This is a genomic window from Bacillus sp. V33-4, from assembly GCF_002860225.1.
Classification (GTDB): Bacteria; Bacillota; Bacilli; order Bacillales; family Cytobacillaceae; genus Bacillus_BJ; species Bacillus_BJ canaveralius.
Genome location: NZ_PGVC01000012.1, coordinates 56,916 through 106,201 on the forward strand (window position 1 = coordinate 56,916; position 49,286 = coordinate 106,201).

A 49,286-nucleotide genomic window follows, 5' to 3' on the forward strand; every position below is an offset into this window, starting at 1 on the left:
TTATGTATTTGAGGAAAGTACAGCACCAGATGTTAAGTTGATTTTAATTTGAAAATACCGTTACTTGGTCAGTTTTGACAGAAAATTAATTATTGGTCAGTTTTGACAGGAAATTATTTATTCTATAAGTCTCGTTCTTTCCATCTGAGCAAAAATATGTATGCACTTCGCCACATCTTGTGCATAATATACATATTACATTCCTTTCAGGATGAGCCTGCTTGCATCCTGGGGGGAAATTGTTTACAATATCTCTATAGTCTGATATGAGAAATGACAATGAGAAGGAATAGTAATGATGCAGGAGCCCGTTTTAGAGAGTTGACGGATGGTGCAAGTCAACCGGGCACATCATGAACTCGCCTTTCGAGTCGCAAGCATGAAATCGCAGTAATGCTTGCCGTTTACCGCGTTAAGGATGAATGAAGCGAGTGACATGTTCACTAATGTGGGTGGTACCGCGGGAGATTATACATAATCCTCTCGTCCCTTTTGGGATGAGGGGTTTTTTATTTTAAAAAGCTCAATTAGACCAATTAATATATATGAAAATCAGGAGGAAAACACGATGAGCTTTAATCACCGGGAAATCGAAAAGAAATGGCAACGAGTTTGGGAGGAAAATAAGACCTTTAAAACACGTGAAGCTGTCGGTAAGCGGAACTTTTACGCGCTTGATATGTTCCCGTATCCATCCGGCTCCGGACTCCACGTTGGCCATCCGGAAGGCTATACAGCAACAGATATTTTATCCCGCCTAAAGCGGATGCAGGGATACAATGTATTGCATCCGATGGGCTGGGATGCTTTCGGGCTTCCGGCGGAGCAGTACGCTCTTGATACCGGGAATGACCCGGCTGAATTTACGAAAAAGAATATTGATAATTTCCGCCGCCAAATTAAGGCACTGGGATTCTCTTATGACTGGGACCGGGAAATTAATACGACAGACCCGGAATATTACAAATGGACACAGTGGATTTTCATCAAGCTTTTTGAGCACGGGCTCGCTTATATTGACGAAGTAGCTGTTAACTGGTGTCCGGCCCTTGGTACGGTTTTAGCGAATGAAGAAGTCATCGACGGAAAAAGTGAACGCGGCGGCCATCCGGTCGAACGCCGCCCAATGAAACAGTGGATGTTGAGAATTACCGCCTATGCGGATCGCCTACTTGAGGACCTTGAGGAAGTAGACTGGCCTGAAAGTATCAAAGACATGCAGCGCAACTGGATCGGCCGTTCAGAAGGTGCGGAGGTTACCTTCCAGATCGATGGACATGATGAAGCCTTTACAGTATTTACAACAAGGCCTGATACATTATTCGGGGCCACATATGCGGTATTGGCGCCGGAGCATGCATTGGTCAGTAAAATAACAACCGCCGCGCAACGTGACGCAGTTGAGCAATATATAGACCAAATTAAAAGCAAGAGTGACTTGGAACGAACAGACCTTGCCAAAGAAAAAACCGGCGTTTTCACAGGAGCATACGCCATCAATCCGGTAAACGATGAAAAAATGCCAATCTGGATTGCCGACTATGTGCTCGCGAGCTACGGAACCGGCGCCATTATGGCCGTACCGGGCCATGATGAACGCGACTACGAATTTGCGAAAAAGTTCGAGCTTCCAATTGTAGAGGTTGTCGCCGGCGGCGATATCACGAAAGAAGCTTATACAGGTGATGGAGAGCATGTTAATTCCGGGTTCGTAAATGGATTGAACAAAGAAGATGCGATCCGAAAAATGATTGCCTGGCTGGAGGACAAAGGAATTGGAACGAAGAAAGTAACTTACCGACTGCGCGACTGGCTGTTCAGCCGCCAGCGTTATTGGGGCGAGCCGATTCCGGTCATTCACTGGGAAGACGGTACGATGTCAACGGTTCCTGAAGACCAGCTCCCATTGATGCTTCCGAAGACAACAGAAATCAAGCCTTCCGGCACGGGCGAATCACCGCTTGCCAATATTCATGACTGGGTGCACGTCGTGGATCCGAACACAGGCAAAAAGGGTCGGCGGGAAACGAATACGATGCCGCAATGGGCGGGCAGCTGTTGGTATTATCTTCGCTACACTGATCCAAACAACAGCGAAGCGCTGGCAGATCCAGACAAGCTAAAGGAATGGATTCCGGTTGATATTTATATCGGCGGTGCCGAACATGCCGTACTTCACTTGCTTTATGCCCGTTTCTGGCATAAGTTCCTTTATGACATCGGTGTCGTCCATACGAAAGAGCCTTTCCAAAAGCTTTTTAACCAGGGGATGATTCTTGGTGAAAATAATGAAAAAATGAGCAAATCAAAAGGCAATGTCGTCAATCCTGATGAGATTATCCACAGTCATGGTGCCGATACACTTCGCCTTTACGAAATGTTCATGGGCCCGCTTGACGCATCCATTGCCTGGTCAACACAAGGACTTGATGGCGCCCGCCGCTTCCTTGACCGCATCTGGCGTTTGTTCATTGAAGAGGATGGCACGTTAAGCGCAAAAGTGCAGGATGTTGAAGGTGCACAAAGCTTGGAAAAGGTATACCACCAAACAGTGAAAAAAGTCACTGAGGACTATGAGGGCTTACGTTTTAACACGGCGATTTCCCAGCTTATGGTGTTCATCAATGAGGCCTACAAAGCTGAGGTTCTTCCAAACGCGTATATCGAAGGCTTTGTGAAGCTGCTTGGACCGATCGCTCCGCACCTTGCCGAGGAGCTTTGGCATAAGCTTGGCCACGATGAAACGATTGCTTACGAATCATGGCCTGCCTACGACGAAGCAAAGCTCGTCGATGACGAAGTGGAAATCGTTATTCAAGTAAATGGAAAAGTGAAGGCAAAATTAATGGTTCCGTCAGGAGCTAATAAACAGGCTCTTGAACAAATTGCAATGGGCGACGACAAGGTAAAAGAGCAAATTGGCGGCAAAACTGTCCGCAAAGTGATTGCCGTTCCAGGAAAGCTTGTAAACATAGTGGCAAACTAACCAATAAAATCCTCCGGGTCTTCCCGGGGGATTTTTTTTGTATAAACATTTTCTAATCAGTGTTTCGCATTTCTTCATCAAGCAATTTAGTGGATTAGATGAAAAAACTAGGATTTAATAAAGTTAGTCCAAAAGAATCACCATCGTTGATCTATCACTATGTTAGAAGGAAAGGTTACAGTAAAAAATGTCTATTTCAACAATCCTCATGATTATAACTACTATTTTAGCATACAGCCTGATTTGTTTTTACGTCGGGTATAATGGCTGGGTTTGGCTCAGGGCAACATTTTCTTTTCCATATAAAAAGGCATATATTGCTGTGATTGTCTTATTTTCTGCTTCAATTTTTCTTGGGCAATTTTCTTCTATGCTGCCTTTAATATTGATGGGCCACACTTGGCTCGTTGTTATCGGATACAGTGTGATCCTGCTGCCGCTCGCGAATCTATTGGTCTATATATTGAAGAAGAGGGGGATTTTTTGGATAGGAATCGGGGTCATTTCCATCTTCATGTTCATTTTTGTCTATGGCTCATTCAACGCGTGGAACCCCGTTGTTCGCAGCTATCATCTTGAGATCGATAAACAGTCGGGCGAGCAAAACGTGAAGATACTTATGGTGTCTGACCTTCATTTAGGTTCAATTGTCGGGGAGAGGCATTTACAACGTTTAGTAGATGTAGTGGATGAAGAAAAGCCGGATATTATTTTAATCCCCGGAGACATCATCGATGACCACATCGATCCATTTCTCGAAAAAAATATGAGTGAGACGATGAAAAAAATCAGCGCACCTCTAGGCGTATATGCCGTGCTGGGCAACCATGATTATTACGGTGATGATACGGCATTGATTTTAGACGAAATGGAGAAGCTCGGAATCCGGGTGTTAATGGACGAGTCTGTAAGTATTGATGAACAGTTTTACCTGATTGGCAGAAAAGACCTTACCGACGAAAATAGAAATGAAGCAAGCGCGCTTTTAAGAAATTTGGATAAAACAAAACCGCTTATTATGATGGACCATCAGCCGGTTGAGCTTAATGAAGCAAAGGAAAACGGAATTGATGTTCTGTTGTCAGGCCATACGCACAGGGGCCAACTAGCCCCGGCCAATTTAATCACTAGCAAAATGTATGAAAATGATTGGGGCTATCTGCAAAAAGAAAATCTCCACTCCTTCGTTTCATCCGGATTTGGAATATGGGGGCCTCCGCTCAGAATCGGAAGCCGATCAGAAGTCATGGTCATCGATGTTAAGTTTGCTTCTAACTAAGCGCAGGTATTAACGCTGGAGTTTATAATGGGGAATTTTATCATAAGTGAAAAAGAGAATGTTCAGTTAAACAACATTCTCTTTTTTGGAACTACTTTCTCCTCCGCGCGTTAACGGAAAAGTAATCGTAAATGTTGTACCCACTCCCAGCGAACTGTGGACTAAAATGGTTCCATTATGTTTTTGGACAATTTTATAGCTCACCATCAGTCCTAACCCATTCCCTTTTTCTTTAGTTGTGTAGAATGGTTCGCCGATTTTTTTCAGTTCTTCTGGTGTCATGCCGACTCCGTTGTCTTGAACTGAAATGGATAATTCCTGGCTGTTTATTTCGGTGGTAATAAAAATTTGCCCACCGTTAGGCAAAGCCTCCACCGCATTCTTAATAATATTTAGAAATACTTGTTTCAGTTGATTTTTTTCTCCGAAAATATGAACTTCGTACTGCGGCAGTGTGTAATTAATTGCAACATTTTTCAAAAGTGCTTCCGGTTGCAAAAAATTAATAACGCTCCGGAGAATTTCGATTACATTGCATTCGCTAAGATAATAAGTATGAGGCTTTGAAAAAACCATAAATTCACTTACGATGAAGTTAATTCGATCGATCTCCTCTAAAATAATATCAGTGAACACTTTTCCTTTTTCGGTTTCATTCATTAACTGGACAAACCCTTTTATAGACGTTAATGGATTGCGTATTTCATGGGCAATCCCGGCTGCCAAGTCACCCACCATTGATAACTGTTCAGCTTTTCGAAGAGTTTCTTCCGTTTTCTTTTTTTCTGTGATGTCGTACTGAATATAAAAGAATTGATAAATTTCCCCGTTTTTATTAACAAAAGGCACAATCGTCGTATCCACCCAAAATTTAGTCCCGTCTTTCGCCTGGTTGAGGATTTCTCCTTTCCAAGTATCCCCTTTTTCGATCGTTCCGCAGAGATTATTAAAGAAGTTTTCAGTATGAAACTGGGAATTTAAAATGTGATGATTATGCCCCATCAGTTCTGCTTTTGTGTATTTAGAAATCTCACAAAACTGGTCATTCACATATGTAATGTAGTTATCTTTATCCGTAATCGAGAAAATCGTTGCTTCAATGAGAGCTTTTTTAAAATCGGATAGTTCCTTTAAAGCGGCATTTACATCATTGTTAGATTCTTGAAGTGGACAAGGTGATAAAGATAGATTGTCATCATCTTGATTTGTGATTGTATTCAAAAAAAGCTGATAGAAATGGTCGAGTAGTTTAGTAACTTGCATGAGAATATCAGCAGCGAGCTGGCATTTGTCCACTTCTGCTTCTAAAAACTCTAAAATTCTCGCACGGGAAATGGTCATAAACTTTATACACTGATCGAGTAACGCCGCTCTGTTATCGGGGTTTTGTTCAAATGAATTTACTAACGGAATGATTTTAGTCCTTATGGATTCATTTTTGTGGCATAAAAAATCGCCAAGAAGATTAAATACATATTCATGAAGATATTGCTGCGCAGGTATTTCTGAAGTTTTCATCGCTAACTCGTAACTTAACGCCTGAGTTTTTCTGCCTAATAACTCCAATTGATTTTCCATAAGGATCCCTCACTGAATGTATAAATCTCCATAATAAAATTTGACATAAATGCCGGAAACCCTTCTTTTATATTCTGAAGACTATTTTAAGTGAGAAATATAACAGCATTAAAGAAAAAGGAATTCCCCTATTATAGAAGAATTTCAAAATTCTACGGCAAAATTTAAATAGTTTACAAATTTTTCAACCTTTTGTATACCGGCATACTCTGTCTTTAATTTATAATCATCCATGTTAAATAGGCGGGGAGAAAAAAACAAATGGAAAACTTTACAATGATAAAATAATCAGTTATACTGATTATCATAACAAGTGATTATTTGAGGGGGTGTAAAAAATAAGTATCATCCTGGAGTCGTATGGATTTTTAGCGGGAAAAGTAGTTCAACTATTAGAATTAGACTTTATTGACAAGCTGAAGACTTACGAAATTAATGCAAGGCAATATGGAGTACTGATCAAAGTAAACGAAATGCCTAACTCTTCTCAGAAAGAAATTGCCGAAGAACTAAAAATAGACCGAACCACTATGGTAGACCATGTTGACCATCTAGAATCGCTAAAATATATAGCTAGAGTGAAAAATCCAGAAGATAGGAGGTCCTACTGCCTGAGTATTACTGAAAAAGGGAAACAGACTTTGGACAAATGTTGGGAAATTTTGCAGCAATCAGAACAGAATGTTTTAGCAGCACTCGATAATGAAGAAAAAGCTCTATTTAAACGGTACTTAAAAAAGATTCTAAAAGGGGTAGTGTAAAAAATGAATCAAATAGATTATTTCAAAAGCCGTGTACAATCTACGTTTAGCCCAATGGATTATATGATGTCAATTCAAGCAAATCCTGACGCATATTTACTTATTGATGTGAGAAACGGAGATCCATCTTTAAAACGAGAAAAGATTCAGGGTGCGCTGGAAATTCCGCTCTCACAAATGGAAAGCCGTATAGAGGAAATCCCAAAAGATAAAGAACTTATTTTGTATTGCTGGGATGTATGGTGTAACACTGCAGCAAAAGCATCTTTGCTGCTTTTAGAAAAAGGCTACAAAGTAAAAGAACTTAATGGTGGCATAGCAGCATGGAAGACGATGAATTTTCCGTTGACCGCTTTAGTACAAGATGAACAATCTGAATGTGGATGTTAAATATCTTAGGCTAATCCTTGAGTAGGATAGAGCTTTTTAAAAGTAGGTCAGTATTTAATAAAGATTTTGAGCTGTCGCTGGGGCAGCTCTATTTTTATTGATCTTAATCGAAGAAGGAATTTTACGACCTTTAGAGAATTAACCGTATGATGAGCATTTTCCGGCATGTTAATGGTCATTATCGCTATTATCTTTATTGCAAAGGATACCTCAAATCAGGAATTGGAATCAGAATCGGCGATATCTCAATAGAGGCCAGTAATTTTTTTTCTTAGAGGATGGTGTGGATAAATATGAAAATCGCTTTTGTTCTTTTCGATCAGTTAACTTCCTTGGATTTCATTGGATTTTTTGATGGAATTACGCGGTTAAAGACAATGGGCTATAGAGACGATTTGAGTTGGGATTTGTGTGCGATGAGCGAGGAAATAAGTGATGACCGTGGAATTACCTTTAAGGTTAATAGAATTCGTCCCGATTTATCGGAATACGATTTAATCTTTGTGCCGGGCGGAATGGGGACAAGATTTTTAAGAAATGATCTGAAATTTATCGCCTGGCTGAAAACAGCCGAACCAGTAACATATAAAATCTCAGTTTGTACTGGTTCACTTCTCCTCGGGGCAGCCGGTTTCTTAAAAGATAAAAGGGCAACCACGCATTCCAACGCTATTGACCTGCTGAAATTATACACAAACAAAGTCAGCAATGAGCGGATTGTCAAAGATGGTAATATTATTACTGGCGGAGGCGTCGCTACGTCTGTTGATCTTGGTCTGTACATCTGTGAACTTCTTTCCGGAACAGAAGTTGTTTCGGAAATTCAAAAACAAATGGATTATCCATACTACAAAGCTGGAAGTATCAGCTGAATGGACATTAAAGAAAAGGCGCTATTTCTAGCGCCTTAATAGGAAACTGCTATGGTTGAATGTATTCAATAAAGCCATAAAACCATTAAAAAATTATTTTTATCTCATAATTTAGCCTTGTTATGCATGCGATTTTTTACCAAAAGGAGTGGCGAGATTTTGGAAAAACAAGATACAAAGAAAGAAATAATATCCTGGATAAAGTCGCTGTTGTTTGCGTTCTTAATTGCCTTCATTTGCAGACATTTTTTATTCTCACCTGTAACGGTTTTTGGGGAGTCTATGCGGCCTACTTTTGAGGACCGGAACAAGGTGATCGTCAGCAAAATCAGTCACATTGACCACTTTGATAATATAGTTTTCAATGCACCAGATGCAAATGAAAAATATATTAAGAGGGTGATCGGGCTTCCTGGGGACACGATCGAAGTAAAAGACGATGTTTTATATATTAACGAAACAGCTGTTTCGGAACCGTACCTCGAAAAAGCCAAACAAACTATGTTGCCTAATCAAAAGCTGACAGAAGATTTTACATTACAAGAATATACTGGAAAAACAAAGGTGCCAAAAGGCTATCTGTTTGTCATGGGAGACAATCGCTCAGTTAGCAAGGATAGTCGGAGATTCGGATTCATTTCATATGAATCTGTCATCGGGGAAGTTAAGTTTCGGTATTTTCCTCTAAAATAACGATACTACCGAAGCATAGCATGAAAATCAATGTTCGGGCTGCCAATTTGGCAGTTTTTTTGTTTCTGAAAGATTGAAACCAAACGGGGTTCAGTTGACCACGTTCTGAAAAAACTAAATATTCCTTCTATCACAATATATGTTTCATTTTTCACTAAAGTAGGGAAAAGCAATGAAACAGAGAGAAAGGGGTATTTAAGAATGTCTGGAATATTGCTTGCATTAATTGCGGCTGTTAGTTGGGGAAGCATTGTATTGGTTAGCAACAAATTAGGCGGCGATGAAAATAGCCAAACAATTGGTACAACATTGGGGGCTTTGCTCTTTTCTATTTTCATATTTATTTTTGTACAACCGGATCTATCACTCCTTGTTTGTAGTGTCGGATTCATTTCAGGATTATTCTGGTCCATCTACTATTGTTTTGTATATAGGATGAAAAAAAGTGCATCTTTTATAGAAGATGTACTTTTTGTAAGTCCAGTTTAAAACGACTAGCATTTCCTTTTATATGATATTTGTCATGCTTTGTACATGACAGTTATGACTGCAAAGAACAGTTTAATACCTTTATAATGTGATTATCTATTGTGGAAGGGAAATAACGAAAATGACAAAACAAAAACAACTCACTTTAAGAAAACAAGTTGCCCCATATGAGAAATCTAATTTGAGAGACAGTATATGGCAGCTTATCAATACGTTTGCGCCTTTTTTTCTGCTATGGTTCCTTGCATATCAGAGCCTGTCCATTTCTTATTTCCTATCTCTAGGATTGTCAGTAATTGCCGCCGGATTTTTAGTGCGGATGTTTATTATATTTCATGATTGTTGTCATCACTCTTTCTTTAAAAATCGGCGCGCTAACAAGATTCTTGGCACAATCACAGGAATTTTGACATTATTTCCATACAGTCAATGGCAGCACGACCATTCCGTCCATCACGCAACAAGCAGCAACCTCGATAAACGCGGTACCGGGGATATATGGGTGCTCACGGTCGATGAATACTTGCAAGCTCCTTTTTGGAGCCGTATAGCTTACCGGTTATATAGGAATCCATTTGTCATGTTCGGCTTAGGACCCATCTATGCCTTCCTCATAAAGAACAGGTTCAACAGAAAAGGTGCAAGGTTGAAAGAACGCTTGAACACTTATATTACAAATCTTTCCGTACTTGCTTTGGCCGGCCTGCTTTGCTGGACACTCGGCTGGGAGTCTTTCCTGCTCATACAGGGTCCAATTTTCTTTATTTCAGGATCTCTCGGAATTTGGCTGTTTTACGTGCAACATACATTTGAAGATTCTTATTTCGAGGAAGACAAAGACTGGGAATATGTGAAAGCAGCCGTTGAAGGGAGTTCTTTTTATAGGCTGCCGAAGCTTCTGCAATGGCTGACAGGTAACATCGGATATCATCATGTTCACCATTTAAGCCCGAGGGTACCGAACTATAAACTTAAAGCGGTGCACGAAAACACTGCCCCGTTGCAGAACGTGCCGACGATCACTTTGGCTACGAGTCTGAGTTCATTGAAATTCCGCTTATGGGACGAACAAAACAAACAATTTGTAGGGTTTAAGCACATCAAATCGCTATCTAAATTCAATGGTGCTGAATCCAATTAAGACTTGGCTGTACAAATGGTGCACTAAACATATATCATAATAGAAAGGGCTTAAAACTTTTCATTTGGATAAGTTAACAAGCCCTTTTTTAGTATCAAAATGTCGGAAAAGTAGGTTCAGTCATGAAAAATAAGTATAAGATCTTCCAAAAAACCAATGGCATTTCCCCTTATTTTTGGGCCGTTCTTAGCATATTGCCGTTTTATTTTATTTTCCAATCATCGTCGACGACCGAAATTATTGTTGGGATTTTGTTGACGATTTTATTCTTTATCACCTTTCGCATTGCTTTTATTTCGAAGGGATGGTCCGTTTATTTATGGTCATGTATCTTGATCGGTATTTCCGTTTCATCAACATACCTTTTTAATTATGTCTATTTTTCTTTTTACATTGCGTATTTTATAGGCAATATAAAAACGCGTGGGGCTTTTATCGCGATCTACATTATCCATTTAGTCAGCTATACCGTTGCGATAAACTCTAAATTTGTCCTGCAGGAGCAGTTGTTTGTACAGCAATTGCCATTTGTGATTATCATTTGGATTAGTGTGATCCTTCTCCCATTCAGTCTTTATAATCGAAAAGAGCGGGGACAGCTTGAAGAAAAACTTGAAGATGCCAATAAACGGATTGCCGAATTAGGAAAAATTGAAGAGCGGCAGCGAATTGCCCGTGACCTTCATGATACGCTGGGACAAAGGCTCTCACTGATTGGCCTTAAGAGCGATTTGGCGCGCAAGCTAATTCATAAAGACCCTGAACAAGCCCGGAATGAATTAAAGGACATTCAACAAACCGCCAGAACGGCGTTGAATGAAGTAAGGAAGATGGTCTCGGAAATGCGCGGTATAAGATTGAATGAGGAAATAACCCGCGTCAAACAAATACTAAAAGCAGCGCAAATTAATATTGTATGCGAAGAAGATTTCGCGCTTACGAATGTTTCGCTGCTGACTGAGAATATGTTAAGCATGTGTTTGAAAGAAGCAATCAACAATGTTGTTAAACATAGCGGCGCTTCAAATTGTTATATTTCGATTGAACAATCATTAAATGAGATCGTTATGAAAGTGCGGGATGATGGCATTGGCGATATGAGCGAAGCGGCCTTTTCAAAAGGGTATGGGCTGATTGGCATGAGAGAAAGATTGGAATTTGTAAATGGAAGCCTTGAAATTTTCACACAGGACGGAACAACTCTAATCATAAAGGTACCAAATGTTGTTAAGCAGGTAGAAAAGGAGGAGCTTGGATGATTCAAATTGTCATTGCCGAAGATCAGCGCATGGTATTGGGCGCTTTAGGATCGTTACTTAATTTGGAAGATGATATGGAAGTGGTCGGCAAGGCCGGTAATGGAAAAGAAGCCCTGACTCTTGTGCAGCAATACGAACCGGATGTCTGCATTATGGATATTGAAATGCCAGAAATGAGCGGGCTTGAGGCAGCTGAACAGCTAAAAGGAACAGGCGTCAAAGTGATCATTCTTACAACATTTGCCCGCACTGGCTATTTCCAACGGGCGTTGAAAGCGGGGGTTAGCGCCTATTTATTAAAAGACAGCCCGAGCGAGGAATTGGCGAGCTCAATCCGCAGTGTGATGGCTGGAAGGCGCGTTTATGCCCCGGAGCTGATGGATGATGTATATAGTGAGGAAAACCCTCTTACCGAGCGGGAGAAGGAAGTTCTCGAACTCGTCGCAGATGGGAAAAATACGAAAGAAATCGCTGATCAGCTCAGCATTAAAGCAGGAACCGTCCGAAACTATATTTCAACGATTTTAGAAAAACTGGAAGTAACGAATCGAATCGAAGCCATTTCGCAGTCAAAAGAAAAGGGCTGGTTTAAATAAATTTGCGATGGCTGATCCGCATGTGCTTTCCTGTTTCGCGGATATATTAATTTTTTCGCGGATAAAATGCTCACTTTCGCGGATATATAGATTTTTTCGCGGATAAACGGTCCAAAACCGCGGATAAAAAGTATAAAACCGCGGATAAAATAATTTGCGAAACAGGGAGACCCCCGTGGAAGGACAATCAAACGTTCATTGTCCACCATGAAAAAACATCTTCACTGAATGCGGACATACGAAACATTATTTGTTGAAAAACTGCGGAATAAAATAGGAAATTATTGCGTTTAAATCATTAAAGCGCACAAAGCTCATCACCTAAAATGGCAATGAGCTTCTTTTAGATTCATCTTTGCTTCGAAGTAAATGATTTTGAGAAAAAAAGCTAAATTCCTAAATTACGCTCCTCAAAAATTTGTTTTGCGACAAAGATTGCATTGAGCACTCGTGGAAATCCAGTATAAGGAGCACAGTGCATAATCGCTTCTACTATCGCATCAGGCGAAAGGCCAACATTGAGTGCAGCATTGATATGGACATTAAGTTGTGGTTCGCAGCCGCCCTGGGTAGTGAGTGATGCGATTGTAACCAGTTGACGTTGTTGCACATCCAGTCCTTCCCGTGAATAAATATCGCCAAAGGCAAATTCAACAACATATTGACCAAGATCAGGAGCAATATCTTTTAGTGAATCTATTACACGTTTTCCCCCTTCCCCGTCTATTTCCATAAGCTTCTGCCAACCACGCTCATAACGTTCATTAATCATTTCTTTTTCCTCCTCGCAGTAAAAATCCTGGGTATAACGGCGCCCCTCTATTTGTCCAGCACCAATTCATGATTAATGCTACACTTTAGAGTGCACTCTAAAGCAATACTTTTGTTATAATGATAGACATGGAAAAATCATTTACGATTCAGCAAGTTTCAATGATCACCGGGCTAAGTGGACATACGTTACGGTATTATGAAAAAATTGGGCTGCTTAAGGGAGTAGATCGAAATGAACATGGATATCGCCAGTATTCGGAAACTGATATATCGTGGATTCATTTTTTAATCCGTTTGCGAATCACAGGGATGACAGTTAACGACATGAAAAGTTTTTCCGACCTGCGAAGTCAGGGAGAATCTACAATAACGGCAAGACGAGAATTGTTGGAGCTCCATCAAAGAAAAGTTTTGGATGAAATGAAAGCACTGGCGGAAAACCTTGAGAAGATAGAAGAAAAGATCGGGCATTACAAGAAACTGGAGGGACAAAATTAAAGCTGAGGAAAACTATGAAATGTTAAAAAGGAGTCAATCACGTAATTCATTCGGGATTGAAGCCTTTTTTCTTTTTTTACTTATGAATGGGTATTATGGACTGTTTTTGTAATACTGAAAATATTTACATGAAATTCATTGCAGATTAAAAAATAGTTGCTAGTTTAATAGAGAAAGATGATCTCATTATACTAGGAGGAGTACTGTGTCTAAACTGCGATTTTTATTCATTTTGGGTCTTGTTATCTCATTAATGGCGGGTACTGTATCACCGACTCTGGCGAATTCAGCTAAAAATGCTGAATGGTCCCCTGTTCTTGACAAGCGCCCTGCGCAATCTTCAAAACGAGATGAACCGCAAACAGTTATTGAAAACCCGGACAGTACAACGCTTGTAACAAATAAGCATACAGAACGTATCGGAACGGGTGTTGAAATAACAACCTTTGAACGGTTTGATGCTCGCGGTTGGATCAATGGAGAAATGTTGAAAGTAGATCTGGGGAACAAAGCTGTAACCGCAGATCTTCTTCAACCGGGTGTAGTATCAAAAGCTGAGCGTTTATCGGAAACAGCCAGGCGCAATGGTGCAATAGCCGGCGTTAATGGTGACTTTTTTGATATTAACGGTACGAAAGCCCCGCTTGGTGCAGAAATTCAGAGTGGAAATCTCGTAAAAGGACCGGAACCAGGATGGCAGCAGGCAGCTGGAATCAATGCTGACGGAATTGGGCAGCTTGCACAAATTTTCCTCGAAGGTGTCATCACTTTTCATGGGAACGAGCATCCCCTCGCGTCATTAAACCAAAGCAGCATCCCGGCAAATGGTATTGGCCTGTATTCTTCGCTTTGGGGAGAAGCTTCCAGAAGCGGAGCAGTAAGCAATAGCGGGTCAGTACATGAAGTAATTGTTGAAAACGGTAAAGTGATTGACAGCCATGATCATATTGGGAGCGGCAAAATCACTGAAAACTCTTTTGTATTGGTAGGCCGTGAATCAGGCGCATCCATCTTAAAGCAGCTTAAATCAGGGGACGAGATATCGGTTCAATATTCTCCAAAGGTTCCAAATGGGAAACCATTCGAATTTGCGATTGGCGGAAATCCGATTCTTGTTAAAGAGGGACAAGTTCAATCCCTGGATGATAAAGTAACAGCTCCTCGTACGGCAGTAGGATACTCTGCTGACGGAAAACAGATGTATTTAGTAACAGTTGATGGCCGTCAAGCAAGCAGCCGTGGTATGACTCTGCGCGAAATGGGCGCACTTATGAAGGAGTTCGGAGCACATCATGCCCTTAATTTAGATGGTGGCGGCTCCACAACCATGGTGGCGCGGACTCCCGGCAAAGACGATGCGGAAGTGGTCAATAGTCCTTCTGACGGAACGGAACGGGCAGTACCTAATGGAATTGGTATCTTTACAGCGAAGGGCAATGGCATCTTGACAGGCTTTAAAGTGTTTACGCAATCAAACTAGGAAAATTCCAATCGTGTATTTCCCGGATTGACGCGGAATTTTTCTGCTGCTGGTTTCGATAATGCTTACGATCCTGTTGAAACTGGACAAATAAAGTGGGATACCAAACCCGGTTCCGTTGGAAAGTTTGAAAAAGACGGGATTTTCCGTGCCAAAAAGCCAGGTAAAGCGGATGTAGAAGCTCAAGCCACAGGCATAAAAGGAACAAGTCCAGTTTATGTGCTAAGTGAACTGGAACGAATAGAAGCAAATATTCCAAGACTTGGACTTGCAAAAGGGGCGACTGGCCAATTTTCGATCATTGGATATGACAAAAATGGCTACTCAGCACCTATTGAACCTCAAGATGTTAGCCTGGATTACGACCAATCAATCATTGATATTCAAATGACGGCGGAAGGCACGTTTTCCGTCAGTACAAAGGTTAATGAAGGATCGACTCTAGTGACACTTACAGTAAATGAAAAAAAGGCATATCTTCCTGTCACAGTCGGATTAAAAACAGAGTACGTCTCGAAAATGGAAGATTTGTCAGAATGGCGCTTTTCCTCCGCCCGCGGAACGGGAACGATTGAAAAAGGGGAGGGCTTAAGCGGGAGCGGAATCAAAGTTAATTTTGACTTTGCGAAATCAACGGGAACGCGGACGGCTAATATTCATCCGGTTAAACCGATTATCCTTCCGGGTGAGCCGCAATCGATCAGTATGTGGGTCAAAGGTGACGGAAAAGGGGAATGGATGTCATTTACGACGCGCGGCGCTGATGGAAGCAATCATTACCTTTACGGCCCGTATGTCACATGGACAGGTTGGAAACAAATTGAAATTCCAGTGCCTGCAGGTGTTTCTTATCCGCTTGAGTTAAGAACGATTGGCGCCATTGAAACAAACAAGGCGAAACAATACACCGGTCAGCTCGTCTATGATGATTTGGCAGTCAAAGTGAGTCCGACTGTTGAGGTGCCAGTAGTGTCGAAAAAAGCGGATCCTCTTGTGCTGCAAAACGCAAATCTTGCGGAGGATCGCTGGAAGTTTGCTGTGATGGCTGACAGCCAATTTGTCGGGAAGTCACCCGACAGTCAGCAAGTACGGCTCGCCAAGGAAAGTTTACAGGAAATAATTAAGGAAAAACCTGAATTTTTAATCATTGGCGGTGACCTCGTTGATACTGCCTACCCTGAGGACTTTGCGCTTGCTAAGAGGATATTGGAAGAAGAAGTCGGCGATCAGCTGCCAATTTATTATGTTCCCGGAAATCATGAAATAATGGGTACTGGCAATTTGGACAACTTTTTGCAAACTTTTAAAGAAAATAGGTTCACTTTTGAACATAAGGGTACGCAATTTGTTCTCCTGGATTCAGCAACCGGAAGCTTCCGTACCTCCGATTTCAACCAATTAATAGAATTAAAAAGAACATTGGAGACTGCAGCGAGTGATCCAAATATTAAGAATCTCGTCGTTTTCGGGCATCATCCAACCCGGGATCCACTATCGACGAAAAACAGTCAATTAACAGACCGAAAAGAAGCAGAACTAATTGAAACATGGTTGACGAAATTTAGAGAAGATTCGAATGGAAAAGGGGCTCTTTATATATCCGGACACGCCCATAATGTAAATGTCGAACGAGTGGACGGAGTTCCTTACATGGTTGTTGGCCCTGCTGGAAAAGCACCATACGGTTCGGCTGATGACGGTGGTTTTTATGCATGGACAATGTTTGGCATCGACCCGACACCTGTTCCTTCAAAAGCAAGAGGACCGGAAAAATCGAGTGAACAGAGTCCGATTCATGACACAGAATGGGTACGCGCCAAGGTAAATCCACTGCTTGAAGGTGTAACAATGGAGGCGCCAGAATCGGTTACGACCGGTGAGACAGTCGAAGTAAAGGCTACCGGACATCAAGCAGGAAGCTTGAATTTTCCGCTCCGATACCCGGCAAGTGTCAATTGGACCGGAAGCGAAAATGTCTTTATTGGTACAGGTGAAGCCCTGATTAAGGCCAAAGAATCAAAGAAATACATTGCTGTTTTTGACACTGCAACCGGACAACTGACTGGATTGGGAAAAGGCCAGATTATATTAAAGGTAGAAGCAAATGGCGTAATAGCCGAAAAATCGATTACTATTTCCTAATTAAAGGGGGGCAGGCTCATGAAAAACTGAGTTGCCCCCTTTTAAAGTGTATTCCCGTGTTCATAAATTAATTGGCATCAAAAAGATTGTATGAACCAACTCTCCAGATATATCATCAAGTTCGACTGTTTTATCATCAACTTTGCAGATATATCATCAAGTTCGACCGTTTTATCGTCAACTTTCAGATATATCATCAAGTTCGACCGTTTTATCGTCAACTTTGCAGATATATCGTCAAGTTCGGCCAATTTATCATCAACTTTTCAGACATATCGTCAACTTCGCCATTTTTGGGCCTTATCTCTGCCATTTTATTATGCTAACTTATAAAGAGAGAGTAATACATAGTTATATGATCTAAGTCGTTATGCTTATGAATATATGACACAAGGAGAAAAGAAAGTGGACAAAAAAGGGCAATTAAAAGTTTTGAATCTATTGGATTTGGTCAAAGACCAACGTGATTATGCGAATTTCATTGTCAGTGAAATAAATGATCACGCTCTGAGAATTGCAGTAATTGACGGAGAATATCACTGGCATAAACATGAAGACTGCGATGAATTATTCTATGTTTTAGAAGGTGAACTTTTTATAGATCTAGAAGGCGGTGAGACAGTTTCATTGAAGCCCGGCGAAATGTTCACTGTTCCAGCCAATAAAATGCATCGTACCCGATCCAATGAACGCACAGTTAACTTGTGCTTTGAGAAAACAAGCAATAACATCACCGGAAGCAGCAAATAGTACTGTTTTTCGAAAAAATTACAGCTATTTAAAGGAGTTATAACAGATGATTCTTGTCAGTTCTTGTCTTGCAGGTTTGAAATGCCGTTACAATGGGACCGACAGTCTTGAAAAGAAGATTCAGGAATTGGTCGACCAGGATAAAGCAGTGATGGTTTGCCCTGAACTTTTAGGAGGCTTTTCAACTCCGAGGGAGCCGGCAGAGATTATTGGTGGAACGGGAAAAGAAGTGTTAGCTGGTACAGCAAGGGTTGTTGAGAGATCGGGCGAAGATGTGACAGATCTTTATATTAAAGGGGCCTATCAAACTTTAGAATTAGCAAAAAAGTTAAATGCGACTTACATCGTTTTAAAAGAATTCAGCCCTTCCTGCGGATCGCAAATAATCTATGATGGCAGCTTCCGGAACAAGAAAACTTCCGGTAAAGGTGTTACCACAGCATTGCTTAAACAGGAAGGATTTAAAGTGATTTCAGAACGTGAACTTTTAGATGTATGTTAAATGAATGCATGCGAAATTGGGGTTTTGATATGAACGGAGGAATTTGCCATGGAACGAATTGATGAAATTCACCCGGGAATTGCTGTTATTATTTTGGATGAAGAGAATCGGGTTTTGTTGCAAAAACGTGCTGATGTAGGGCTTTGGGGGATTCCGTCCGGACATGTGGAGCCAGGTGAAACAGTAACTGAAGCTGCTGTGCGGGAAGTCCAGGAAGAAACCAACTTACAAATCAGCATCAAAAAATTAATTGGCGTTTATTCTGACCCTGCTTCTCAAGTATTTCAATATACAGATGGAAAAAACGTCCATTTTGTGACCACCTGTTTTCTCGCTGAGATTGTCGGTGGTAAACTGCAGTGTAATTCTCCAGAATCTTTGGCTGTGCAGTTTTTTCATAAAGATGCTTTGCCAGCCGATTTAATAAAAATGCATCCTCGTTGGCTCGATGACGCACTTGCTAATGTAGAATCTTCATTCATTCGTTAAGTCTTTCACAAGTCGATTTTCCCATTGTTAATTCCCGGAGCATATTTAAGACATAAAAAAGGCCGATCACCGTGCAATGACGGGGATCGGCTTTTCTTTTATTAAATTAGTCAGTATCGGTTTGATTAGAAGCAGTGTTCGCTAGCTTAAGGAATACATCATTAATATTTTTCATGCGGTCTTCGACTTTTTTGGCTGCCGCATCAAGAGTGTATCCTTCTTCAATTAATTCCTGGATTAAGAGGATTTTTTTTATGTTTAAGTAATTATATCTCCGGGTTGTTCCTTCGCCTTCATTTTCAGACTCAATAAGTCCTTTTTTCCCCAGTAGCGGATTTTTCGCGATACAAGGGTTAGTCGCAGCAACGTTTGCTCCAGCTGCGTTAGTATACGTAGTGGAAATGTTCCCGGTTGAAAGGAGAGTAACGGTACCAACATTGATCACGCTTGTTGGCCAATTGGGTGGGCAGGCACGCGGAATTGCTGTCACACTTTACACGTTTATTTTATTTATCGGTGCAACTCTGGGGCCGATCATTGCCGTTTCCTTATTAAAAACAGGCAGCTATCTTTTAACATTTGAATCACTGGCATTACTCCTTGGTATCGGGCTCCTTGTATCACTTGCGATTAGACCTGAAAAGGTTTGAGAGGAAAGTATTTGATAAAAAAATCAGTAATGATGTTATAAGCATGAGTAATACAGTAACTAATATCAAAGCCGGGAGGAGCAGCCTCATCCCGGCTTTGATAAGACAGCATAAAGATTCATTTCACCATTGTTAATGATAATATTTATGTAGCGTAAACTATTTCTTAATCTATTATTATTTGTGTGTGAGTGAATTTTTCGTAAAGGGGAGCCTAACCATGATGTTAGAACAAATTAAGAGGGTACCTAATTTAAAACCTGAGTTGAAAAATAGTTTAATACCAGTATTATTTGTTCTATTATGGAGCAGCGGAGCAATATTCGTTGAACTTGGTTTGCATGATTCAACCCCTTTCGCTTTTGTATCACTTCGTTTTGTTTTATCGATGCTGATCATGTGGCTAATCTGTTTATTGATAAAATCTCCCATCCCAAAAAGTTTTGCGGAATGGCGAAATATATTGATTACGGGCTTGTTTTTACAAGCGGGATACCAGGTCTTTTTCTTTCTGGCGCTAGCGTACGAAGTTTCCCCGGGAATCTTATCTATCATACTTGGGGCACAGCCAATTTTAACTACTATTGCAACCAGGCAAAAAACAAGTTTCGGCAAATGGGCAGGGTTAATATTGGGGATAGCTGGCTTGGTTTTAGTTGTCGGTGATAGTATTTTCGCCGGAACTCTTTCAGTTTTAGGAATAAGCAGTACGCTTCTATCGCTTGCTTTTATTACTGCCGGGACCATTTTGCAGAAGCGCGTCACAGTAAGCATGCCAACTAATTTGGCGATTCAATATACAGGAGGATCCGTCGTATTACTCCTGTTAACGCCGATTTTCGAGTCGTCGTCCGTCAACTGGACAATAACGTTCTGGATTGCCCTTGCATGGATGGTGTTGGTTATCTCAATCGGTGCTTCGATGCTCCTGTTCTATTTGATTCGGATCGGCAATCTTACAAATGTAACAAGTTTACTGTATTGTGTACCGCCAGTAACTGCTTTGCTGGATTACTTCATCTTTGGACATACGCTGAGCATCATCGCTATTTTAGGTATGCTGCTGATTATCGCGGGGCTAATTTTGATAAATAGAAAAGGGCTAACCTAGATGTTAATTTGAAATGCGCGTTCTTATATTTTTAATAGAGCGAGAATAGAAGATTTTTTATCATATTTTGGCGAAATTTCGGTATTGAATTAAAATCTACACAAAATAAATATCGCTGCTCTGCCACCAGCAACAGTTTTGTAAACAAGGGTTTTATGTCGGTTTCTGAATTTTTTTGCGAAAAATGTTATAATACAAATAACAATTTATGACTGACATTCCATTGAAAGAACTAAATAATAGTTGGGAACGTTGAATTTTATGCCTGCAAATGGATTTGAGTTAAAAACTCCTGTTGCGAATGTTAAAGTGCGAAAGACAAAAGGGTTATTAAACAAAAGGAACAAAAGAGTTAGTCAGACATTCACCAGAAACAAGGTAATGTTAAATGAGATCAAGACTATTAACAGGAATTCTCAGAACGGACAAATAAATAAGAAGGGGGGCAATGATCCGTTGTCAAATAGACCTGTTTTTGATATAGAATACGGGATGAGACAGGTAAAAGGTACATTATCAATTGAAGGATTTAATTTAGAACAGAGAGAAGAAGAATTAATAAAGGCGAAAGTTTTAGGGATCCTCTCAGAAGAAGAATTTCTAAGAAAGGTTCTAGAACTTGCAAATGAGTGATCCATATCTATATCCTGGAACAGCAATTCTAAAAAATAAGTTGAATATTAGAGAACTAGATAAACTCAATAACGTAGAACGTATCCTTACTGGACGCAGACTCTTAGAACTTATGGAAAAACCTATTACAGGCAATTTCGATTTAGGTCATTTACAAGCCATTCACAAGCATATATTTCAAGATCTTTTCGATTGGGATGGTCAAATTAGAACTGTTGATATATCCAAAGGTAATTTTTTTGCACGGCATAGTGTAATAAGTACGTATTTTAAAGAGAGCGTGACGGCTCCCTTAAGGGCAGAAGGTTATTTGAAAAACGAAAAGAATAAAGAACAATTGTCAGTTAGATTAGCATACTATTTCGATCATGTAAATGCAGCTCATCCATTTAGGGAAGGAAACGGACGAACGCAACGAGAGTTTTTCAGAACTCTGGCTCTGATGAATGGATTCAAATTGGAATGGACAGTAGTGAGTGAAGAAGAGATGATACAAGGCTCCATTAAATCGCTAGTTCATTGTGATTTAATCGAAATTGAAAAATTAATGCTAAAAGCAATTCAAAATGATACTCCTGATATGCATTTAATTCATTATTATAAGTCATTAAAGTCGAGAAACTGAAAAGCTGGTTCAATTTTCTGGGAAATACTAATTGAATCAGCTTTTGTTATTTGATGGAGTAAAGTCTTAGCGTTAAGTTGTGAACCTTGATTGCGAAATTAAATTGGCTTGGAAGGACTTCTGTTCCACTAATTCGGAGCGTGAAGCTCATTTTGTCCCTACCGTAATTTCCGGATCGTAAAATTGTCTTCAAGAAGCAGCCAATTTTGCGGGAACGGATAGCCAAGTACCCAGTAGCTGATTCCGGGCAAGCGATAGTCTTTGACTGTATCAAATTTTGCCTGGGCGCTGCGGGCATCCTCGAACCAGACTTCGTGGCCGCGGCCCTGGGCGTCGGTGTAGCGGAAAAATGGTGACTGAGCGACAGGATCGTATTGAATGGTGGCTCCGTATTGAATCGCTCGACGGACGGCTTCCTGCGGGCTGAAGGTTTCTGCTTCTTGTCCCTGGACATGAGGAAGAACCCAGTCGCGCGCGTAAATTTGAAAGCCAAAGAAAATCTTGTTTCTTGGAATGACGGACACAGCATAATCGAGAACCCGCTTTATTTGGTTGAGCGGCGAAATCGCCTGTGGCGGCCCCAACCTGTAGCCCCATTCATAAGTCATCAATATCACAAAATCAACGATTCGGCCATGTGCAGGATAATCATGTGCTTCATACAACAAGCCTTGTTGTTCACCGCTCGTTTTTGGAGCAACCGCTGTTGAAACAAGGTATCCTTCAGGATGCAGGCGGTCAACCGTACGCTGTAAAAATTGATTGTATAACTCACGGTCAGCCGGATAAACGTTTTCAAAATCAACGTTTAGTGCCCGGTATCCTTTTTCTCTCATTATGTTTAAAATATTGGTTAATAAACGGTCCTGGATTTCGGTGTTTGATAGGATGGTGTGCGCGAGCCGGGATCCCGGATCTGTCGCCGTGAAGTTGGTGATGCAGAGCATCGGAACAACCCGTTCAGCCACAGCAGCCTGAATAATCGGCACATCATTAATGGCATCCAATCCGCCGTCTTCCCGCATTCTATAAGCAAAAGGCGTCCAATAAGTTAAATATCGGCCTACCTCGCGAACTTCCCTGGCTCCTGTTTCTCCTGTATTGATCGTATAAGCGTTGACGTCAATGACAGGCTTTCTAAAAGGGATCGTTAAAACAGTTCCAGGGAATATCGCATTCGGATCTTGAATTTGATTTGCCCTGATGATCTCTTGAACCGTCGTCCCATATCGCTGTGCAATTTGCCATAAGGTTTCTCCGCGTTGGACAGTATGTGTTCTTGCCGGTATGACTAACACCATTCCCGGGCTGATTCGTGAGGGATCACTAATCCGGTTTGCCTGGACAATCGCCTGAACCGTCGTTCCGTATCTTTGCGCGATCATCCACAATGTCTCACCGGACCGGACCACATGCGACCGGTAAGCAACAGGAATGACAAGCGCGAGCCCGACCACCAATCTGTCCGGATTTTCCAACTGATTTGCTGATACAATTTGACTAATCGCGACACCATACCGCCGGGAAATCGCCCACAATGTTTCCCCCCGTTGTACCACATGAATAACCATTAGCTTTCCCCCCTTAAAATAGATCTCTCTCCCCCACTATATTCCTGGAGATAGGATAATATAATATATAGCGGTCGCTGATGGCGAAAACTTTCGATAAAAAAGAGTAAAGCCGGTAGGCAGAAACCGCTGATAAAATTAGAGTTAATCTTCCAATCGTTTTCGAAATATATGTCATTAAGACTTAATGCATTATTAACATAAATTTACGTTATCTTAAATAATGATTAACACAATGGCAGTATAGTTATAACTGTTGGTTTTATTAATTTAATTAGGGGGGTTTTATAATTGTTTAAAGGCAAATTCACAAAAAAGATTCTCCCGATTGCTGTTCTTTCTACAGTGGCAATTGGAAGCTTAATCGGAACAGTTTCTCATACAGATGTACAAGCTGATGGAAATTATAACAGGGCAAAAGCCAAAAACGTTATTTTCCTGATCGGGGACGGGATGGGAGTATCTTATACTTCTGCTCACCGCTATTTAAAAGATGATCCAAATACACCTGTTGCCGAAAAAACAGAATTTGATAAATACCTTGTAGGGCAGCAAATGACTTATCCTGAAGACCACGCTCAAAACGTAACTGATTCCGCTTCGGCAGCGACTGCGATGTCAGCCGGTGTCAAAACTTACAATGCAGCGATCGCGGTTGATAACGACAAATCTGAAGTGAAAACAGTGTTGGAAGCAGCAAAAGAAACAGGTAAGGCAACAGGTCTTGTTGCTACGTCCGAAATTACCCATGCAACACCTGCATCATTCGGTGCTCACGATGAAAATCGTAAAAATATGAATGCTATTGCCGACGACTATTATAATGAATTAGTTAATGGGAAACATAAAATAGATGTTCTCCTTGGCGGCGGCACTTCAAACTTTGTACGTCCTGACCGTAATCTGACTGAAGAATTCAAAAAAGACGGCTTCAGCTATGTTACCAACAAAGAGCAGCTTTTAGCAGATAAAAACGCACAAATTCTCGGATTATTTGCTCCTGGCGGCCTTCCAAAAATGATTGACCGTACAGAAGAAATACCATCACTTGAAGATATGACGAAATCAGCAATTGATCGCTTAAGCAAAGATAAAGACGGTTTCTTCTTAATGATCGAAGGAAGCCAGATTGACTGGGCAGGGCATGACAATGATATCGTTAGTGCCATGAGTGAAATGGAGGACTTTGAAAAAGCTTATAAAGCAGCAATTGAGTTTGCGAAAAAGGACAAGAACACTTTAGTTGTGGCAACTGCTGACCATTCAACTGGCGGTTATTCCATTGGTGCAGATGGAATTTATAACTGGTTCGGCGAACCGATAAGAGCTGCGAAAAAAACACCTGATTTTATGGCGACCGAAATTGCTAATGGTGCCGATGTAGAGCAAACACTGAAAACTCATATCGACCAAAATCTAGTAGCATTAACACCAGAAGAAATTCAATCTGTAAAAGATGCTGCAGCGACTAAGAAAGTTATTCCTATTGACGATGCCATCGAAAAAATCTTTAACAAACGTTCTCATACAGGCTGGACAACTGGCGGGCATACTGGTGAAGACGTTCCGGTTTATGCATTTGGTCCATACAAAGAGCGTTTTGCAGGGCAAGTCGATAACACAGACCATGCGAAAATTATCTTTGACATCTTAGGAAATAAAAATAAACATCACGATGATTAAGCCGAATACGATAAAAAAGTCCCGTTGCTTTAAATAGCAGCGGGTGCTTTTCTTAATAGTGAAATATTAGGGGGATTCCATTGAAAAAACTGTTTTTCGTCCTTATTTTATTATTCTCTCTTACTGGTTGTGCTCCAGAAGACAATACAGAGAATCAAGCTGCTGAAAACAAAACAGATAAAAGTGAACAAACAGAAAAAACCGCCCCAAAAACAAATGAGGATATCTACGTTCCCAATCCGCAAGTAACGGATGATATTAATCTTGTAACAGTGGGGGAAACAATTACAGACGCAAAAGGCGAACTTACTTTAAAAGCTTATGATCAAGTTAATGAGACTGTTAAAATTGGCCCTGTTGAAATGGTCATTAAAGATATAAAAGTGTTGCACTTCGTTCCCGATTACAGCATGATCGATTTTTTCCATGCTTATACCCATGAAGAAGAGTTTGATTTTGTAAAGGTCGCCGTTGAAGTGAAAAATACATCGAATCATGCGGTGAAATTTAATCCGATTGCCGCTCTTGAGATGAACAGCGGCGAACACAAAACTTATGAAGATGATATTTACCTCGAAGAATTAACCGGTGAGATTGAAAGTAACGGCGTCAAGAAAGGAAATATGGGTTTCATTCTTCAAGAAACTGATGATATTCAATCGGTTGAACTGTTAACAAGCGATGCCGTGGATAAATCCGACAAGATTATCGAAAAAGGGAAAAATATTAAATTGGATTTATGATCTGCAAAAAAAGCTGTCTGAAACAGGCAGCTTTTTTTGCGCATCTAGGGAGAATAATCGTTTCGCTTAATTAAATCGCATTTTCGCTTAATTCTCGATTTTTTCGCTTAATTCCTGGGGAGTTTCGCTTAATTCCCTCCATTTTCCGCTTAAATAATTTTATAAGATATCTCAGCTAGTGATTTTTGGAAATAAATAGATTTAATTGTAATTATTTAGGATATTAAAATCGCTTAACCGACTGATTTGATCATATTTCTTCTCGAGAGAGCGATTTTTTTAATGAGAAGAAAACTTTTATGTTGGTTTCTCATTTATCCTTCAGTGATTCATTCCAATATTGGTATTTTAAGATTCTCTTTGTAATTCTTCATCTCCACTATTATCCGTATCACTAAACTTATCCAGCATGGTTATAGCATCCACTAAATGATTGTTAAAAATTTGCCGTGCAACAGAAAGAAGCTCAACAATCATTGGGTCACGGAGTGAATAGATTACACGGTTGCCATCCTTAGTACCCACTACAATATTTTTCCCGCGCAAAATGGTTAGTTGTTGTGAAACGGCAGAGCCTTCACTTCCAACAAGGCTTTGAATTTCATTAACGCTTCTGTCTCCTTCTGACAACAACTCAAGAATTCTTATCCTCAGGGGATGGGCAAGTGCTTTAAAAAATTCCGCTTTAAATCGTTGCATTTCTAGATTCAATTTTTTATTCCCCTCTTCAATAAATTAAGTGGTAAATACTTCCTTTCTTTCCTTGACTTGTTGTTTAGCGCCTGATAAGGAAGCACATTCCCTAAAAGCGAAATGTCTGCAACCCAGGCATTTATTTTGATTTAATTGTTTAATAGCATAATTGATTGCTTCACCTGTGTGCTCAAAAAAATGTTCTTCTCCAATTGAATCGTATAAGCCAGTTTTGATTAGCAAATTTTTAGGCTGTGGTCTTATTCCGGATATTAAAACGATGCCGTGCTTTGAAACATTCTTAACGATGCTTGAGAAGTAAGATTCGCCAGTGGTATCCATAAATGGAACTTTTCCCATTCTTAAAAGTAAGACCGTTGGCTTCATATTTATTGAACTCATAATGGTCTGTTCAAATGTTTGGGCTGCACCGAAAAATAGCGGACCTTCTACATTATAAATGCTAAATTGTGGACAATCGTGTGTATTCGTAACAACTTGGCTTTCTACTTTTTCGTGTTTATGGCTGGGATTGGGCAATGCCTTTGCAGTTACCATTATATCACTCATTCGTTTCGCAAACATAATGACTGCTAAAACAAGCCCTACTTCTACTGCAACTGTTAAATTAAGAAAAACGGTTAATAAGAATGTTACAACTAAGATAAGTGAATCTGTTGTTTTAGTTTTCAATACATTATAAAAAACGTGTCTCTCACTCATATTCCAAGCAACTATCATTAAGATTGGCGCCATACTTGCCAATGGAATTTTTGAGGCGTAAGGTGCAAAAAGCAATAACACCAAGAGTACAACTATACCGTGTATTACTCCAGATAATGGAGATGCAGCTCCATTTTTTATATTTGTAGCAGTTCGTGCTATAGCACCTGTTGCTGGAATACCACTGAACAACGGGGTTATCATGTTCGCTATACCTTGACCTATTAGTTCCTTATTACTGTTATGCTTGCTATCTGTCATGCCATCTGCCACTACTGCCGACAACAGGGATTCTATTGCACCCAGTATTGCTATAACAAAAGCTGGTTGAATCAATTGCTGAATACGTTCAAACGTTATTTCTGGTACATGAAATTGTGGCAGATTGTTTGGAATCTCGCCAAATGCTGAACCGATAGTTGCTATGTGATCAGGGTAAAGAAAAGTTGCAACCAATGTTGAAAAAATAATGCCGATAAGAGGTCCAGGTATGTTCGGAAATATTTTAGGCGTTAATAAAACAGATATTAAACAAATGACAGCTGTTATCACACTGTAGACGCTGATGCTCTGAATATGTATGATGATCTCGTTCAAATTACTAAGAAACGATTCGTGTTTCTCTACGCCAATAAGTCCAAGGAAATTTGGAATTTGACCAACAAATATGATGATGGCAATACCCGAAGTAAAGCCGACCGTTACGGGTTTTGGAATGAATTTAATTAATGATCCTAGCCTTAAAATTCCCATTAAGATAAGAATAACTCCTGCCAAGAACCCAGCAAGCAATAAATTTTCAAACCCATATGTTGTAACAACTCCGAATAAGATCGGAATAAATGCCCCTGTTGGTCCTCCTATCTGATATCTTGATCCTCCAAATAAGGATATTAATATACCTGCAACAATAGTGGTGTATATACCGAATTCAGGTTTAACCCCCGACGCAATAGCAAACGCCATCCCCAGCGGTATAGCGATAACACCAACTACAAGCCCGGATACAAGATCCTTCTGAAAAGAGTGAACAGAGTATTCCATATATCTTCCGCTTAAAAGCCACTTCTGCAGCACAAAAACACTTCCCTGTTACCATATTTGTATATCTGATTATTTGAATATAAGATAACTTGAATTTATACCCCATCAATATTTATGTCAACTGTTAATAAGTTAGAATGTGCAAAAATGGGAAAGTAACAAAAGTCTTAATCTTACGTTTAGAATTAGCGAAATATGGAACTCTAAGGGTAAAACTACTTAAGGAGGAACTGTTGATGGATGATAAAAAAAATAAAATAAAATATGATGATCAGGGAAATGTGATTGCGAATAGACCAAATGCCAAGGAGGCAGAGCTAGACACAAAACAGGGGATCATGGAAGAAAAGAACCCTGATGACTTTGACATTTATGAATAGAGGTTCGCTGGTGAAAAAAGGGGACGATAGCACAGGCTGCTAACGTTCCCTTTTTATGTTCTCATGATTGTTTCGTAATTTTAGAAGGATTATTAATTTTATAACGTATATCTTTGTTCAGTTTTTTATCGACGATCTTTGCATTAAACGTGATAGAGTCACCTGTTTCCAGCTCCGATTTTTTCAATGTATTACTGTAGCCGCACCATGCCTCACCGATTTCCAACGCATTATCCCCAACGATTTTAACCTTCTCTAATACTAAAATTTCATCTTCGCTCTCAGTGAAGTGGTTGTACTTGGTGGTAAACTCTTTTACGACCGCTTCAAAGGACACTTTATCAGCTGGTAGATCCAAAACTGCCTTTTGCTTTTTTTCCTTAGCGTCTTTTTTGTTGTTAGCTTTTTTACTGTTGCTTTGTTGTGCGTCCCCTGAGATTGGAACCTCCACAGCAGGTGGTACAGCTGCCCCTGAAACAGGCACCTCGTTTGCGGTTGGTTCTGCCTCTGAATTGAATACAGAGTCCTTTCCAAAAGAAGGGCTTTGCATTTCTTTCAAATAAGCGGGATGCACGCAATGCAGGGCACCATTGGCAAACGAGACGATCGCAGTTTCATGAGATCCGTTGGTGTCATACCCCTCAATGATCACCTTGTAAGTCGCGTTTTCTCGCTTGTATAGAAACTCATGCTTGGCCGATTTAGCGGAAGCCGAGATAAGGCCCCAAGCTTTCGTTTTCGAGATATATTCATCTTCACTGTTGAATGCAGTGTAATCGCCTTTTGGCGGGATCGTAGTAAACATACATGGACTCCTCCGTTATTTCTTTTACTTTAATTGTACTAGAAAATGTGTGAAAGAAAAAATGGTGAGCGGAATTGTCGGTTCTGCAAAAATGGTTCCGGACTTTCGCGGATATATTTGAAGTTTCGCGGATATATGAGATTTTTCGCGGATAAAGTGAGCTAAATCGCGGATATATTTAATTTTTCGCGGATAAAGTAAGCAAAATCGCGGATAACCGATTTCCGCAAATGGCACAAGCTGTAAACCTGCTACTATATTGGCTGCAGTTGTGAGAAAATGCGGCTCTTCCCGGGATGGATGGATTATAGTTTCATTAAAAATGATAAAATTAATACATACTGTTGCCTTTTTAAGAGGGAATAGAAGGTTTTTATACTGATCGCAGTCAGATTAGTTAGACATCGCACACAGTTTGCAAGACGTATATTCCAATTGTCTTCTGCACCTCCTGTATAGGAAGAATTAGGGCAGAGAAGATTTTATAGCCTATATGCAAGAAACTATATGAGCATTCCATTAATGAGAGCGCATATATTTTCAAATGATTTGACCGTTTTCATGCTAAATTAACGTCTATATTTACGAGGAGGTGAACAGGTGGAGGTTTCAGACCAAGAACTTGTAAGGAGGTCTGCGCAAGGCAGCTATGATGCTTACGCAGAGTTGGTAAACCGGTATTCAAACTTGGTTTATTCAATCGCTTTAAATAAGATTAGGGACTTTCAGCATTCAGAAGATATCTCCCAGGAAGTATTCGTCAAAGCATGGTCAAAGATCGCTGATATGAACGAAGGAGACAAATTCTCTGCGTGGATCTCTGCGATAACGAGAAACCAATGTATTGATTGGTTTAGGAAAAATTCCAAGGAAGAAGTAGTGTATTCAGAAAATCATAATGACGTCTCAACCGATTTCATTAAGCAACACGAAATAAAGATCACAATATGGGATGCTCTTAATCGGCTGGATGAAAAATACCGTCTGGTCACTATTTTGTATTTTATAACCGGATTCAGAGCGAAGGAAATTAGTGAGCAACTAAATTTAACCTTGAGCGCTGTGGAGAGCAGGCTAAGAAGGGCGAAAGAAAAACTTAAAGAGGAGCTGTTCGATCTTATGGCTGAAACATTTAGCGAACATAAAGTGGGCAAGGAATTCGAGGAAGAAGTTATGTGGCGAATTATCCCCAGAATTGCGACAATCGAAATACCTGTATCTAATGTAAAAACGTCAATAGACTGGTACAACAAAATTTTAGGAACGAAAGTGATCTCTGAAACTGATAATACGGCTATGCTGCGCCTTCAAGGCGGTAACAGAGTAGGGGTTCCCACCATTTATCTTGTGCAAACCGCTGATTCCAGCCGGCTGTCATTTAAGAACACGAACACCAATATCACTCATAGTATTATTGATTTTTTTATTCACGACCTGAACAGATTCTACACTTTCTTAATGGAGCAGGGTGTCATCGTAACCGGTATTAACTATATTCCGGGAATGCCGGGCTTCGGAGGTTTTGGCTTCCTCGATCCTGATGGTAATTCACTATCTGCCTGTAATGTAACCTTTTCTGGCCAGGAATGAGATGTTATGTGTGCAAATGAGCTGCAAACAGGCAGCTCATTTTTTCATACAAGAGTAGAAGCGGTTTTAAGCATTCTGATATGTGTTAAAAGTTTTCCGCGTCAACTCTACAAAAGCCGAAATCGGGGGTGTGATCCATTTATCTTTATGCCAGGCTATTTGCGTAAAAATTGGCGCTGTTGAGGTTTTCCAAGCCAGTTTTTCCAATCGTCCCATTTTAAGATCTGCTTCTACTGCCATTGCCGGCAATAAGGCAATGCCAAGCCCGGCGATGACACATTGTTTGATCGCTTCGATGCTGACAAATTCGAACTTAGTTAACGGGAAAACTCCAGCTGAACGGAAATTTTCTTCCAAAATGGTGCGATATGAGCATCCGGTTTCCGTAAGCAAAAGTGTTTCGTGTTCAAGGTCTTTAGCATAAACTTCAGCTTTAGCCAGCAAAGAATGATCGGGCGCAGCAACCATGATGAGCTGCTCCTGAATAAGTGGCTCAACTGTCAGGAAATCCCCGGGTTTCGGTTTGTCCATAATGAAGGCAATATCGAGCTTTCCCTCCAATAACTGCTGCCTTACCATTTCATCAGAATGGGCTGGTTTAAAAATGAGCTTCACTTTCGGTAACTGGGCCTTAAACTCTTTCAAGATCGGCGGGAGCCGGTAAGTGCACTGGCTTTCCTGTGCCCCAATCGTTAGCGTGCCTGCTGTTTTTTCCTCTCCGTTCACCGCCAGTTTTGCTTCCTTGGCTAGCATGATCATTTTATCAGCATACAATTTAAACTCGCGTCCGGCTTCGGTTAAAATCAGCCGTTTACCCAGGCGCTCAAACAAAGGTGTCCCAAGTTCGGCTTCGAGTGCTTTTATTTGCGCGGTTACGCTTGATTGAGCAAAATTCAGCATTTTCGCTGTCTGGGTAAAATTAAGAGTTTCTCCAGCTATTTTAAAAGTAATCAGTTGTTTAATCTCCACATTGTCACCTGCTTAATTCGCTATTCTCGATCGATACAATCAAAATAATCTGCTTTTTTGATTAATGGGTTTATTATAAGATATGAGTGACCCGGCAACAAGCTAATCGAATCGTACAGTCGAAAAAGGAGGAAGTGCCCGCATGACAATTGCAGTTATTTATGGAGGAACCCGAAAAAATGGTAATACCGAGATTCTTACCGAGCAGGCAGTCCAGGGGTTAACCGTGGAAAAAATATTCCTGAAGGACTACGAAATCAGGCCAGTTGAAGATCTTCGCCATACGGAAGCGGGGTTTCAGGAAATAAGTGACGATTACAACTCAATCATTGAGCGGATCTTGTTGCATGACATATTTATATTTTCGACTCCTATCTACTGGTATAGCATGTCGGGAATTATGAAAAACTTTATTGATCGCTGGTCACAAACATTGAGAGATGCTAACTATCCCGATTTTAAAAGCAGGATGATATCGAAAAAAGCGTATGTGATTGCGGTTGGCGGAGATGAGCCGCACCTCAAGGGCCTGCCGATGATCCAGCAATTTCAGTACATTTTTAATTTTATTGGTGTTCAATTTGAAGGCTATATACTTGGTAAAGGAAACAAACCGGGCGATATTGATCAGGACAAGAACGCATTATTTGCTGCTGCTGAACTGAACAAGAAAATCACATCTTCACAATTTATCGATTAAAAGGAGGGATAAATGATGAAAGCACTTTGCTTTAACGAATTTGGAAATGCTGAGGTATTAAGATATCAAGAAGTACCAGATCCCTCACTGGCTCGAGGGGAAATTCTTGTTCGCACCAAAGCGATTGGCTTTAACTTTGCTGATATTTACAGGCGCAGAGGCGATTACTATCTTGCTGGAAAACCACCTTACATATTGGGGTATGAAGGCTCTGGGATTGTCGAGCAAATCGGTGCTGGAGTGACTAAAGTCAAAGTTGGAGACCGCATTGGATTTGCGGATGTCCCGTTTGCCAATGCAGAACTGGTTGCCGTTCCGGTGGAAAAAGCGATTCCGCTACCCGAACAGATTTCCTTTGAAACAGCGGCTTCTGTCTTACTACAAGGCTTAACAGCGCAGTATTTAACGAGAGACAGTTATGAATTAAAGGCAGGTAATACGATTCTTGTCCACGCAGCAGCCGGTGGAGTTGGCCAGAAGAAAAGGTCATTCAGATAGACAAACGAATGACCTTTTCCTTTATGACATATGTTGAAATATATCTATTTGTTTTCAGTAAATTGTAAAGCAGTGCGTGCGGCAGTCAAGTCAATATTTAATTGTTCAACCACATTCGCCGGATGATAATATTGATTTGAAATCATGTAGGCGGAGATTCGTTCATGAAGTTCAAGCGCATCATCAAGCTGGCCTCTCAGGACTTGCCTAACTTCTGGATTTGCGGATTCAGTCAAGGCGATTGCATAGCTTTTCACACCCGTTTTTGCAGCGATTAATAAGTCAGTAGCAATTACCTGGTCAGTCATTCCGTCTGTTCCCGTCACATTTTGCATAAACTCATTCATGTATTACCCTCCGTTAAGATAAAATATTTTGTAGCTGCTCAATATGATGTCTGGACTTATTAACGTCCTCGTTTAAGATCCTCTTCAGCTCGTCGTCCTGAGCTAAAGTGCTCATGGTAGCCGATTTTGTTGCACAAACATTTTTAAACATCAGCAATTCATGCAGTTCAAGCGTTTCATGAACTCCAATTGGTGTAGCCATATCATGACCTCCTTTTTTATATCAAACATCAGTTATTATGATTGAAACGCCATTTTTTTATGTACGTTATTTTTTCCTTGCGAGTTGAATTCAGCTCTACTTTTTTAATATTAGTATTGGAGATTCGAGTATGGACAAAGAAGTTGAAAGGACCAACAATATTGACAATGATTAACGAGGGGGAGATTTAAACGTGACAACTGTTCAAAAGGATATATCTTCAGAATATTTAAGGGTTATCAAGCTGCAATTTCAAGAAATGAAAAAGACCACCGAAAAGACATTTGAACAGTTGGATGATGAAGCATTTTTTTGGTATCCAAATGACGACTCCAACAGTATCGCTGTAATCGTGAAACATGTGAGCGGAAATATGGTGTCCCGCTGGACAGATTTTCTACACTCTGATGGTGAAAAACCGGATCGCGACCGGGATGGAGAATTTGAAAATACAATTTCAAACCGGGAACAATTGTACGAGGTATGGGATAGAGGATGGAATGTATTTTTTCATGCATTAGCAACGCTTAACGAGGAACATCTTCTGAAGAACATAGTGATCAGAAACGAGCCACATTCTGTGATTGAGGCCATAGAGAGGCAGATGTATCATTATTCGTACCACATCGGTCAAATCGTTTATATCGCTAAACAGCTTAAAGGGGAGAGTTGGAGAAGCTTAACGATACCGAGGAAAAAATAATTAAAAATCCTTGATTCTTTTCTATTAAAGAAGGAGGCGTATCACCGAGATTGGCCTCCACCGTACAGTTTTTTTGCAGATTGTCAATCAAGATCCTTTAGGATTAGCATAACCCATTGTTTCTAAGTAGGCTGTGAAGAACCAGACATGTTTCTCCAAAAAGCCGAGTGCTGCTGCAATCAGGTCGATTGTAAATTCATCGGTTGTCTCTCTCACGAATTGATCGACTTCACGCAAGTAGCGTGCAGTTGCAGCGAAATCATGGGCAACCGCGTAAGCGATAGTCGCCGTGTCGTACGGTGCACTTGGGACTTCCGCGAGAGTTGCGTAACATACGAATTCACGCATAGAGGCAAGCGGAAAAAACCCCAGCATTTTGATGCGTTCAGCAATTCGATCAATTTCAAGAGCAACTTCCTCGTAGAGCTCAGCCAGTTTTTCGTGGAAATCAATAAAATCAACACCCACGACATTCCAGTGAAAATTGCGTAATTTAATGTACACGACATGCAGATTGGCTAAGTATCTGTTAAGGGCATTAGCCAATTTTCTGGCGTATTCTGGATCCAGACCAGTCAAGGTGGCACGAAGTTCACGCGACACAATATCATCCTCTCTCAGTTGATTTCATAAATAATATATGTTTTGGGCTTGTATGGAGTTCTGATATCATTAGCGGTGTTGTCTTTGCTCGTTGAAGGGTCGTAAGCCCGGAAATATCTGCACCAAACCGGACCAAACGAAGGGACTATTGTTATGGATACGTTATTGCTTACACGATCTGCGGTTCAGGGGCTTCTTAATCCCGCTGAATTATTGCCGGAGTTAATAGAGAATGATGAAGCCCTCGGCAGAATAAGTAATCATCAAATAACAATTTATGGTTCAGTCGGACTTGCTTTTCAAGACTTGGCCGCGGCATGGCAAGTATATAGAAAAGCGAAAGAGCTTAATATAGGGGAGAACATAAATTTTTTAGAGTGAACTGAAAAATGAGCGTAAAAAAACCAGCTCCCGATAGGAAACTGGTTTGGTATCGTTATTATGTAGCTGCCTTTGCCGTATTTAATATAAGAAAGTTTTAAACCACCACTCCTCAAAGTGGGTGTTCGCAGAAACCTTCCTGCACGTCCTCCTTGTCGTATAGACAGAGGCTTATCATTTCGGCTTCAATTAAAACTCCCTATTACAGCTTAAAGGTTAAAACTTTATTATCGTTACGTACAATGCAGCTTGTATTAATATATTACAATAATTTTTTAGTGTGTTCAATGGTAGTTTATGACTTTTCTTTATGATAAATCGATCCTAAGGCGTATTAGTAAAACACACTTTGTTAAAATCAGTCCTAGAACAAGCTTTTTTATTAGTAATCAGAATTTTTAGCAAAATCACCAAATAATTCATTAAAAAATTCGACAAATACCTTCTTTGTTGGACAAACATAAGGGATAAACAATTCGGACCAGAAGTTTTCCCCTTATTTTAAGACAGAGAATGTAGAGAATAGTCGTTATTTGTGAATATCTTTCAAAGCCTATCTGCGTTAATATTATATCTGTAATTTCTGGTAGTTACCTTAAACAAGAGGCGACGTTTCAGTTTAAACATCAAACTCAGGCAGATGCAGTGGAGGGATATGAGTGAGTGTAAGCTTCGGAGTAAAGCTGATTGAAAATTATGCGAATTTAGAAGATGACGTTTTGGTAGTGTTGGTACATAATGGGGATGAAGAGGCATTGAATTTTTTAATTCAAAAATACCGTAATTTTGTGCGGGCCAAGGCAAGCAGGTACTTCCTGTGCGGCGGAGACCGGGAAGATATTATTCAAGAGGGAATGATTGGCCTTTATAAAGCGGTACGTGATTTTAAAGAAGACAAGTTGAGTTCTTTTAAGGCGTTTGCCGAACTTTGTATCACCAGGCAAATCATAACCGCGGTAAAAACAGCAACCCGGCAAAAGCATTCGCCCCTCAATTCGTATGTGTCTTTGGACAAGCCCATTTATGAGGAAGAATCAAACCATACACTGATGGACGTAATATCCGGTACAAAAGAAATGGATCCGGCAGCATTAATCATTATCCAGGAAAAGGCCGACGATATTGAACTGAAAATGGCAGAAAAGCTTAGTGATTTAGAAAGAAGAGTCTTGGCTTTATATATAAACGGGCACTCATATGTGGAAATCTCCCGGGAATTAAACAAGCACGTAAAGTCGATTGATAATGCCCTGCAGCGAATAAAAAGAAAACTGGAAAGATATCTCGAGATGAGGGAAGTCATTTTGTATTAAAAAATAATCGCTGCCACAGCCGTCGGATTTCAGAGAGTTTTCACTGTGCGAACTATCATCACATCAACAATCTTATCCAGCGTTATCAAGCATATGCTGGATGCTGATCAAGATTTTAAAAGAGTGGGTGTTCTCGAGGTGAGTCATAAATGGCTGGAATGGGCAAAGCGGCTTCAATCAATCTCCCAAGCAGGGTTAACTTTTTCAAAAGATGTCTTTGATATCGAAAGGTATGAGGAGCTGCGAAAGATCAGTGCTGAAATCATTGCCGAACACACTGATCTGGACATGGAAAAAGTTAAAGAATTATTTACGAACGAAACAGGCTATCAAACGCCAAAAGTTGATGTGCGCGGAGTTGTTTTTAAGGATGATAAAATCCTGATGGTACATGAAAAGCTGGATAACAAATGGTCTTTGCCAGGCGGCTTTTGTGAAATAGGCTTATCACCGTCTGAAAATATTGTGAAAGAAATAAAAGAGGAGTCTGGTTATGAGGTAATTCCAAAGAAGTTACTTGCTTTACTGGATATGAATAAACATCCGCATCCTCCGCAGCCATATCATTATTATAAAATGTTTATTCAATGTGAGTTAATCGGCGGGAAGGCAAGTATCGGGGTCGAAACATCCGGGAACGATTTTTTTCCAGAACATAAGCTGCCGAGTATTTCTGTTAAAAGGAATACGGAGTCCCAGCTAAAAATGCTTTTTGACTTTTTAAGAAATCCACACAGAGAGACGATGTTTGACTAGCTGCAAGCGAACAGCTGGTCTTTTTTTTATTGGCTGCCGCCAATTGTATGTGTCCTCTTTATGGTATCGGTTATAATAAAGTGTTCATACAAGAAACTATGTTATTTTTTTGGGGGGATACAAAATTATGACTTTAATTGCTAAAACTCCACAGCCACCGTATTATGCGGTCATTTTCGTTTCCCAAAGAACTGAAGTGGACAACGGATACGGGAAAATGGCAGAGGAAATGGTAGAATTGGCTTCGCAACAGTCTGGATTCTTAGGGGTAGAAAGTGCACGCGATGAGGGATTGGGCATTACGGTTTCTTACTGGGATTCGTTAGAAGCTATCAAAGGCTGGAAGGAGAATTCCGCCCATAAAGTGGCCCAGGACAAGGGAAAGGCGGAGTGGTACAAAAACTTTGCATTAAGAGTTTGCAAAGTGGAGCGAAACACATTTTTCGAAATGTAGTCGACTGCTTTTCCGACACAATGCCGACCTAACGCGGATAAAATTCGGTCCAACGGTGGATATATCCACCAACATTCCAATCGCAAAGAATGACATAAAACCGCTGGGAGCTAGAAAAATGAAAATCATTTTACGAAATTTTATTAATGGGATTTTGACAATTGTTCCGATTATTCTTGTTGTGTACGTTGTTTATAAAACGTTTATGTTTTTGGATGGCATTCTTGGGAATGTGCTGAAACCTTATTTGAAGGATGATTATATTCCCGGGATTGGGTTGCTTGCGACGATTGTCCTGATTACGGTTTTAGGCTGGTTGTCTACGAAATTTTTAACGGGAACGATTTTTCGGCTCATTGACAGGTTGCTTGAAAATATTCCGATTGTCAAAACTCTCTACTCAGTTATCAAAGATACAATCCATTCTTTTCTCGGGGACAAAAAGTCATTTTCAAAGGTAGCCTTAATCACAATCCCCGGCACAGAAATCAAAAGCATCGGATTTATTACAACAGAAGAACTGGCAAGTTTTTATGATCCTTTAAAAGATTATGTAGCAGTTTACGTTCAGCAAACGTTCCAGGTGGCTGGTTTCACGTTTTTGATTCCGAAAGACGAAGTGGAAATTATTGATGTGAAACCGGAAGATGCCATGAAGTTTATCCTGTCTGGCGGAATGACTTCACAAAGTAAAAATAAAAAAGCAGAAGCTAAATAACGTTCTAAAAACAGACCCGGAGCTCGCGATTCCGGGTCTGTTTGTATTATTCATGTCCCATACGAATTTATCCGGTTTGCGTTTTTTCCTTATCCCAGACTTTGCGCATCTTAAGAGCAATTAAACCGATAATTATAATAAAGAATATGCTGACAAAAAATCCAGGACGAATCTTTTCTTCGAAAACTGTGCCGCTGATCGCTGCCAAAATTAAAGTCAGCCCCAAAAAAGCAATCGTTTTCCCTAAAAATTTAAATTCCAGGATTCGAAGCGATGAAATAATAATAAAAAACCAGTTGTACAACAATAAAATCCCGGCTGCAGTTGTGATATACTCATAAATTTTTCCAGGCAAAAGCAAGGCTGTGATAATGGATAACAACAGGCCAACAGCTGCCAGGCCTAGTGAAGGAAGTGGGAAATTTTTTATTTTTTTTACCTTTTTGGCAAAAAAAGAAGGCGCATCGCCGTCTTCAGCGAGGGTGACAAGCAGGTTTGTCAACCCGAATAATGACGCGGTCATCGTTGAGAAACCCGCTACAATAATCGCCCCATTAAAAACGTGTGGAAAAAAGGGGAGATTATAGTTGGCTAAAGCCGTTACAAAAGGGCTTTCTTTTTCATGGAATGCTCCATGTGTAACCATAATCACCGCAAGTGCAAGCGATACGACATAGATTACCGCCAGTGTGAATATCATAACTGTCCCTGCTTTTGGGGCGTCCTTCTTGTTTTTAAGACGCATCGCCATTAGTCCGAGAACTTCAATCCCCCCGTAGGCATAGAAAGCATAGATTAGGGACGACCAGAACCCTTTAAACCCTTCAGCAAACAGCTCGTTTGCTGAAGTTGGAAGGCCGGGACTGTTGGCATCCCCATCTATCCAGCCAAGCAGGGCCGCAGCAGCAAGAATAATAAACATGATAATGGCCGCAACCTTCACAACGGCCAGAAGGTCTTCAACTTTATCAAAGCTATTTGTGCCCATTAATACGACAATAATTGATAATAGTGCATATCCAGCAGCAAAAATCCATAGAGGGATCTGATGAAACCAAAAACGTGACAGGATCGAAAGCGCGGTTAATTGGCTTCCCATGATGAGAATGTTGGAACACCAATAGTTCCATCCGCAGGAAAAGCCGGCCCACTGCCCGTAGGCTTTCTTTGCGTAATAGCAAAATGATCCTTCCTGCGGATCTTTGGCTGTCATTTTTGCCAGTACATTGAATACGATATAGGTTCCGATTGCCGCCAACATGAAGGAGAAGACAATCGAAGGACCAGTTATGCTTATCCCTATGCTCGAGCCAAGGAAATATCCTGTTCCGATCGTGCAGCCAACCCCCATCAATGAAAGCTGCCACCATGTCAATCGTCCTTCATTATTCTTTTTGTTTGAATCTTTATTTGAACGATCCGGGTTGCAGCCAGCAGTACTCATACAATACCTCCAATGTTAGGTACTAGTATTATTCGATATAAATGAATTGATTATGTTGTTAGGAAAGTTTCTTTATTTAGGCAAAATAGAGTTGCAAAGGACTGCAGTCATGTTGGAGTTCTTGAAATGGATGTTACTAATAGGTAATTTTCGGAAAATTAAAAAGGGAATTGCAAGCCGTCAATTCCCTTTTTAACATAATCAAAATAAGAAAAAGGAGATGAAGTGAGGAAGAGCTTGACAGCTCGCCAATTATGTCAGGTCTTCCTCTCAACAATCATATTATTGAATTTCTCCTTATTTATATTCAATCCAGAATTTACAATGTAATAACTGAAACAAATTAGAGACAATAACCTTAAAGGAGGTGATAATATGTCACGTCGTGGTGGTAACCGTGATAAATTGGTACCAGGTGCTCAACAAGCAATCGACCAAATGAAGTATGAAATCGCAACTGAGTTTGGAATCCAGCTTGGAGCAGATCAAATTTCTCGTGCTAATGGTTCTGTTGGTGGAGAGATTACAAAGCGTCTTGTTGCTACAGCTCAATCTCAGTTAGCAGGACAATTTGGACAACCAGGTGCGCCTACTCGCTAATCTGTGTAACTTAAAACAAAATATTTAAATGGCTAGGGCTACCTACCTTGCGTGGGTAGCCCTTTTATGTACTGAAAAGGCAAGTAATTGTTTGACGAATCTAACTTTCATTGATAAATGAAAAGCTCTCCATAAATATGGAGCATAAGTAGTTCACATGGATAAGGTGACCATTTAAAGGCTTAAATATGCAGGCTATCCCAATTAAACACAAAAAAACCAGTTCCCGATAGGAAACTGGTTTGGTATGCGTTATTATGTAGCCGCCTTTGCCGTATTTAATATAAGAAAGTTTTAAACCACCACTCCTCAAAGTGGGTGTTCGCAGAAACCTTCCTGCTTGTCCTCCTTGTCATATAGACAGAGGCTCGTCATTTCAGCTTCAATTAAAACTCCCTATTACAGCTTAAAGGTTAAAACTTTATTATCCTTACGTACAATGCAGCTTGTATTTATATAGTACAATAATTACTTGTTGTTTTCAATGGTAGTTGTTTCCCTAAAAAAAAGCACCCATGATCCATGAGTGCTTAATGACTCCCAAACCAGATAAATACAAGAATTTACTCTAAAGGTGTGAGTTCAGATAGTTTCACCAATTTTATCACGTGGCCATTTTTGATTTCACAATATCCACTATCGTAAATCCAATGGATAATATAGATCTCTGATTCGTATTCCACCTTGCTTCCTTTAACTAACTTCAAAACACTCCCCCTATCACTCTGGATGGGAGCCTTGTTTAAAGTAACAGTGTATGCGTTTTCTGGTCAACGTTCATTTTATGGATAGAATACGATGGCAGTTTGTTTTAATTAAAAAAAACGCCAAAAAATGGCGTTTGCGAAATCAATGGTTGTTTTTGTTATTATTATGACGTTGTTTATTGCCATTGCCTGTAATATTATTTACCACTTTGGAAATCGCGTTGGCGAATTGATCAAACATGCCGCCACCGCCATTCTGTTGTTGGTTGGTCCCCTTGTTGTTGCGCTGGTTGTTATTTTGGTTTTCCATCTTTTCACCTCCTCATTTTAGGATGTGTAAACACGAAAAAATCATCCCTCTATCAGCATTGAATTTGTTGGAGTTGATTACTGTTTCCCATGCTAAATTGCAAAGGTTATTTGTTACAAATAATGTTATACTTACGTCCAAAAGGATTAAAAGGGGATATAAATGCCGAGCAAAAAGGATAAAATATTCGAAATGGACTTGTACAAACCGGTCCAAAAATACTTTACCCAACAGGGATATGAAGTTTACGGCGAGGTGAACCACTGCGATCTGGCCGCAGTTAAGGGGGAAGATTTAATCGTTGTAGAAATGAAGTTACGATTGAACGTCGAATTGCTGATCCAGGCGACGAAAAGACAGCGGTTTGCCGACAGCGTTTATATAGCAATACCAAAGCCGAAACAAAGCTTATTTTCTAAAAAATGGCGCGACATTTGTCATCTGATCAGAAGGCTGGAATTAGGATTGATCCTGGTTTCATTTCAGCGGAACAACGTAAAACTGGACATTCCTTTTTCACCCGCGTCCTTCGATCGATTGAAGAGCATGAAGCTCAACAAGAAAAGAAGGGCTAACATCCTGACAGAAATCAAGGGAAGGAACGGTGACTATAATGTAGGCGGAAGCAACAAAACAAAAATTATGACTGCCTATAAAGAAAATTGCATCCACATCGCCACTTGCCTTGACTGCTTCGGACCGCTATCCCCAAAATCGCTGCGGGAAATGGGAACAGGTGATAAAACCTTGTCAATTCTTAATAAAAACTATTATGGATGGTTTGATAAGATCAAGAGGGGAACGTACACGATTAGCAACATTGGAAAAAGCGAAATACAGGAATACCCTGAGGTTGCTGACTATTATTATAAATTAAAGCGGGATGAAGGTCAGATATAGCGTTATTCCTTCAATTTTTTAGATAATACTTGTTAAGAGCAAACAAATCCGCGTCGGGAGCCATATATCTGTGCTCACTCAGGTAAGATGTATGAATGGATTCGAATATCTGCGGAAAAATAAATATATCCGCGTAAGCAGGAATATGTTGTTGAAGCCAAATCCGCCCCCGAATGACGGTAATTTCGATTGCAGCAGTAACCTTTTGTAATTACGGGGCGTTATGAAACTCAATGGCGGCCCTTGCTGAAGCAATGACCTTATTATGCAGCTCTTTCGGTTCAACAATTTTGATCCGATTCGAAAAGCCGAGTATGTATTCAATCGCTTCCTGCTCGCTATGAAAGCTCAGCAACGCACGAATCCAACCTATCAACCCCTGGATCCGGCAATCAGACATCTGGAATGGAATGAAGGAAGAGTTTTTTCCGGATTTCCAGAATCCGCCGGACAACATGTTTATGATAAATGGATCAGTTTCATCAATGAATTACAACAACTCCCGAAGGACAAGGATTTATACGGATTAATTCACAATGACCTCCATCAGAAAAACTTCTATATAAATGGTGATAAGATTATCCTCTTTGATTTCGGCGATTGCGAGCATAACTGGTTTGTTTACGATATTGCAATATCATTGTATCATGCCATTCAGCTTATTCCAGAGACTGAAAAAGAAAGAAGAGAAAAATTCGCCCTGAATTTTTTGGATGCATTTTTGACCGGTTATAATCAAGAAAACAATCTTGATAAAAGTTGGCTATCCAGGCTTCAATTCTTTTTAAATTATCGACAGGTGTATTCGTTTGTTTATCTATCAAAATTTTTGAATATTGAAGAATATAATTTGAATGTTAAAGCAGTGTTGGCAAGAATGAGAGGAAGAATTGAAAACGATATTCCGTATATCGAATTGAATATTTCGTAAGATAACGGCTGATTTTCAGTATGTTTTATATATAAATTAGCGAGTATCAGTTCGATACTCGCATTTTTCGTCTTTTCGCTTTCAGTTTAGGTTCGATTAAAAAACGCTTGTAGCCATCTCGGTATTTCCATTTTTACTTCAAAAATTAAATCTAAATTGAAAATCAAACATGTGAAAGCCAAAGTAATTGCAAAGACTTAGCCAACTCACTTTGTAGTTTGTTCGCCCCCCTTCTGAAAATTAAACGGGGCGAAAGTCTTGAACTTTCTAAATAATTCAATAAAATCGTTAAGCGTATATAAAGAATCAGTTAACGTTGGTTAAGAGTGCTGAAAACATATTTTCATTTTGCTGAAATCCTTCTATGATATATCTTGTAACTCAAATTGCAACATTTAAGGAGGCAAAAAAACTATGAAAAATCTTAAACAATGGTTATTAGTGTTAATGGCATCGTTCATGTTAGTAGGTATTGCCACAGGTTGCAGCAACGAAGAATCTGACACAGAAGGAACAGAAACTGAAGAAAACACAAATACTGAAGAAGGCACTGAAGAAGGTGCTGAAGAAGGTACAGAAGAAGAAGCTGAAACAGGTACCGAAGAAGAAACTACTGAAGAAGAAAAATAAACACACAAGGGGGCTGAACCGGACAAGGTTCAGCCCTCTATTATATGAACGACATAAACGATTAGGGGAGACATCTTCCGGTCGAATGCACATATTTATCTATATAAATTGAACTAAACAATTTCTGTTTGAATGGAGCGGAAGGCGCGAAGACTCCTGCGGGATGACGGGGCAGGGGAGACCCCACAGGCGCTTCTAGCGCCGAGGAGGCTCCCCGGCACGCCCGCGGAAAGCGAAGAGCCTGGAGCGGAAATTAAAGAAAAACTTATGTTCAATTTATATAGTTCGGAACAATGTTTGTTATGTTAAAGTATCGCTGATCATAACAGATACCATCAAGCCCATATAAATCAGCTTCGTAAGTAGTATAAAACCAGTTTCAAAAGTGAACTTAAATAGGTTCTTAGCCTTACATATAATGGTATCGCTTAAATAAAGCTGAGTTTCGCTTGATTCTTGATTTTTTCGCTTAAATCACCGGGCTTTTCGCTTAATTCCTCTCATTTTTCGCTTAATTCCTCTGCCTAAATACTCTAAAAAGTAATTTTATGTAAATTTATGGTTTTAATTGTAAGTTATTTTATTAAAACCTAAATTATTCGACCAAATTTGTTAGTCTTCTCCTGAAAAATACGCAAAAAGAGTTTTTTTAACAAGTTTTAAGCAAAAAAACATAAAATTTCTGAGAGTTGTAGTGTTTCGAGGTCCAGGTGCATAGCTTAGTCCTTGAATCACAGAAACTTTTAATGCCGGAATCCTATTATTTGTTAAATTGGTGTCTTTATAGTGAACCTTTATGTCACAAGAAAGGATTGCAGTAAACATTCCCCGAAGTCTTTCCATGCAATGATCGTAAAAAAATGTGGAAAGGTGGCATAACATGGGTGAATTTTTTAGAAGCAGTCCTATTGCAAGCAAACTTCTTGTTATTGTTCATATGCTTTTGGGCGTTGGTGCTGTATTTGGAGGTTTTTCTCTCATCATTGATACGAGCGGCAATTTGTTAAAGATGCCGATCTCATTGCTTAAACAATCTCCGTTTAATGATTATCTCATTCCCGGCATCATTCTACTTTCTTTGTTTGGGGTTGTTCCATTAATCCTGGCTGTTGCACTGATGAAAAAGTGGCAATGGAAGGCAGCCAACAAGCTTAATGTGTTTGCTGAAAAACATTGGTCCTGGACATATTCGTTATATATCGGGTTCGCATTGATAATTTGGATTACGCTGCAGGTTTACTTTATAAATGATGTTCATACCGTTCATTTAGTCTATATGGCTGTTGGGCTGGCTATTCAAATCCTTACCTTGTTGCCGGGCGTACAAAACTATTATGTAAATGAACAAACACCAGCTTTCTGATATAAGAGTCCCTCGATATAGCACATCTGCTTGACCTGGATAAGAAATTGATTTTCACAAATCAAAAGCACCCTCTTTAAAAATCAAGGAGGGCGCTTTTTAACTGCTTAATTGGTAATTTCCCGCCCGTTATGATCAATTGTTTTGATAAGATTTTTGTTATCGTCATAAATATAGCGGGTCTTCCTATCTTGGGCATCATACTGGACAACTTCATTTTCTAAATACTTATAACTGAACAAATGGTGGCCATTTCTCTTGATCCCGGCAACACGGTTGCGGGTCTTTTCGTAAGAGTATTCGTAAGTTGTCCCATCAACCGCGTGCACGACCTTCAGCCGATGAAAAGCATCATATTCATAGGTCTCGCTGGCACCGTCAGGAAAACGCACGGTTCGCAGCTCATTATTCAAATATTCGTAGCGAATTTCATTTCCCGTTTCATCGACAACCGAAGTGATCAATTCCCCGGTATAATGAAATTCGGCAAAGGTTCCATCCTGTTTCGCCGCACGTGTCAGCCTGCCTTTGTCGTCATACTCCAAGGATACTGCGCTTCCCTGCTGATGATGAATAGACATCAGCCGGCCGCCGTCAGGATCCGTTTCTGATTTGACGCCGTTAAAAGTATACTGGAATCCGGATGGAAGGTCGATCCTGTACGCATTTTCGGCCAGCTTGGTTAGCTTGTAATCAGGAGAAGCTGGCAGTATATATTCTTCTTTGCTTGCCAGGGATTGGTTTTGAAGCTCATAAACATATAAATAATAATCACCCCGGATTTCCCCAATACTTTGTTCATCCTGTTGCTCCAGGTAATGATAGTAACTAAAATACCATCCATACCCAAAAGGTGAGATCCAATTATGGGCATCACTGATATAAGTTCTTGCCAAATCGACTGATAATAAGTCCGAACTACCCAAATAGTCAATTTTATTATAAGCAAGATAACCGTAAGGAAGACGGACCAGATCTTCTTCTTCATACAAACCAATGCCTTCGCTGTTGAGTCCAGCTTCTTCCTCTTCAAAATAAATATCTTCCCCGTTAGAACCAACATCTTCGCCGACACTTGATACAGCAGTTATAATCCCAATCAAAATGAACGGAATAGCAGCGATCAAGATATTCAAAATTGCCTTCCAGATCGAAAAGCGCTGCACTTCGCTCAAGCCAATCATTAACAGCACAATCGACCAGCATAGTCCAACAGAATAAAAAAGACTTGCACACAACAAAATGAGCGTAAGGAAGATATTGCTTTCCTGTGTAAGCAATTGGCCAGTGAACAGTTGCTCAGGGAAAAAAGCGATAGCTGGCAGCCATGCAAAAAACGCCCAAAAACTTGGAATGTTCATCCAGGCGTAAGCCGTGCGAATTTCTTTTTGTGAAGCTTTTCCTTTAATCGGTTTTCCGGCAATAAAAAATAAAAATCCATAAATATAGAGCAAAGCTATACCCGCCAAAGCACCCAGCAGCACGATCATCATCAATGTAGGGAACCAAGACCATGGACTAGGGTATTCGGAAGAGATAAGCGAAGTGAAAAGTGTAATAATTCCATTCAACATCGCGATCGGTAACACACGTGATTTTTGTTCGCCAGAAGTAAGCTGCCGAATGGTGAGCCTTGCCTTTACCAATATACTTAAGAACGGATATTTTACAACCTGAATGGATTGCTCCTCCACGGGCCCTTCTTTGACATCCAATTCTTCACCAGTATCAACTCGCGCTGTTGACTGCTCAGCTGCAGACTCCAAAGCAGCGGCCGCTTCTGCTTCTAATCTCTTTATCCGCGCCAGTTCCTCCTCATTGCTGGCAAGCACGATAATTCCTTTTTGCACGACCCTCGTTACAATTAAATAAACCGAGCATGACAAAATCATTAACAGGCCGCTAATCGCAAAAGAAATATTATCCTCATAAAATCTGATTATCGAATTTGCCGCAATTAAACCGTAAATAGAACCAGTAAGCCAAAGTAATTTGCGGCCCGCTTTTCCGGTGAGGATCTCATACTTTTTAAAAAATCTTGCCACCTTTATATAAGTGTAGGCTAGCCCTGCAATGGAAAGCGGCGGGATCATAATCATAGCAGCGTCCTTTGGGGCCAGTGGATAGGCGGAATCAAGCTGTCTCAAATCCTGATGGACCCGATAAATCCATATAAAAAATAGAACCGCTATGACAAAAAAAAGCATCAAATAGAAAGCATATGTAAATGAACCAATCGAGTATGCATAGTCCATATAAAAATGTTCATTAATTAGAAAGATAATCTGGCTAACGGTATAAATTCCCGCCATGATTGCATTTGCCCGCAGCAAAAAAACCAATAAATTACTCAGGCGGTTCGAACGTAATTCAAGCAACCTTTTTCCCCCTTACTGCAGCGTCTCTAAAAACTTCAAGGCATCATCCAATGTATCGACATACACGATTTCAAACAGGAAGTTTTCTTCCGCGTCCAGTTTTTTCGCTTCTTCTTCATTGCTGAGCCCTTCATACTCAAAGCGGTCCTTATCCTTCGGAACAAAGAAATAATCGACGTTATTCAGCTCGGCTGTGAACAGCTTGGCTTTGACGTACCCGATCGACCCAACCGTGTTGTCAGCTTCGAGCGTGCCAGTCCCGGCTATCTTATATTTGCCCCCCTTTGAAAAATCCAGACCGTGCCATTGCTCTGTCAAGCCTAATGCCAGCATGAGCCCGAACGACTCTCCGTAATATTCCTCCGTTTTGGTGACGATCTCGTTCAGCTCCGCTTCTAAATCATCCGCTGCTTCCCCGGCACCGTCGCTGGCACTGTCAACTGCATTTTGAATCGTTTCTTCTTTATAAACTTGATCCATCTCCATGTAGAAATTGTTCATCTCGATAACGTTCCGATCAACCGGAATAAATTCGGCATGGACAGCAGTTTTGGCAACAAGCAGCTTATCTGCCAGGTTTTCTGTGTAGCCGCCTTCCACATATGTAAAATAAACACTGCCATCGACCCCAATGTCCTCAACAGGGACAATATCGCCAATCGCGCTATATTCATAGTAGACGGGTAAAGAAAGCAAACCTGAACAAAAGAAAGTGGCTGCAAGAATCCCCCAGCCTGCTATTCTTTCTTTCCGTGACATTTTAGTAAGGCTCACCCTGTATTCCTCCATTCCCTTAAACACAAAACAAGCACTCCATTAGGATTAAATGGAATACCAGACTGTTCTTATATAAAACCGTGAATTTAAAATTTGGTTTTCTATTCCGCCTTTTCAAGCGGTCAACCTTTATTTCTATTTTCTTCCTAGCATTATAGACTAATAGTCTATTATTTCAAGTCCGAAATTGAAATAATTAGATGAATGGCTTAGAAAAACTTAAATATTTACCTTTTCTCTGATAACAGTCCTTGATGTTTTTGCCGAAAATTTTAAGAGTTTATTTTCTCTTTTCTTTCAGGTAAAGATCAATACTGTGAAGCCTGATAGGGAAATGTTTATCTTTTTCAAGGTCTAATTAAAATGGATTGCAGGCTCTACAGAAACTTGTTCTACAAGGGAATATTTAATTTTAATAGAAAAATATTGAAATGTTTTACTTAAAATAGTAATATATGATCAGGAAAAAAGTTACATAATTCAACAATATTAACCAATGATAAAGGCAAATCCGACGAAAGTTGGAGACGCAAAGCCACGGGTCTAAAGCAGATGCCATGACAGCCGGGTTACCGAATGGATTAAAGATGCTTCTTTCAGCTTCTTTTTGTGTGCGGTATCCTTCTGCTATTTAGCCGGCGGTGCCTCATGAAAGGAGCTGTTTTGTGTTTT

General features: G+C 40.2%; 52 protein-coding genes, 2 other RNA genes, 1 pseudogene, 1 riboswitch and 1 other annotated feature. Of the genes and pseudogenes, 37 read left to right on the forward strand and 18 right to left on the reverse strand.

The window, feature by feature from the left end; all coding sequences use genetic code 11:
• The first annotated feature begins 270 nt into the window (after nt 1–270).
• Nucleotides 271–494 (forward strand) — a binding site (T-box leader).
• Between the two features lie 74 nt (nt 495–568).
• On the forward strand, nt 569–2,986 hold the full coding sequence (leuS, locus tag CVD23_RS05040) for a leucine--tRNA ligase (RefSeq protein WP_101665371.1): 2,418 nt from the start codon (nt 569–571) through the stop codon (nt 2,984–2,986).
• Between the two features lie 187 nt (nt 2,987–3,173).
• On the forward strand, nt 3,174–4,265 hold the full coding sequence (locus tag CVD23_RS05045; RefSeq protein WP_101576378.1) for a metallophosphoesterase: 1,092 nt from the start codon (nt 3,174–3,176) through the stop codon (nt 4,263–4,265).
• A 66-nt stretch (nt 4,266–4,331) separates the two neighbouring features.
• On the opposite strand, the gene CVD23_RS05050 is transcribed toward CVD23_RS05045, so the two are convergent.
• Complete coding sequence (locus CVD23_RS05050) at nt 4,332–5,843, reverse strand: ATP-binding protein (RefSeq protein ID WP_101665372.1); 1,512 nt, start codon at nt 5,841–5,843, stop codon at nt 4,332–4,334.
• A gap of 416 nt (nt 5,844–6,259) precedes the next feature.
• Here CVD23_RS05050 and CVD23_RS05055 point away from each other — a divergent pair, with 416 nt between their 5' ends.
• The 8 genes from CVD23_RS05055 (at nt 6,260) to CVD23_RS05090 (ending at nt 12,044) form a co-directional block, all read left to right on the forward strand.
• A complete protein-coding gene (locus CVD23_RS05055) occupies nt 6,260–6,604 on the forward strand; it encodes a MarR family winged helix-turn-helix transcriptional regulator (protein ID WP_373270834.1) in 345 nt (114 codons plus the stop codon).
• 3 nt (nt 6,605–6,607) lie between these two features.
• Nucleotides 6,608–6,994 (forward strand): rhodanese-like domain-containing protein, encoded by a 387-nt coding sequence (locus CVD23_RS05060; RefSeq protein ID WP_101665373.1) that lies wholly within the window; start codon nt 6,608–6,610, stop codon nt 6,992–6,994.
• A 293-nt stretch (nt 6,995–7,287) separates the two neighbouring features.
• Nucleotides 7,288–7,866, forward strand: a complete 579-nt coding sequence (locus CVD23_RS05065) for a DJ-1/PfpI family protein (RefSeq protein ID WP_101665374.1) — start codon at nt 7,288–7,290, stop codon at nt 7,864–7,866.
• 126 nt (nt 7,867–7,992) lie between these two features.
• Nucleotides 7,993–8,559 (forward strand): signal peptidase I, encoded by a 567-nt coding sequence (lepB, locus tag CVD23_RS05070; RefSeq protein ID WP_101665375.1) that lies wholly within the window; start codon nt 7,993–7,995, stop codon nt 8,557–8,559.
• 201 nt (nt 8,560–8,760) lie between these two features.
• On the forward strand, nt 8,761–9,048 hold the full coding sequence (locus tag CVD23_RS05075) for a GRP family sugar transporter (RefSeq protein ID WP_101576373.1): 288 nt from the start codon (nt 8,761–8,763) through the stop codon (nt 9,046–9,048).
• A gap of 121 nt (nt 9,049–9,169) precedes the next feature.
• Complete coding sequence (locus CVD23_RS05080) at nt 9,170–10,189, forward strand: fatty acid desaturase (RefSeq protein ID WP_101665376.1); 1,020 nt, start codon at nt 9,170–9,172, stop codon at nt 10,187–10,189.
• A gap of 122 nt (nt 10,190–10,311) precedes the next feature.
• Nucleotides 10,312–11,448, forward strand: coding sequence for a sensor histidine kinase (locus CVD23_RS05085; RefSeq protein WP_101665377.1), 1,137 nt, complete (start codon nt 10,312–10,314; stop codon nt 11,446–11,448).
• Nucleotides 11,445–12,044: a response regulator transcription factor gene (locus tag CVD23_RS05090; protein WP_101665378.1), complete on the forward strand. Its 600-nt coding sequence runs from the start codon at nt 11,445–11,447 to the stop codon at nt 12,042–12,044. Before CVD23_RS05085 ends, CVD23_RS05090 begins: the two co-directional genes overlap by 4 nt.
• A 388-nt stretch (nt 12,045–12,432) precedes the next feature.
• Here the strand turns inward: CVD23_RS05090 and CVD23_RS05095 are convergent, their stop codons facing one another.
• Nucleotides 12,433–12,816 carry a carboxymuconolactone decarboxylase family protein gene (locus CVD23_RS05095; RefSeq protein ID WP_180955542.1) on the reverse strand — a complete coding sequence of 128 codons (384 nt, stop codon included), beginning with the start codon at nt 12,814–12,816 and terminating at the stop codon, nt 12,433–12,435.
• Between the two features lie 128 nt (nt 12,817–12,944).
• Between CVD23_RS05095 and CVD23_RS05100 the strand changes: the two genes are divergently transcribed.
• From CVD23_RS05100 to CVD23_RS05125, 6 genes are all read left to right on the forward strand, one after another.
• Nucleotides 12,945–13,316: a MerR family transcriptional regulator gene (locus CVD23_RS05100; RefSeq protein ID WP_101576369.1), complete on the forward strand. Its 372-nt coding sequence runs from the start codon at nt 12,945–12,947 to the stop codon at nt 13,314–13,316.
• 205 nt (nt 13,317–13,521) lie between these two features.
• Nucleotides 13,522–14,796 carry a phosphodiester glycosidase family protein gene (locus CVD23_RS05105; RefSeq protein WP_101665379.1) on the forward strand — a complete coding sequence of 425 codons (1,275 nt, stop codon included), beginning with the start codon at nt 13,522–13,524 and terminating at the stop codon, nt 14,794–14,796.
• Nucleotides 14,797–14,823: 27 nt separating this feature from the next.
• A complete protein-coding gene (locus CVD23_RS05110) occupies nt 14,824–16,938 on the forward strand; it encodes a metallophosphoesterase (protein WP_101665380.1) in 2,115 nt (704 codons plus the stop codon).
• A 405-nt stretch (nt 16,939–17,343) separates the two neighbouring features.
• Nucleotides 17,344–17,688 carry a cupin domain-containing protein gene (locus CVD23_RS05115; protein WP_245917354.1) on the forward strand — a complete coding sequence of 115 codons (345 nt, stop codon included), beginning with the start codon at nt 17,344–17,346 and terminating at the stop codon, nt 17,686–17,688.
• 46 nt (nt 17,689–17,734) lie between these two features.
• Entirely contained in the window at nt 17,735–18,190 is a 456-nt protein-coding gene (locus CVD23_RS05120; RefSeq protein WP_101665381.1) for a DUF523 domain-containing protein, read from the forward strand.
• Nucleotides 18,191–18,238: 48 nt separating this feature from the next.
• Nucleotides 18,239–18,679: an NUDIX domain-containing protein gene (locus CVD23_RS05125; protein ID WP_101665382.1), complete on the forward strand. Its 441-nt coding sequence runs from the start codon at nt 18,239–18,241 to the stop codon at nt 18,677–18,679.
• A 106-nt stretch (nt 18,680–18,785) separates the two neighbouring features.
• Here CVD23_RS05125 and CVD23_RS05130 read toward each other — a convergent pair whose 3' ends face one another.
• The gene (locus CVD23_RS05130) at nt 18,786–19,124 is read right to left on the reverse strand and encodes a MerR family transcriptional regulator (protein ID WP_219619909.1); all 339 of its coding nucleotides are present in this window, start codon (nt 19,122–19,124) and stop codon (nt 18,786–18,788) included.
• On the opposite strand from CVD23_RS05130, the gene CVD23_RS05135 reads away from it, so the two are divergent.
• The 4 genes from CVD23_RS05135 (at nt 19,117) to CVD23_RS05150 (ending at nt 21,698) form a co-directional block, all read left to right on the forward strand.
• Nucleotides 19,117–19,329 (forward strand): hypothetical protein, encoded by a 213-nt coding sequence (locus CVD23_RS05135; RefSeq protein ID WP_101665383.1) that lies wholly within the window; start codon nt 19,117–19,119, stop codon nt 19,327–19,329. The two genes, CVD23_RS05130 and CVD23_RS05135, sit on opposite strands and share 8 nt — an antisense overlap.
• Nucleotides 19,330–19,549: 220 nt before the next feature.
• Complete coding sequence (locus CVD23_RS05140; protein ID WP_101576363.1) at nt 19,550–20,440, forward strand: DMT family transporter; 891 nt, start codon at nt 19,550–19,552, stop codon at nt 20,438–20,440.
• Nucleotides 20,441–20,701: 261 nt separating this feature from the next.
• Complete coding sequence (locus tag CVD23_RS05145; protein WP_101576362.1) at nt 20,702–21,073, forward strand: hypothetical protein; 372 nt, start codon at nt 20,702–20,704, stop codon at nt 21,071–21,073.
• Nucleotides 21,066–21,698, forward strand: a complete 633-nt coding sequence (locus CVD23_RS05150; protein ID WP_101576361.1) for a Fic/DOC family protein — start codon at nt 21,066–21,068, stop codon at nt 21,696–21,698. The genes CVD23_RS05145 and CVD23_RS05150 overlap by 8 nt, the downstream gene beginning before the upstream one ends.
• 158 nt (nt 21,699–21,856) lie before the next feature.
• Here CVD23_RS05150 and CVD23_RS05155 read toward each other — a convergent pair whose 3' ends face one another.
• Nucleotides 21,857–23,269, reverse strand: a complete 1,413-nt coding sequence (locus CVD23_RS05155; protein ID WP_101576360.1) for a LysM peptidoglycan-binding domain-containing protein — start codon at nt 23,267–23,269, stop codon at nt 21,857–21,859.
• A gap of 291 nt (nt 23,270–23,560) precedes the next feature.
• Between CVD23_RS05155 and CVD23_RS05160 the strand changes: the two genes are divergently transcribed.
• Complete coding sequence (locus tag CVD23_RS05160) at nt 23,561–24,952, forward strand: alkaline phosphatase (RefSeq protein ID WP_101576359.1); 1,392 nt, start codon at nt 23,561–23,563, stop codon at nt 24,950–24,952.
• Nucleotides 24,953–25,032: 80 nt separating this feature from the next.
• Complete coding sequence (locus tag CVD23_RS05165) at nt 25,033–25,695, forward strand: DUF4352 domain-containing protein (RefSeq protein WP_101576358.1); 663 nt, start codon at nt 25,033–25,035, stop codon at nt 25,693–25,695.
• A 348-nt stretch (nt 25,696–26,043) separates the two neighbouring features.
• On the opposite strand, the gene CVD23_RS05170 is transcribed toward CVD23_RS05165, so the two are convergent.
• Together CVD23_RS05170 and CVD23_RS05175 are read right to left on the reverse strand one after the other, a co-directional pair.
• Nucleotides 26,044–26,406, reverse strand: coding sequence for an ArsR/SmtB family transcription factor (locus tag CVD23_RS05170; protein WP_101576357.1), 363 nt, complete (start codon nt 26,404–26,406; stop codon nt 26,044–26,046).
• A 24-nt stretch (nt 26,407–26,430) separates the two neighbouring features.
• Nucleotides 26,431–28,155: a SulP family inorganic anion transporter gene (locus CVD23_RS05175; protein ID WP_101665391.1), complete on the reverse strand. Its 1,725-nt coding sequence runs from the start codon at nt 28,153–28,155 to the stop codon at nt 26,431–26,433.
• A 236-nt stretch (nt 28,156–28,391) separates the two neighbouring features.
• On the opposite strand from CVD23_RS05175, the gene CVD23_RS21820 reads away from it, so the two are divergent.
• Nucleotides 28,392–28,535 carry a hypothetical protein gene (locus CVD23_RS21820; protein WP_180955543.1) on the forward strand — a complete coding sequence of 48 codons (144 nt, stop codon included), beginning with the start codon at nt 28,392–28,394 and terminating at the stop codon, nt 28,533–28,535.
• A 61-nt stretch (nt 28,536–28,596) separates the two neighbouring features.
• Here the strand turns inward: CVD23_RS21820 and CVD23_RS05180 are convergent, their stop codons facing one another.
• Entirely contained in the window at nt 28,597–29,340 is a 744-nt protein-coding gene (locus CVD23_RS05180) for a hypothetical protein (protein WP_101576356.1), read from the reverse strand.
• Between the two features lie 600 nt (nt 29,341–29,940).
• Between CVD23_RS05180 and CVD23_RS05190 the strand changes: the two genes are divergently transcribed.
• Nucleotides 29,941–30,930 carry a sigma-70 family RNA polymerase sigma factor gene (locus CVD23_RS05190; protein ID WP_101665384.1) on the forward strand — a complete coding sequence of 330 codons (990 nt, stop codon included), beginning with the start codon at nt 29,941–29,943 and terminating at the stop codon, nt 30,928–30,930.
• 66 nt (nt 30,931–30,996) lie between these two features.
• On the opposite strand, the gene CVD23_RS05195 is transcribed toward CVD23_RS05190, so the two are convergent.
• Complete coding sequence (locus CVD23_RS05195; RefSeq protein ID WP_101665385.1) at nt 30,997–31,899, reverse strand: LysR family transcriptional regulator; 903 nt, start codon at nt 31,897–31,899, stop codon at nt 30,997–30,999.
• A 142-nt stretch (nt 31,900–32,041) separates the two neighbouring features.
• Here CVD23_RS05195 and CVD23_RS05200 point away from each other — a divergent pair, with 142 nt between their 5' ends.
• A complete protein-coding gene (locus CVD23_RS05200) occupies nt 32,042–32,599 on the forward strand; it encodes a flavodoxin family protein (protein WP_101665386.1) in 558 nt (185 codons plus the stop codon).
• A gap of 15 nt (nt 32,600–32,614) precedes the next feature.
• Nucleotides 32,615–33,076, forward strand: a pseudogene (locus tag CVD23_RS05205) (alcohol dehydrogenase catalytic domain-containing protein); the annotation flags it as partial.
• 65 nt (nt 33,077–33,141) lie between these two features.
• On the opposite strand, the gene CVD23_RS05210 reads toward CVD23_RS05205, so the two are convergent.
• Complete coding sequence (locus tag CVD23_RS05210) at nt 33,142–33,444, reverse strand: spore coat protein (protein WP_101576352.1); 303 nt, start codon at nt 33,442–33,444, stop codon at nt 33,142–33,144.
• 13 nt (nt 33,445–33,457) lie between these two features.
• Nucleotides 33,458–33,646, reverse strand: coding sequence for a spore coat protein (locus tag CVD23_RS05215; RefSeq protein WP_101576351.1), 189 nt, complete (start codon nt 33,644–33,646; stop codon nt 33,458–33,460).
• A gap of 193 nt (nt 33,647–33,839) precedes the next feature.
• On the opposite strand from CVD23_RS05215, the gene CVD23_RS05220 reads away from it, so the two are divergent.
• Nucleotides 33,840–34,349, forward strand: coding sequence for a DUF1572 family protein (locus tag CVD23_RS05220; RefSeq protein ID WP_219619910.1), 510 nt, complete (start codon nt 33,840–33,842; stop codon nt 34,347–34,349).
• Between the two features lie 87 nt (nt 34,350–34,436).
• Here CVD23_RS05220 and CVD23_RS05225 read toward each other — a convergent pair whose 3' ends face one another.
• Nucleotides 34,437–34,952: a Dps family protein gene (locus CVD23_RS05225; RefSeq protein ID WP_180955545.1), complete on the reverse strand. Its 516-nt coding sequence runs from the start codon at nt 34,950–34,952 to the stop codon at nt 34,437–34,439.
• A gap of 153 nt (nt 34,953–35,105) precedes the next feature.
• On the opposite strand from CVD23_RS05225, the gene CVD23_RS05230 reads away from it, so the two are divergent.
• Complete coding sequence (locus tag CVD23_RS05230) at nt 35,106–35,333, forward strand: hypothetical protein (protein WP_101665387.1); 228 nt, start codon at nt 35,106–35,108, stop codon at nt 35,331–35,333.
• 59 nt (nt 35,334–35,392) lie between these two features.
• On the opposite strand, the gene ssrS (CVD23_RS05235) is transcribed toward CVD23_RS05230, so the two are convergent.
• Nucleotides 35,393–35,587, reverse strand: a non-coding RNA gene (ssrS, locus tag CVD23_RS05235) — 6S RNA.
• A gap of 405 nt (nt 35,588–35,992) precedes the next feature.
• On the opposite strand from ssrS (CVD23_RS05235), the gene sigH reads away from it, so the two are divergent.
• From sigH to CVD23_RS05255, 4 genes are all read left to right on the forward strand, one after another.
• A complete protein-coding gene (gene sigH / locus CVD23_RS05240; RefSeq protein ID WP_101576348.1) occupies nt 35,993–36,646 on the forward strand; it encodes an RNA polymerase sporulation sigma factor SigH in 654 nt (217 codons plus the stop codon).
• Between the two features lie 138 nt (nt 36,647–36,784).
• Complete coding sequence (locus tag CVD23_RS05245) at nt 36,785–37,402, forward strand: NUDIX hydrolase (protein WP_180955548.1); 618 nt, start codon at nt 36,785–36,787, stop codon at nt 37,400–37,402.
• 127 nt (nt 37,403–37,529) lie between these two features.
• Nucleotides 37,530–37,856, forward strand: a complete 327-nt coding sequence (locus tag CVD23_RS05250) for an antibiotic biosynthesis monooxygenase family protein (protein ID WP_101576347.1) — start codon at nt 37,530–37,532, stop codon at nt 37,854–37,856.
• Nucleotides 37,857–37,974: 118 nt separating this feature from the next.
• Nucleotides 37,975–38,574 (forward strand): DUF502 domain-containing protein, encoded by a 600-nt coding sequence (locus CVD23_RS05255; RefSeq protein ID WP_101576346.1) that lies wholly within the window; start codon nt 37,975–37,977, stop codon nt 38,572–38,574.
• A 67-nt stretch (nt 38,575–38,641) separates the two neighbouring features.
• Here CVD23_RS05255 and CVD23_RS05260 read toward each other — a convergent pair whose 3' ends face one another.
• A complete protein-coding gene (locus CVD23_RS05260) occupies nt 38,642–40,018 on the reverse strand; it encodes an amino acid permease (RefSeq protein WP_101665388.1) in 1,377 nt (458 codons plus the stop codon).
• Between the two features lie 375 nt (nt 40,019–40,393).
• Here CVD23_RS05260 and CVD23_RS05265 point away from each other — a divergent pair, with 375 nt between their 5' ends.
• On the forward strand, nt 40,394–40,618 hold the full coding sequence (locus CVD23_RS05265) for an alpha/beta-type small acid-soluble spore protein (protein ID WP_101576345.1): 225 nt from the start codon (nt 40,394–40,396) through the stop codon (nt 40,616–40,618).
• A gap of 256 nt (nt 40,619–40,874) precedes the next feature.
• Here CVD23_RS05265 and ssrS (CVD23_RS05270) read toward each other — a convergent pair.
• Nucleotides 40,875–41,069, reverse strand: a non-coding RNA gene (ssrS, locus tag CVD23_RS05270) — 6S RNA.
• A 398-nt stretch (nt 41,070–41,467) separates the two neighbouring features.
• Complete coding sequence (locus CVD23_RS21825; protein WP_180955546.1) at nt 41,468–41,635, reverse strand: hypothetical protein; 168 nt, start codon at nt 41,633–41,635, stop codon at nt 41,468–41,470.
• Between the two features lie 162 nt (nt 41,636–41,797).
• Here CVD23_RS21825 and CVD23_RS05275 point away from each other — a divergent pair, with 162 nt between their 5' ends.
• Nucleotides 41,798–42,535, forward strand: coding sequence for a DUF2161 domain-containing phosphodiesterase (locus tag CVD23_RS05275; protein WP_101576344.1), 738 nt, complete (start codon nt 41,798–41,800; stop codon nt 42,533–42,535).
• A gap of 211 nt (nt 42,536–42,746) precedes the next feature.
• On the opposite strand, the gene CVD23_RS21615 is transcribed toward CVD23_RS05275, so the two are convergent.
• On the reverse strand, nt 42,747–42,992 hold the full coding sequence (locus CVD23_RS21615; protein ID WP_125927710.1) for a WYL domain-containing protein: 246 nt from the start codon (nt 42,990–42,992) through the stop codon (nt 42,747–42,749).
• Between CVD23_RS21615 and CVD23_RS05280 the strand changes: the two genes are divergently transcribed.
• From CVD23_RS05280 to CVD23_RS05295, 3 genes are all read left to right on the forward strand, one after another.
• Nucleotides 42,876–43,466 carry a phosphotransferase enzyme family protein gene (locus CVD23_RS05280; RefSeq protein ID WP_125927712.1) on the forward strand — a complete coding sequence of 197 codons (591 nt, stop codon included), beginning with the start codon at nt 42,876–42,878 and terminating at the stop codon, nt 43,464–43,466. The two genes, CVD23_RS21615 and CVD23_RS05280, sit on opposite strands and share 117 nt — an antisense overlap.
• Nucleotides 43,467–43,880: 414 nt before the next feature.
• A complete protein-coding gene (locus tag CVD23_RS05285) occupies nt 43,881–44,096 on the forward strand; it encodes a hypothetical protein (RefSeq protein WP_101576341.1) in 216 nt (71 codons plus the stop codon).
• 880 nt (nt 44,097–44,976) lie between these two features.
• Nucleotides 44,977–45,459, forward strand: coding sequence for a hypothetical protein (locus CVD23_RS05295; RefSeq protein WP_101576340.1), 483 nt, complete (start codon nt 44,977–44,979; stop codon nt 45,457–45,459).
• Nucleotides 45,460–45,566: 107 nt separating this feature from the next.
• Here the strand turns inward: CVD23_RS05295 and CVD23_RS05300 are convergent, their stop codons facing one another.
• Together CVD23_RS05300 and CVD23_RS05305 are read right to left on the reverse strand one after the other, a co-directional pair.
• On the reverse strand, nt 45,567–47,837 hold the full coding sequence (locus tag CVD23_RS05300) for a YIP1 family protein (RefSeq protein ID WP_101576339.1): 2,271 nt from the start codon (nt 47,835–47,837) through the stop codon (nt 45,567–45,569).
• 12 nt (nt 47,838–47,849) lie between these two features.
• Entirely contained in the window at nt 47,850–48,611 is a 762-nt protein-coding gene (locus CVD23_RS05305) for a hypothetical protein (RefSeq protein WP_101576338.1), read from the reverse strand.
• A gap of 497 nt (nt 48,612–49,108) precedes the next feature.
• Nucleotides 49,109–49,191, forward strand: a riboswitch (cyclic di-GMP riboswitch).
• Nucleotides 49,192–49,286: the final 95 nt, after the last annotated feature.

Excerpts from the sequence above, each read along its gene's own strand:
- CVD23_RS05050 (WP_101665372.1), bottom strand. The coding sequence starts at position 5,843 with ATGGAAAATCAATTGGAGTTATTAGGCAGAAAAACTCAGGCGTTAAGT.
- CVD23_RS05175 (WP_101665391.1), bottom strand. The coding sequence starts at position 28,155 with ATGGAATACTCTGTTCACTCTTTTCAGAAGGATCTTGTATCCGGGCTT.
- CVD23_RS05100 (WP_101576369.1), top strand. The coding sequence starts at position 12,945 with ATGGAAAAATCATTTACGATTCAGCAAGTTTCAATGATCACCGGGCTA.
- CVD23_RS05230 (WP_101665387.1), top strand. The coding sequence starts at position 35,106 with ATGGATACGTTATTGCTTACACGATCTGCGGTTCAGGGGCTTCTTAAT.
- CVD23_RS05085 (WP_101665377.1), top strand. The coding sequence starts at position 10,312 with ATGAAAAATAAGTATAAGATCTTCCAAAAAACCAATGGCATTTCCCCT.
- CVD23_RS05075 (WP_101576373.1), top strand. The coding sequence starts at position 8,761 with ATGTCTGGAATATTGCTTGCATTAATTGCGGCTGTTAGTTGGGGAAGC.
- CVD23_RS05065 (WP_101665374.1), top strand. The coding sequence starts at position 7,288 with ATGAAAATCGCTTTTGTTCTTTTCGATCAGTTAACTTCCTTGGATTTC.
- CVD23_RS05275 (WP_101576344.1), top strand. The coding sequence starts at position 41,798 with ATGCCGAGCAAAAAGGATAAAATATTCGAAATGGACTTGTACAAACCG.
- CVD23_RS05145 (WP_101576362.1), top strand. The coding sequence starts at position 20,702 with ATGCCTGCAAATGGATTTGAGTTAAAAACTCCTGTTGCGAATGTTAAA.
- CVD23_RS05265 (WP_101576345.1), top strand. The coding sequence starts at position 40,394 with ATGTCACGTCGTGGTGGTAACCGTGATAAATTGGTACCAGGTGCTCAA.
- CVD23_RS21825 (WP_180955546.1), bottom strand. The coding sequence starts at position 41,635 with ATGGAAAACCAAAATAACAACCAGCGCAACAACAAGGGGACCAACCAA.
- CVD23_RS05255 (WP_101576346.1), top strand. The coding sequence starts at position 37,975 with ATGAAAATCATTTTACGAAATTTTATTAATGGGATTTTGACAATTGTT.
- CVD23_RS05250 (WP_101576347.1), top strand. The coding sequence starts at position 37,530 with ATGACTTTAATTGCTAAAACTCCACAGCCACCGTATTATGCGGTCATT.
- leuS (WP_101665371.1), top strand. The coding sequence starts at position 569 with ATGAGCTTTAATCACCGGGAAATCGAAAAGAAATGGCAACGAGTTTGG.
- CVD23_RS05180 (WP_101576356.1), bottom strand. The coding sequence starts at position 29,340 with ATGTTTACTACGATCCCGCCAAAAGGCGATTACACTGCATTCAACAGT.
- CVD23_RS05095 (WP_180955542.1), bottom strand. The coding sequence starts at position 12,816 with ATGATTAATGAACGTTATGAGCGTGGTTGGCAGAAGCTTATGGAAATA.
- CVD23_RS05125 (WP_101665382.1), top strand. The coding sequence starts at position 18,239 with ATGGAACGAATTGATGAAATTCACCCGGGAATTGCTGTTATTATTTTG.
- CVD23_RS05280 (WP_125927712.1), top strand. The coding sequence starts at position 42,876 with ATGAAAGCTCAGCAACGCACGAATCCAACCTATCAACCCCTGGATCCG.
- CVD23_RS05285 (WP_101576341.1), top strand. The coding sequence starts at position 43,881 with ATGAAAAATCTTAAACAATGGTTATTAGTGTTAATGGCATCGTTCATG.
- CVD23_RS05210 (WP_101576352.1), bottom strand. The coding sequence starts at position 33,444 with ATGAATGAGTTTATGCAAAATGTGACGGGAACAGACGGAATGACTGAC.
- CVD23_RS05260 (WP_101665388.1), bottom strand. The coding sequence starts at position 40,018 with ATGAGTACTGCTGGCTGCAACCCGGATCGTTCAAATAAAGATTCAAAC.
- CVD23_RS05215 (WP_101576351.1), bottom strand. The coding sequence starts at position 33,646 with ATGGCTACACCAATTGGAGTTCATGAAACGCTTGAACTGCATGAATTG.
- CVD23_RS21820 (WP_180955543.1), top strand. The coding sequence starts at position 28,392 with ATGGATGATAAAAAAAATAAAATAAAATATGATGATCAGGGAAATGTG.
- CVD23_RS05090 (WP_101665378.1), top strand. The coding sequence starts at position 11,445 with ATGATTCAAATTGTCATTGCCGAAGATCAGCGCATGGTATTGGGCGCT.
- CVD23_RS21615 (WP_125927710.1), bottom strand. The coding sequence starts at position 42,992 with ATGTTGTCCGGCGGATTCTGGAAATCCGGAAAAAACTCTTCCTTCATT.
- CVD23_RS05080 (WP_101665376.1), top strand. The coding sequence starts at position 9,170 with ATGACAAAACAAAAACAACTCACTTTAAGAAAACAAGTTGCCCCATAT.
- lepB (WP_101665375.1), top strand. The coding sequence starts at position 7,993 with ATGCGATTTTTTACCAAAAGGAGTGGCGAGATTTTGGAAAAACAAGAT.
- CVD23_RS05155 (WP_101576360.1), bottom strand. The coding sequence starts at position 23,269 with ATGGTTATTCATGTGGTACAACGGGGGGAAACATTGTGGGCGATTTCC.
- CVD23_RS05120 (WP_101665381.1), top strand. The coding sequence starts at position 17,735 with ATGATTCTTGTCAGTTCTTGTCTTGCAGGTTTGAAATGCCGTTACAAT.
- CVD23_RS05060 (WP_101665373.1), top strand. The coding sequence starts at position 6,608 with ATGAATCAAATAGATTATTTCAAAAGCCGTGTACAATCTACGTTTAGC.
- CVD23_RS05200 (WP_101665386.1), top strand. The coding sequence starts at position 32,042 with ATGACAATTGCAGTTATTTATGGAGGAACCCGAAAAAATGGTAATACC.
- CVD23_RS05150 (WP_101576361.1), top strand. The coding sequence starts at position 21,066 with ATGAGTGATCCATATCTATATCCTGGAACAGCAATTCTAAAAAATAAG.
- CVD23_RS05295 (WP_101576340.1), top strand. The coding sequence starts at position 44,977 with ATGGGTGAATTTTTTAGAAGCAGTCCTATTGCAAGCAAACTTCTTGTT.
- CVD23_RS05045 (WP_101576378.1), top strand. The coding sequence starts at position 3,174 with ATGTCTATTTCAACAATCCTCATGATTATAACTACTATTTTAGCATAC.
- CVD23_RS05140 (WP_101576363.1), top strand. The coding sequence starts at position 19,550 with ATGATGTTAGAACAAATTAAGAGGGTACCTAATTTAAAACCTGAGTTG.